This window comes from Occultella aeris (assembly GCF_902703175.1).
Taxonomy (GTDB): domain Bacteria; phylum Actinomycetota; class Actinomycetes; order Actinomycetales; family Beutenbergiaceae; genus Occultella; species Occultella aeris.
The window spans coordinates 1-55,776 of the sequence record NZ_CACRYJ010000014.1 but is presented as its reverse complement, the minus strand read 5'-3'; the positions used below and the strand labels follow the sequence as shown (position 1 = coordinate 55,776).

Annotated in this window: 53 protein-coding genes (1 of these 53 only partly in view); 22 read left to right on the top strand and 31 right to left on the bottom strand. The window is 71.0% G+C overall.

Annotation, left to right across the window (positions count from 1 at the left end; all coding sequences use genetic code 11):
• Positions 1-462 carry the start of a helix-turn-helix transcriptional regulator gene (locus tag HALOF300_RS03995; RefSeq protein ID WP_156739511.1) on the bottom strand. The gene continues 516 nt to the left of window position 1, outside the view, so the window shows 462 of its 978 coding nt (coding positions 1-462); the start codon lies at positions 460-462; the stop codon falls past the left edge of the window.
• Positions 463-567: 105 nt separating this feature from the next.
• Here HALOF300_RS03995 and HALOF300_RS03990 point away from each other — a divergent pair, with 105 nt between their 5' ends.
• The 3 genes from HALOF300_RS03990 to HALOF300_RS03980 all read left to right on the top strand — a co-directional run bounded on the left by HALOF300_RS03990 (position 568) and on the right by HALOF300_RS03980 (position 3,232).
• Positions 568-1,170 carry a TIGR03086 family metal-binding protein gene (locus HALOF300_RS03990; RefSeq protein ID WP_156739509.1) on the top strand — a complete coding sequence of 201 codons (603 nt, stop codon included), beginning with the start codon at positions 568-570 and terminating at the stop codon, positions 1,168-1,170.
• Positions 1,171-1,295: 125 nt separating this feature from the next.
• The gene (locus HALOF300_RS03985; protein WP_156739507.1) at positions 1,296-2,123 is read left to right on the top strand and encodes a CPBP family intramembrane glutamic endopeptidase; all 828 of its coding nucleotides are present in this window, start codon (positions 1,296-1,298) and stop codon (positions 2,121-2,123) included.
• A gap of 68 nt (positions 2,124-2,191) precedes the next feature.
• Positions 2,192-3,232 carry an LLM class flavin-dependent oxidoreductase gene (locus HALOF300_RS03980; RefSeq protein WP_156739505.1) on the top strand — a complete coding sequence of 347 codons (1,041 nt, stop codon included), beginning with the start codon at positions 2,192-2,194 and terminating at the stop codon, positions 3,230-3,232.
• Positions 3,233-3,285: 53 nt separating this feature from the next.
• Here the strand turns inward: HALOF300_RS03980 and HALOF300_RS03975 are convergent, their stop codons facing one another.
• Positions 3,286-4,122 carry a phosphotransferase gene (locus tag HALOF300_RS03975; protein ID WP_156739681.1) on the bottom strand — a complete coding sequence of 279 codons (837 nt, stop codon included), beginning with the start codon at positions 4,120-4,122 and terminating at the stop codon, positions 3,286-3,288.
• 128 nt (positions 4,123-4,250) lie between these two features.
• Between HALOF300_RS03975 and HALOF300_RS26895 the strand changes: the two genes are divergently transcribed.
• On the top strand, positions 4,251-4,952 hold the full coding sequence (locus HALOF300_RS26895; RefSeq protein ID WP_197522289.1) for a hypothetical protein: 702 nt from the start codon (positions 4,251-4,253) through the stop codon (positions 4,950-4,952).
• Complete coding sequence (locus HALOF300_RS26890) at positions 4,949-5,296, top strand: nuclear transport factor 2 family protein (RefSeq protein ID WP_197522288.1); 348 nt, start codon at positions 4,949-4,951, stop codon at positions 5,294-5,296. Before HALOF300_RS26895 ends, HALOF300_RS26890 begins: the two co-directional genes overlap by 4 nt.
• Before the next feature lie 31 nt (positions 5,297-5,327).
• Here HALOF300_RS26890 and HALOF300_RS03965 read toward each other — a convergent pair whose 3' ends face one another.
• Together HALOF300_RS03965 and HALOF300_RS03955 are read right to left on the bottom strand one after the other, a co-directional pair.
• Positions 5,328-5,843, bottom strand: a complete 516-nt coding sequence (locus HALOF300_RS03965; protein ID WP_231955001.1) for a DUF2087 domain-containing protein — start codon at positions 5,841-5,843, stop codon at positions 5,328-5,330.
• Positions 5,844-5,884: 41 nt separating this feature from the next.
• A complete protein-coding gene (locus HALOF300_RS03955) occupies positions 5,885-6,427 on the bottom strand; it encodes a hypothetical protein (RefSeq protein WP_197522287.1) in 543 nt (180 codons plus the stop codon).
• Between the two features lie 492 nt (positions 6,428-6,919).
• Between HALOF300_RS03955 and HALOF300_RS03950 the strand changes: the two genes are divergently transcribed.
• The 3 genes from HALOF300_RS03950 to HALOF300_RS03940 are packed head-to-tail and all read left to right on the top strand — an operon-like array spanning position 6,920 to position 12,328.
• Positions 6,920-8,365, top strand: coding sequence for a hypothetical protein (locus HALOF300_RS03950; RefSeq protein ID WP_156739504.1), 1,446 nt, complete (start codon positions 6,920-6,922; stop codon positions 8,363-8,365).
• Positions 8,362-9,471 (top strand): hypothetical protein, encoded by a 1,110-nt coding sequence (locus HALOF300_RS03945; RefSeq protein ID WP_156739502.1) that lies wholly within the window; start codon positions 8,362-8,364, stop codon positions 9,469-9,471. Before HALOF300_RS03950 ends, HALOF300_RS03945 begins: the two co-directional genes overlap by 4 nt.
• Positions 9,458-12,328, top strand: coding sequence for a CHAT domain-containing protein (locus HALOF300_RS03940; RefSeq protein WP_156739500.1), 2,871 nt, complete (start codon positions 9,458-9,460; stop codon positions 12,326-12,328). The genes HALOF300_RS03945 and HALOF300_RS03940 overlap by 14 nt, the downstream gene beginning before the upstream one ends.
• A gap of 185 nt (positions 12,329-12,513) precedes the next feature.
• Here HALOF300_RS03940 and HALOF300_RS03935 read toward each other — a convergent pair whose 3' ends face one another.
• Positions 12,514-12,984 carry an SRPBCC family protein gene (locus tag HALOF300_RS03935; protein WP_156739498.1) on the bottom strand — a complete coding sequence of 157 codons (471 nt, stop codon included), beginning with the start codon at positions 12,982-12,984 and terminating at the stop codon, positions 12,514-12,516.
• Between the two features lie 40 nt (positions 12,985-13,024).
• Between HALOF300_RS03935 and HALOF300_RS03930 the strand changes: the two genes are divergently transcribed.
• A complete protein-coding gene (locus HALOF300_RS03930) occupies positions 13,025-14,527 on the top strand; it encodes an amidohydrolase (RefSeq protein WP_231955000.1) in 1,503 nt (500 codons plus the stop codon).
• 91 nt (positions 14,528-14,618) lie between these two features.
• Here HALOF300_RS03930 and HALOF300_RS03925 read toward each other — a convergent pair whose 3' ends face one another.
• Positions 14,619-15,596, bottom strand: coding sequence for a DUF4862 family protein (locus HALOF300_RS03925; protein ID WP_156739496.1), 978 nt, complete (start codon positions 15,594-15,596; stop codon positions 14,619-14,621).
• A gap of 222 nt (positions 15,597-15,818) precedes the next feature.
• Between HALOF300_RS03925 and HALOF300_RS03920 the strand changes: the two genes are divergently transcribed.
• Positions 15,819-16,448, top strand: a complete 630-nt coding sequence (locus tag HALOF300_RS03920; RefSeq protein WP_197522286.1) for a nitroreductase family protein — start codon at positions 15,819-15,821, stop codon at positions 16,446-16,448.
• A 201-nt stretch (positions 16,449-16,649) separates the two neighbouring features.
• Here the strand turns inward: HALOF300_RS03920 and HALOF300_RS03915 are convergent, their stop codons facing one another.
• From HALOF300_RS03915 to HALOF300_RS03900, 4 genes are all read right to left on the bottom strand, one after another.
• Positions 16,650-18,605, bottom strand: coding sequence for an HNH endonuclease signature motif containing protein (locus HALOF300_RS03915; RefSeq protein ID WP_197522285.1), 1,956 nt, complete (start codon positions 18,603-18,605; stop codon positions 16,650-16,652).
• A 269-nt stretch (positions 18,606-18,874) separates the two neighbouring features.
• Positions 18,875-19,606, bottom strand: coding sequence for a FadR/GntR family transcriptional regulator (locus HALOF300_RS03910; RefSeq protein ID WP_156739492.1), 732 nt, complete (start codon positions 19,604-19,606; stop codon positions 18,875-18,877).
• Positions 19,603-20,592, bottom strand: a complete 990-nt coding sequence (locus HALOF300_RS03905; RefSeq protein WP_156739490.1) for a dihydrodipicolinate synthase family protein — start codon at positions 20,590-20,592, stop codon at positions 19,603-19,605. Before HALOF300_RS03905 ends, HALOF300_RS03910 begins: the two co-directional genes overlap by 4 nt.
• Positions 20,589-21,701 (bottom strand): sialidase family protein, encoded by a 1,113-nt coding sequence (locus HALOF300_RS03900; RefSeq protein WP_156739487.1) that lies wholly within the window; start codon positions 21,699-21,701, stop codon positions 20,589-20,591. The genes HALOF300_RS03905 and HALOF300_RS03900 overlap by 4 nt, the downstream gene beginning before the upstream one ends.
• 60 nt (positions 21,702-21,761) lie before the next feature.
• Here HALOF300_RS03900 and HALOF300_RS03895 point away from each other — a divergent pair, with 60 nt between their 5' ends.
• From HALOF300_RS03895 to HALOF300_RS03880, 5 genes are read left to right on the top strand one after another with little or no spacing between them, the layout of a single operon-like run.
• A complete protein-coding gene (locus HALOF300_RS03895) occupies positions 21,762-23,414 on the top strand; it encodes an extracellular solute-binding protein (protein WP_156739485.1) in 1,653 nt (550 codons plus the stop codon).
• The gene (locus HALOF300_RS03890; protein WP_156739483.1) at positions 23,395-24,390 is read left to right on the top strand and encodes an ABC transporter permease; all 996 of its coding nucleotides are present in this window, start codon (positions 23,395-23,397) and stop codon (positions 24,388-24,390) included. The genes HALOF300_RS03895 and HALOF300_RS03890 overlap by 20 nt, the downstream gene beginning before the upstream one ends.
• Positions 24,387-25,061 (top strand): carbohydrate ABC transporter permease, encoded by a 675-nt coding sequence (locus tag HALOF300_RS03885; RefSeq protein ID WP_231954999.1) that lies wholly within the window; start codon positions 24,387-24,389, stop codon positions 25,059-25,061. The genes HALOF300_RS03890 and HALOF300_RS03885 overlap by 4 nt, the downstream gene beginning before the upstream one ends.
• Positions 25,058-25,342 (top strand): ABC transporter permease family protein, encoded by a 285-nt coding sequence (locus HALOF300_RS27240; protein WP_231954998.1) that lies wholly within the window; start codon positions 25,058-25,060, stop codon positions 25,340-25,342. The genes HALOF300_RS03885 and HALOF300_RS27240 overlap by 4 nt, the downstream gene beginning before the upstream one ends.
• A 55-nt stretch (positions 25,343-25,397) precedes the next feature.
• Positions 25,398-26,501: a sialidase family protein gene (locus tag HALOF300_RS03880; RefSeq protein WP_156739481.1), complete on the top strand. Its 1,104-nt coding sequence runs from the start codon at positions 25,398-25,400 to the stop codon at positions 26,499-26,501.
• Between the two features lie 43 nt (positions 26,502-26,544).
• Here the strand turns inward: HALOF300_RS03880 and HALOF300_RS03875 are convergent, their stop codons facing one another.
• The 4 genes from HALOF300_RS03875 to HALOF300_RS03860 all read right to left on the bottom strand — a co-directional run bounded on the left by HALOF300_RS03875 (position 26,545) and on the right by HALOF300_RS03860 (position 30,288).
• On the bottom strand, positions 26,545-27,312 hold the full coding sequence (locus tag HALOF300_RS03875) for an alpha/beta fold hydrolase (protein WP_156739479.1): 768 nt from the start codon (positions 27,310-27,312) through the stop codon (positions 26,545-26,547).
• A gap of 95 nt (positions 27,313-27,407) precedes the next feature.
• A complete protein-coding gene (locus HALOF300_RS03870) occupies positions 27,408-27,953 on the bottom strand; it encodes a GrpB family protein (RefSeq protein WP_197522284.1) in 546 nt (181 codons plus the stop codon).
• 511 nt (positions 27,954-28,464) lie between these two features.
• The gene (locus HALOF300_RS03865) at positions 28,465-29,172 is read right to left on the bottom strand and encodes an SDR family oxidoreductase (protein WP_156739475.1); all 708 of its coding nucleotides are present in this window, start codon (positions 29,170-29,172) and stop codon (positions 28,465-28,467) included.
• A 39-nt stretch (positions 29,173-29,211) separates the two neighbouring features.
• Positions 29,212-30,288: an alkene reductase gene (locus HALOF300_RS03860; RefSeq protein ID WP_156739472.1), complete on the bottom strand. Its 1,077-nt coding sequence runs from the start codon at positions 30,286-30,288 to the stop codon at positions 29,212-29,214.
• Between the two features lie 164 nt (positions 30,289-30,452).
• On the opposite strand from HALOF300_RS03860, the gene HALOF300_RS03855 reads away from it, so the two are divergent.
• Complete coding sequence (locus tag HALOF300_RS03855) at positions 30,453-31,055, top strand: TetR/AcrR family transcriptional regulator (protein WP_156739470.1); 603 nt, start codon at positions 30,453-30,455, stop codon at positions 31,053-31,055.
• Positions 31,056-31,086: 31 nt separating this feature from the next.
• On the opposite strand, the gene HALOF300_RS03850 is transcribed toward HALOF300_RS03855, so the two are convergent.
• The 5 genes from HALOF300_RS03850 to HALOF300_RS03830 form a co-directional block, all read right to left on the bottom strand.
• Positions 31,087-31,554, bottom strand: a complete 468-nt coding sequence (locus tag HALOF300_RS03850; RefSeq protein ID WP_197522283.1) for a hypothetical protein — start codon at positions 31,552-31,554, stop codon at positions 31,087-31,089.
• Positions 31,555-31,725: 171 nt separating this feature from the next.
• Positions 31,726-32,583 carry an alpha/beta fold hydrolase gene (locus HALOF300_RS03845; RefSeq protein ID WP_156739469.1) on the bottom strand — a complete coding sequence of 286 codons (858 nt, stop codon included), beginning with the start codon at positions 32,581-32,583 and terminating at the stop codon, positions 31,726-31,728.
• A gap of 47 nt (positions 32,584-32,630) precedes the next feature.
• A complete protein-coding gene (locus HALOF300_RS03840) occupies positions 32,631-33,626 on the bottom strand; it encodes an NADP-dependent oxidoreductase (RefSeq protein ID WP_156739468.1) in 996 nt (331 codons plus the stop codon).
• 50 nt (positions 33,627-33,676) lie between these two features.
• Entirely contained in the window at positions 33,677-34,549 is an 873-nt protein-coding gene (locus tag HALOF300_RS03835; protein ID WP_156739467.1) for an alpha/beta fold hydrolase, read from the bottom strand.
• A gap of 512 nt (positions 34,550-35,061) precedes the next feature.
• Positions 35,062-36,099 carry a protein kinase family protein gene (locus HALOF300_RS03830; protein WP_231954996.1) on the bottom strand — a complete coding sequence of 346 codons (1,038 nt, stop codon included), beginning with the start codon at positions 36,097-36,099 and terminating at the stop codon, positions 35,062-35,064.
• Between the two features lie 307 nt (positions 36,100-36,406).
• On the opposite strand from HALOF300_RS03830, the gene HALOF300_RS03825 reads away from it, so the two are divergent.
• A complete protein-coding gene (locus tag HALOF300_RS03825; RefSeq protein WP_156739464.1) occupies positions 36,407-37,564 on the top strand; it encodes a phosphotransferase enzyme family protein in 1,158 nt (385 codons plus the stop codon).
• On the opposite strand, the gene HALOF300_RS03820 is transcribed toward HALOF300_RS03825, so the two are convergent.
• On the bottom strand, positions 37,550-39,298 hold the full coding sequence (locus HALOF300_RS03820) for an ABC transporter ATP-binding protein (protein ID WP_156739462.1): 1,749 nt from the start codon (positions 39,296-39,298) through the stop codon (positions 37,550-37,552). The two genes, HALOF300_RS03825 and HALOF300_RS03820, sit on opposite strands and share 15 nt — an antisense overlap.
• The gene (locus tag HALOF300_RS03815) at positions 39,295-41,019 is read right to left on the bottom strand and encodes an ABC transporter transmembrane domain-containing protein (protein ID WP_156739460.1); all 1,725 of its coding nucleotides are present in this window, start codon (positions 41,017-41,019) and stop codon (positions 39,295-39,297) included. Before HALOF300_RS03815 ends, HALOF300_RS03820 begins: the two co-directional genes overlap by 4 nt.
• Before the next feature lie 69 nt (positions 41,020-41,088).
• On the opposite strand from HALOF300_RS03815, the gene HALOF300_RS03810 reads away from it, so the two are divergent.
• From HALOF300_RS03810 to HALOF300_RS03795, 4 genes are all read left to right on the top strand, one after another.
• Complete coding sequence (locus HALOF300_RS03810) at positions 41,089-41,490, top strand: RidA family protein (RefSeq protein ID WP_156739458.1); 402 nt, start codon at positions 41,089-41,091, stop codon at positions 41,488-41,490.
• Positions 41,491-41,524: 34 nt separating this feature from the next.
• Positions 41,525-42,067, top strand: a complete 543-nt coding sequence (locus tag HALOF300_RS03805; RefSeq protein WP_156739456.1) for a DUF1697 domain-containing protein — start codon at positions 41,525-41,527, stop codon at positions 42,065-42,067.
• A gap of 119 nt (positions 42,068-42,186) precedes the next feature.
• Positions 42,187-43,002, top strand: a complete 816-nt coding sequence (locus tag HALOF300_RS03800) for a hypothetical protein (RefSeq protein WP_156739454.1) — start codon at positions 42,187-42,189, stop codon at positions 43,000-43,002.
• Positions 42,999-43,841: a hypothetical protein gene (locus tag HALOF300_RS03795; protein WP_156739452.1), complete on the top strand. Its 843-nt coding sequence runs from the start codon at positions 42,999-43,001 to the stop codon at positions 43,839-43,841. Before HALOF300_RS03800 ends, HALOF300_RS03795 begins: the two co-directional genes overlap by 4 nt.
• A gap of 36 nt (positions 43,842-43,877) precedes the next feature.
• On the opposite strand, the gene HALOF300_RS03790 is transcribed toward HALOF300_RS03795, so the two are convergent.
• The 3 genes from HALOF300_RS03790 to HALOF300_RS03780 form a co-directional block, all read right to left on the bottom strand.
• Positions 43,878-44,549: a hypothetical protein gene (locus tag HALOF300_RS03790; RefSeq protein WP_156739451.1), complete on the bottom strand. Its 672-nt coding sequence runs from the start codon at positions 44,547-44,549 to the stop codon at positions 43,878-43,880.
• Between the two features lie 67 nt (positions 44,550-44,616).
• Positions 44,617-46,539 carry a glycoside hydrolase family 127 protein gene (locus HALOF300_RS03785; RefSeq protein WP_156739449.1) on the bottom strand — a complete coding sequence of 641 codons (1,923 nt, stop codon included), beginning with the start codon at positions 46,537-46,539 and terminating at the stop codon, positions 44,617-44,619.
• Positions 46,540-46,796: 257 nt separating this feature from the next.
• The gene (locus HALOF300_RS03780; protein ID WP_156739448.1) at positions 46,797-47,720 is read right to left on the bottom strand and encodes an NADP-dependent oxidoreductase; all 924 of its coding nucleotides are present in this window, start codon (positions 47,718-47,720) and stop codon (positions 46,797-46,799) included.
• A 201-nt stretch (positions 47,721-47,921) separates the two neighbouring features.
• On the opposite strand from HALOF300_RS03780, the gene HALOF300_RS03775 reads away from it, so the two are divergent.
• Positions 47,922-48,566 (top strand): hypothetical protein, encoded by a 645-nt coding sequence (locus tag HALOF300_RS03775; protein WP_156739446.1) that lies wholly within the window; start codon positions 47,922-47,924, stop codon positions 48,564-48,566.
• Positions 48,567-48,590: 24 nt separating this feature from the next.
• Here HALOF300_RS03775 and HALOF300_RS03770 read toward each other — a convergent pair whose 3' ends face one another.
• The 7 genes from HALOF300_RS03770 to HALOF300_RS03740 form a co-directional block, all read right to left on the bottom strand.
• Positions 48,591-49,040, bottom strand: a complete 450-nt coding sequence (locus HALOF300_RS03770) for a cupin domain-containing protein (RefSeq protein ID WP_156739444.1) — start codon at positions 49,038-49,040, stop codon at positions 48,591-48,593.
• 144 nt (positions 49,041-49,184) lie between these two features.
• Entirely contained in the window at positions 49,185-49,796 is a 612-nt protein-coding gene (locus tag HALOF300_RS03765) for a response regulator transcription factor (protein ID WP_156739442.1), read from the bottom strand.
• A complete protein-coding gene (locus HALOF300_RS03760) occupies positions 49,793-50,917 on the bottom strand; it encodes a sensor histidine kinase (RefSeq protein ID WP_156739440.1) in 1,125 nt (374 codons plus the stop codon). The genes HALOF300_RS03765 and HALOF300_RS03760 overlap by 4 nt, the downstream gene beginning before the upstream one ends.
• Before the next feature lie 28 nt (positions 50,918-50,945).
• Positions 50,946-51,746 (bottom strand): ABC transporter permease, encoded by an 801-nt coding sequence (locus HALOF300_RS03755; RefSeq protein WP_156739438.1) that lies wholly within the window; start codon positions 51,744-51,746, stop codon positions 50,946-50,948.
• Positions 51,743-52,675: an ABC transporter ATP-binding protein gene (locus HALOF300_RS03750; protein ID WP_156739436.1), complete on the bottom strand. Its 933-nt coding sequence runs from the start codon at positions 52,673-52,675 to the stop codon at positions 51,743-51,745. Before HALOF300_RS03750 ends, HALOF300_RS03755 begins: the two co-directional genes overlap by 4 nt.
• A gap of 76 nt (positions 52,676-52,751) precedes the next feature.
• Positions 52,752-53,141 (bottom strand): PPOX class F420-dependent oxidoreductase, encoded by a 390-nt coding sequence (locus HALOF300_RS03745; protein ID WP_156739434.1) that lies wholly within the window; start codon positions 53,139-53,141, stop codon positions 52,752-52,754.
• A 42-nt stretch (positions 53,142-53,183) separates the two neighbouring features.
• Positions 53,184-55,742 carry an alpha-L-rhamnosidase gene (locus HALOF300_RS03740; RefSeq protein ID WP_156739433.1) on the bottom strand — a complete coding sequence of 853 codons (2,559 nt, stop codon included), beginning with the start codon at positions 55,740-55,742 and terminating at the stop codon, positions 53,184-53,186.
• Positions 55,743-55,776: the final 34 nt, after the last annotated feature.

Genomic DNA, 55,776 nt, shown 5'->3' with positions numbered 1-55,776 from the left:
CACCCGGCGGCCTCCGATCACCGCCTCGCGCAGCTGCGGCAGCAGTGGCACCGCTTCCGCCGCGGCGAACCAGGTCCGGCGATCGGCGAGCACCACACCTCCCAGGGACTCGGCGCGGGCGACCGCCTGGCTCGGCGCCGTTGCGGCGATCTTGGCCAGCGCCGACGACAGCGCCCCACCGAGCCCGAGCTGATCGGACGCCTCCCGGGCGGTCCAGGCGAACAGGGCCTGTGCCTCCGCCGGCGTCAGCCCTGAGGCGCTGGTGGTGAAGCCGTCCATGAGCACGCAGCCGCCGCCCCTGCCCTGCTCGGTGTACACCGGCACGCCGGCCGCCGACAGTGCGTCCATGTCGCGCAGCACGGTCCGCTCGCTCACCTCGAGTTGTTCGGCCAGCCAGGACGCCTTCGCTCGTCGGTGCCGCTGCAGCAGCATGAGCAGGTGCATCAACCGGTCCGCGCGCATGAGTTCGAGACTCCCACGCAAACCCGACACTACGTGTCAGGTTTCCACGATGAACTGGATTCGACGGACCACACCGGCCCGAACAGTCCACCAAGGAGAACGACCATGACAACCACCGAATCCGCGCTGCGGGCCGACCCCCGACCGCTGCTCGCCCGCGTCCTCGACCAGACCGGTGCTCTGATCGCCGACACCGACGAGTCGCAGTCAAGGCTGCCGACGCCGTGCGCCGAGTTCGATGTCGGAGCCCTGGTTGGTCACCTGCAGGGCGTGGTCCGTCGGGTCGGCGTGGTGCTGGAGGGCCGCCCGTTCTTCGAAGCGCCGAGCCACCTCGACAGCACCGACTGGGCAGCGGACTGGGCCGACGGCCGGGCCGGCACCGACGCGGTGCTCGCCGACGACGAGTCGTTGACCCGCGCCGTGACGGTGCCCTGGGGGCAGGTCTCCGGCGCCGCGGCGATCGGCTCGTACGTCGGCGAGCTCGCGGTGCACTCGTGGGACCTCGCCGCCGCCACCGACCGCACCGACGCACTCGACAGCGAGCTGGCCGTCATCGCGCTGGCCGCCTACCAGCAGATGCTGCCGGAAGAGCCGCGCGGCGGGCAGATCCCCTTCGCCGCACCGGTGCCCGTTCCCGACGATGCCGATGCGTACGCGCGTCTGGTCGCGTGGACCGGCCGCGATCCGCACTGGACGACGGCGGCCTGACGCGGAGCCGGCCGGCAGGTCGCCAGGGCGGGAGGTCCGCGGGCGACCCCGGCGGTCGGGAGATCGGTGTCCCGGCGCCGGCCCACGCGGCGGCCGGGCCGCGGGACTCCTGCCATGCTGGGGGCATGCCGGCCTCCGAGACCGCCCTGCCCGCCACGGACCGACCGGCACGTTCGCTCGCGCTCGTACCCGCCGTCGGCGTCAGTATCTCGGCCTTCCTGCTGTTCGGCCTGCAACTGCCGGGGTGGGGCCATGCGCTCCTGGTGGCCAGCCTGGCCGGGGCGTTCCTGGTCGGACGGGAGCTCGGCAAGGACCTGACCCTGATCGGGGTCGGCGTCGCGATCGTCTCGACGACCTCCGTCGAGGCGGACGTGAGCTGGGATCGGTTCTTCACGATCGGGATCGTGCTGGCGCTCGCCGTGACCGTGCCGTTCCTGATCGACAGGTTCCTCTACAAACGCCGCGCGATCCGGTTCCCGTGGCGCACCGGGCAGCCGTGGACGCGCCTCGAGAAGGCCTACATCATCGCCGTGCCGGTGCTCGGGTGGCTGATCCTGCCGTTCTACTTCATCGACTCCGGCGCATACCTGAACTGGCCGCACATCACCGACGTCAGTGAGCTCGGCCGGTTCTTCGTGGGTGTCAACGCGGTCGGAACCTGGGACGAACTCTTCTTCATCTGCACCTGCTTCGCCCTGCTGCGCCGGCACTTCCCGATGTGGCAGGCGAACCTGCTCCAGGCCACGATCTTCGTCTCCTTCCTGTGGGAGCTCGGCTACCGGGAGTGGGGGCCGCTGCTGACCGCCCCGTTCGCGCTGCTGCAGGGCTACATCTTCTCCAAGACCGGGTCGCTGACCTACGTGCTGATCGTGCACCTGCTGTTCGACCTGATGGTGTTCCTCGCGATCGTGCACGCCCACAACCCGGGCGCCATCCCGATCTTCCTCGTCTGAGCCGGGAATAACGCAGGACCGTCCCGCCTTGACCTCCACAGGTACATGCAAACGCATAGAGTGGAGTGGTGATGGCAGAGATCGAGCTCGGTTTGGACACCTTCGGCGACGTCACGACCGGTGGCGACGGGCAGTTGCTGAGCCACGCCGAGGTGATCCGGAACGTGGTCGCCGAAGGGGTGCTCGCCGATCAGGTGGGCGTCGACTTCATCGGCATCGGTGAACACCACCGCGACGATTTCGCGGTCTCCGCCCCGGATGTGGTGCTCGCTGCGATCGCGTCCCGTACCGAGCGGATCCGGCTCGGGTCCGCCGTCACCGTGCTCAGCTCCGACGACCCGGTGCGCGTGTTCGAGCGGTTCTCCACGTTGGACGCGATCTCAGACGGGCGCGCCGAGGTGATCCTCGGCCGCGGCTCGTTCATCGAGTCCTTCCCACTCTTCGGGTACGACCTGAAGGACTACGACACCCTCTTCGAGGAGAAGTTCGACCTGTTCACGCACCTTCTCGAGGAGGAGCAGGTCACCTGGAGCGGGACGGTGCGGGCCGCGCTCACGGAACAGTCGGTGTATCCGCCGACGGCGTCCGGCCGCCTCCGTACCTGGCTGGGGGTCGGTGGTTCGCCCCAGTCCGTGGTGCGGGCCGCGCAGTACGGGATCCCGCTGATGCTCGCCATCATCGGGGGCGCGCCCGAGCGGTTCGCGCCCTACACCGACCTCTACCACCGCGCACTCGCGGAGTTCGGTCGCGAGACCCTGCCGATCGGCGCCCATTCACCCGGCCACGTGGCACCCACAGACGCCCAGGCCCGGGACGAGTTCTTCCCGCACTACGCGGCCGGGATGGCTCGCATCGGCGCCGAGCGGGGCTGGGCGCCGATGACCCGGGAGCGGTTCGAGGAGGAGGTCGGCGACGACGGTGCCCTGTTCGTGGGCTCCCCGGAGACGGTCGCGGCGAAGATCGTACGGGCCGTGCAAGCACTTGGGCTGTCCCGGTTCGACCTCAAGTACAGCGCCGGCACCCTGCCACACGAGCTCGCGGTGCGGCATATCGAACTCTACGGTCGCGAGGTCATCCCCGCGGTGCGCGCGGCGCTCGCACAGGACTGACATCCGTGCGGCTGGAGAACTGACCGCCCGCCGTCGGGCATTCTCCGGGCCGGTCAGCCCAGGCCGTCACGCGCCAGCGCCGCCCGCAGCTGGTCGAGCCACTCCTCGCCGAGCCGGCGGCCGTCCGGGAACTGGTCCGCGCGGTCCCAGCGCCATGCCGTGATCATCGCCAGCATCAGGATCCGGCACTGACGCAGCAGGACCGGGTCGATGCCCGGGTAGTTCTCGGCGACGTCGTCCGGCGCGTGGGCGAGATCGAACTCGATCGGGCCACGGCAGGCGGTCTCGAGGTCGATGAACAACGGCCCGTGCTCCGTGGCGAGCAGATTGCCGGGGTGTGGTTCACCGTGCAGCGACTGGTCGCCGCCACGGTCGCCGATCGCTCTTCGCAGGCCGCTCAGGGCGTCGCCGAGCAGGTCCCGATCCGGATCGCGGAGCTCCGGTGACCGGGCGCGGTCCGCGACGAGCTGTCGGGCCTCCTCGACCCGGTCCGTGAAGTGAGGCGTCGGAACGTCGACGGTACGCATCCCGGCATGGAGCCGCCGCAGCGCCAGCGCGTAGTCGGCTGGTGCGATCTCCGCGGTCACCGGTTCGTAGTACGTCCAGAAGGTGAACACGAAGCCGTCGAGCCGGTGGACGCGTGGCTCCACCCGGGGCTCGAGAGCCCGCACCGGGCAGTCGGCACCGATGAGCCGCTGCGCCAGATCGATCTCGAACTGTGCGCCCTGCTGCGTCTGGGGTGCCACCCGGACAAGGACGTCGCAGGGCAGCAGCCGAACCGAGAGCTTGTTCGAGTTGTGCAGGACGATCGCGTCGTCGGCCGCCAGACCGCAGGACGTCGCGATCGATCGGGCGGCGGCGATCGCACGCGTCATCTCGGATGGCAGCATCTCCACGCCCCAGTCTGCGTTGCCGTACGGCTGCCTGGTGCAGCCGTGGTCACGATACGGAGGCCGACCGATGCGGGCCGCTTCTTTTTCAGTCGCATCGAAGCCGCGGACACGGCTACGGTGCGCCGATGACCTCGACCGTGGAACTCGCTACCCTGCTGGCCGGCCAGGACCACCGGCAGGCGCACGCGCACCTGGTCCGCAACGGGTGGAACGTCTGCGGGGTGGGGGACTGGGCCGTGACGCTGCGTTCCCCGGACGGTCTCCTGGCCGCGCGGGTCTCGCCGTTCGACCCGGCCTACCCGGTGTTCGTGGACCTGTGCCGAAGACTGCCGGACTCGGCCCACCTGCCCCGGGTGGAGAGCGATGTCGCGCTCGAAGGTGGTGGGCAGCTGACGATCATGGAGTTCCTCCTCCCTGCACCCGACGGTGTGGCGGAGCAGGTCCGGACCTCCTGGGATGCGCGCGAAGATCTGGAACTCGACGCGGTTCGGCAGGCGGCAGAGGATCTGGACGCCACGGCTCGGCGGACCGTTCCCTGGTGGGACGGCCTCGACACGAACCCCGGCAACATCATGCAGGCCCTCGACGGTCGGACGGTCCTCGTCGACGTCTTCTGCATGGATGGCGCGGCACTCTATGCTGCCCTGCTGGCCGACCCCACCGGCTTCGCCGAGCGGATCCCCGCCGAGCGGCGCCAACACCTCAACGAGATCGCGTTCATCGCCCGCAGCAGTACCCCGGCGGAGATCGCCGACCTACGGGCGGCCCACGCGCTGACCCAACGGACTGGCACCGGGCGCGATGCGGCTGGCATCCTCGGGGCGTGAGTTCCGCAGAGGCCCTCGTCAGGCACCACGTCGACTCCTTCAACGCCGGGGACGCCGAGGCGCTGCTCACCGACTTCACGGCCGATGCCAGCTGGGTCACCGGCGACTACTCGGTGCCGGGCGAGGAGCTCCGGGAGTTCTTCCAGACGGCGATGGCGTCGCTCACGCCGCATCTCGACGTCGTCCGAGTCGTTGATGGCGGCAGTGTGGTCGTGGCCGAGATGACCGAGGCGTGGACCCACGACGGCGAGGCCAGGCAGGCCGCGCTCGTCGCGGTGTTCGACCTCGTCGAGGGCAGGATCTCCAGGGCGAAGATCTACCGTGAGGGTTCGGCGGACGCGTGAGCCCGGTGCGCGGGCAGCGCTCGTGCGCCACTCACTCGGACGCGTCGTGTGTTCGGGCGTACTCCGATCCCGAACGGGTGCGCTCCAGGATCTCCTCGTCCACCAGGGCCCGGCGCAGCGCGGCGGCATCCGGACCGAACGCTGCGAGCCGCTCGTTGAGCTCGGGCTCGGACACCACCTCGTCGACGGCGAGCGCTCGGTCCGCGACCAGCCGCAGCAGCGCATGTCGCTCGGTGGCGTCGTAGGGGTAACGGTCGATCTCGCCGCGTTCGTTCAGGAACCGCTCGGGGCCACTGGCGCGCGGCTCGGTGGCCGCAGCCAGAACCCGGCCGAACACCTCCGGCTGCTGGACGAGGCGTCCCTCGACCTCACGGACCAGGCCCGCCCGCACCAGCATGGCGGTCGCCTGGCGCTGTTTCGACGGGCTCAGGCCGATCGAGCCCGTGGACTCGTCCAGCACGATCGCGGCGAAGAGGCGGCGCGCGTTCGGGTTCGCCATTGCGGCCAGGATGGGCCGCCAGTCCGCCTGGTCGAGGTGCTCCGCCACCCGGACATGCTAGCCATCGCGGCCTGGCAGGTCCCGCGTCGTCACTGCCGTGGGCGATCCCAGGGCTGGGGCGCCTGGGGCGCCTGCGTGGGCTGGCCCCACGGGTTCGCCTGGCCCTGCTGCGCACCCGGCTGAGCCTGGCCCTGTTGCGGCGATCCCGCGCCCCCCTGCGGCGCGAGCCCGGCGTACAGGTAGTTGCCCGGCTGGTGCGGGTCGCTCACCAGCAGCACATCGTCCCCGGTGCGCGGGATCTCCAGCTTGGACACCAACGACTGCAGCTGCAGCTGCTGCCCGTTCACCTCCAGGACGAGCAGGATCACCGGGTCGTGGTTGATCAGCTGGCCGGTGTCCTGCAGGCCGAGCACCCGGGCCGGGGTGGTCGGGTAGCCGGCGGCGCGCAGCTGCGCGGCTGTCTGGCCCTGGTTCATCGCCCCGGTGGCCTGCTGCATCGCCTCGGTGAACTCACGGCCCATGAACGCCTGGGTGAGCTTGCCGGTGAGGCCGCGGCCCTCGGCGATGTCGTTCGCCATCTGCAGGCCCTCGGCCTGACGTTCGGCCATGGTCTTGCGCTTGAACAGTCCCATCGTGGTGCTCCTCGCTTCTCTGGGCGGCTCGTGGCGCCCTGGCCGATGCCGCTGCTTCCTTGTGACAGCACCGACGCTAGGAGGCCGTGGCGGCAACCGGTCCCAGGTTCGGCGACTGCTCACCGCGCGTTCCGGCGCCGTTCACGCAGGCGGCCGAGCGTTCACCTGTCGCGCGGCGCGCCGGGCCGGTCGAAGCCGTTGCACGGGCCGAAGAGACTGCACCGGCCGACGCCGCCGAACTGGGATCGGTAGCCGCCAGTGCCCGCCCAGGATCCGATGGTCAGCGCGATCCCATCGCCACCGCACCGCAACCAACCGCAACCAGCCAGGGGGCACACCGTGGGCGCATGCCCCGCATCGATCGAGGATCCGCCCGCGCACACCCGGCCCAAGCGCACGCGACGCAGCGGCTGCCTGCCGGACGGAGGCCGAGAGCGACCCCCTCGGCACCCGCGTCCGCACCTGCGGCTGGTGTCTCCTAGACTCGGGCGGGTGAGCACCGAGGGGGAGCGCATCGCAGCGCCGTTGCCGCGTGCCCTCGTGCTGGACCGAGCGTGGCGCGCCACCGCCACCGATCACACGCCCGGCCTGGACCCGCTGAGCAACTCCACCGGCGGTCCGCTGTCCCGGACGGTCAAGCTGATCCTCGACCCGCTGGTGATCCGGCCCGGCCAGCGACCCGAGCTTGCGGCCACCGCGCTCAGCCCCGCCGCCGCCGCCGAACTGACCGACACCGTCGCCGGCGCGGGCATGGTCCTGTCGCACACGGCGGCCTGGTTCATGGTGCTCAAGCGGGCCCGCCGCGCCGCCGGCATCACCGAGGGCCACCCGCAGGACCTCTACTTCCAGCGCGCGTTCGAACTCGCCACCGTCCACGGCGAACCGACCGAGCCCGACGGCGCCCGGCTCGCCGGCGAGGTCCTCGCCGAGGTGCATCACGCGGGCCCGAGCGTCGCACGCCTGCGCGAGCACCTCGCCGACCCGACCACGCGCGCCGAGCATGCCGACCGACTGCGCCGTAGGTGGTCGGGCCGCTTCAACGACACCACCTCAGCGGAGGCGCCCGGCCAGGACCCAGCGTGCACCGAGTCGGTGGGTGCCCCCCACCCGGCGGGCACCGGCCCGGCCGGCGCCGTCCGGGTGCGGCCCGCGCACCGGCTGGCCGCCGCCCCCGTCCTGGATGAGGCCGCCGCGGCCGCCGCGCACTGGCAGGACCTCGTCGACTCAGACGTGGGTGCCCGCCTCGGCCGGTACTGGTGGTTCGCCGACGGGGCCGCCCGCGACGACGGCACCTCGACGCACGACCTGCCGCCCGCCCCCGAGCTCGGCGAGCACGCCTCCACCTCCGACCTGGCGCTCCCGCTGGACCGCAGCATCTATGAGCGGGTGTTCACCCTGGTCCGCTCGGCCTCGGGCCGAGACGAGCTCGGCGACATCGCCGAAGTCGTGACCGACGAGGTGGACCGCGCCGCCTCTCCATGCGGTTACACCGACCCCACGCTGCGTGCCGGGCTCCTGGTCGGCGTGGAACTGGCCCACCGGCTGCGCCCCATCGAGAGCATCGGCGGCCCCGGCCCCGGCTCCGGCTCCGGCTCCGAGCTGGAGCGGCGCATCAACCGCCGCTGGCAGCGCGAGGCCTACGTGTGGCAGGCGCGCAGGCTCCCGATCGACGGCGACCCCGACGCCGGTGGAGTCCTCGGCGACGTCGCCCGCGAGGTGGCCGCCCCCGCCCCGAGGTACGTGCGCCGGCTCTGGTCGAGACTGCACGGCCGGGACGCCCGGTCCCGGCCGCTGTCCGACCACGAGGAGGCCGTCGACGTGCTCGAGGGCGTCGCGCTGTCCGTGATCCGCGATCACCGTGACCGGGTCCGGGGCGCACTGTCCCGACTCGGTGACGCCGCTGCACCCCAGCCCGAGGCCCAGGCGGTGCCCCAGTGACCGACGTCAGCATCGCCGTCGACTCCCTCGGTGCGATCACCATCGACCCCGCTGGCACCACCCCACCCCCGCCGTGGCGGGCGGGCGTGGTGGACGCCGTCGGCGGTGCGCTCACCTCGCCGGTCGGCAGCCCGCGCACGTCGCCACCCCACGCCGTCCTCGACGACCCCGACGCCGCCCAGCAATGGCTCTGGCAGGTCTACGGGACCGAGGTGGCGCTCGCCGTGGCCGCCCTCGCCGCGGACGTGACACCGATCGAGCCGGGCGTGCCCGTGCTGGCGGCCGCCGAGGCCGGCCCGCTGACCGGTGTCGCGCACCGCCTCGGCCACGTCTGCTGGGCGCAGGCTTGGTGGCCCGCGTCGGTCCTCGACGGCGTGCCTCCCCTCGACGCGGACCTGCTGCTCCTGGAGCGGGTCGGGTTGGAGCACGAGGCCGACGGCCTCGTCGACGACGCGCTCGGCGCGGCTGCCGTGACCGGCGTCGCTCGCGCCCTCGCCACCCTGGACGCCCTCAACGGCAGCCTCGAGCCGCAGTCGCCGGAGTCGGTGACCGTCGTCCAGGCGCGGGCCGCGGCCCTGGACTGGGCCGACGCCCTCGACCTGGAACTGACTGCCGAGGCCACGCCGCGCGTGGAGGCGTTCGCACTCGCCGCCGGCGCGAGCCCCGCGCCCGGGATCGAACTCGCCCGCGGCCGCACCGGAGCCACCTGGGCCGGTCTACCCGCCGGCCTCGTCGACGCAGCCGAGACCGCCGTCGTGTGGAGCCTGCGCCGCACCGCGACCGGCCGCGAACTGATCGTCGAGGTCGCGGGCCTGCCCGGCCGGCCGGCCGGCCTCACGCTCACGGCGACCATCACGGACGAGGCGGGTTCCGCCGTCGTCCTCGACCTGCTTCCGGACGAGAGCGGGTGGCGCGGCCAGGCGCCGGTACCCGCGCAGACCGGGACCACCCTGACGGTCGCGGTGACCCTGCCTGGCTATGCGGTGCCCAGGTCCGGGCCGGACGCGGCCGACCGGGACCGGGTGCGCAGCGCGGCGCGGTCGCTGTTGGCCTCGCCTGCGATCCTCGCGCAGGGTGCGGCGAGGATCGTCGATGAGGATTTCTGACACCATCCGCCGCCAGATCCACACCGGCATCGAGTTCCAGATGGCCGGCCGGTGGAAGGAGGCCGAGCGGACGCTGAGGTCGGTGGAACGGCCGATCCGGGCGCTGCCCGCCGGATCCGAACGCACCCACCTGGAGCTGGCGCTGCTCGAGGCCCGGGCCACGTTGCACATGTACCGGCAGGAGTGGGCGGCGGCCGAGGAACGGCTGCGCGAGATGCTGCGGCAGCTCGCGGCGGAGCCGGACGAGTCCATGAAGCAGTGGCAGGGCAGTGCGCTGACGAACCTGTCCTCGGTGTGCGCGCAGAGTGGTCGCGACCTCGAGGCCGCCGAGCTGTCCCAGCGGGCCGTGGCCGTGTTCGAGTCGATGACCGCGCCGCGTCCGGAGGACGTGGAGATGCTCGCGACCACGCGCAACAACCTCGCGGCCCAGGCGGCCCGGGAGTCCCGGTTCGACGACGCGAAGATGCACGCCAACCACGCCCTGATGGCGGCCACCGGGCAGGGCTCGATGCTGCCGGAGGGGCAGGCGCTGCGGCTGCTCGGCACGATCGCCTCGTTGGAGGACGATCTCCCCGCCGCGGCCGACTACCTCGGCCGTGCCCAGGACGTGCTGACCCGCTTCGGCGCGCACCTGGAGAGCGCCCAGGTGGGCCTGGTGCTGGCCCGGCTGGCCGCCCAGCGTGGTGACGGACGTGAGTTCGCGGCGCACATGGAGGAGGTCCGGGAGGCGTTCCGCAGCCGCGGGGAGCTCCGGGCGATTGCCGAGATCGACTACATGCAGGCCGAGTTCCTGCTCGCCTGGGTGCCCGAGGAACATGACCGGGCGGCGTTGAACCTGGACTGGAGCGGGGTCGATGCGGACACCGACCCGTACACGCTGTCCCAGGACCATCAGAACGACCTGCTGCTCGGCGGCGCCGTCGACTACGCCATCCCGGCCGCGTTGGCACTGGACGCGATGCGCACCCAGTTCCCGTCCGGCTACCAGCGGGAGCGGTTCGTCACGCAGGTGGCCGACCCGGCCCGGGACGCCGCGTTCCGGGCCGCGCTGCAGTCCTCGAACGGGATGGCCACCTTCGCGCTGATCGAGTGGCAGGCCGCCAGCGGTACCCCCACCGTGGTGCTCCCGGCAGGGGCTGCGGCGCGGCCCGTCGAGGGCACCGCGGGTGCCGGCGCGAGCGCCGACGAAGCCGTCGAGCTCATGCTCCCGAGCGGCCCGGCGGTCGCCGTGGAGCCGGTGCCGAGGATGCTCCTCGCCCCGGGCCAGGGGGAGGTCCTCGGCGAGGAGTACGCCACGGCTCGAACGAGGTACGGGCAGGAGCTGCGCTCTCCCGAGCTCGTCCAACGCTGGGCCGAGCCGGGCGACCGGCCAACGGTCGTGCTCACCTACGTGGACACCGGGCACGGCACGTTCTGCAACTGGCGCGTCGACGGTGCGCCCGGGGGCGTCGGCCGGGTGGCGCACGAGGAGATGGAGCGGGCGCTCGGTCGGCTCGCGCAGGGACTGCCCTCGGTCGCGGCCGGTGTGGACAAGGTCGCCACCTACACGGACCTGCTCACGTCCGGGCCGCTCGTGGACTACGCCGCGGAGTGGGAGGTTGCGGTCGGGCTCGCCGAGGCATTCCTGGCCACCCCGCTCGTCGACCAGCTCGCGGCGTATCACGAGGCCGGGGTCCGCCCGCACGTTCGGGTGCAGCCGTCGCCGCGCACTGCGGCCGTCCCGTGGGAGCTGCTCGCGGTGGACACCACGGACGTTCGGCTGGTGGAGATCGCCGACGTGACCGTGGTCGCGCCGGGCCATGTGCCCGGAGCCGGGATCGATGCCGCCGACGGCGGGGCTCGCTCCGTGTGGTCCGGCGGCGGCCGGTTCCGGGGCCGGGATGGCGCCGGGGCGACGGCGTCCGGTGCGTCCGCGGCCGACGCCCGGCCGCCGCGAGGTGGCCTGCTCGGGCGTCTGCGGCGGTCCGGTGCCGGGCCGGTCCCTGGCGGTGCTGGGCAGGTCTCCGACGGTGCGGGTGGTGCCGTGCCCGTCGCGGGCGGTGGGGCGGGTGCCGCCGAGGTGGCCGCCGCCGGCGCTCCGGGGGTTGCGGCGACCTCCTCGACGGCGGACACCGTCATGGCCCTCGACCCGCGGATCCCCGGCTGGCCCGCCGCGTCCGCGCTCGGCTCCGTGCTCGGCCGGGTCACACCCGGCAACGCCCGGTACGCCGGACTCCTCGAGCGGCTCGACTCCTACGCCCGCGCCGGCCGCGTCGACGTGCCCGGCGGCGACCTGACCGGCCTGTTCCGCCGCACCGACGCCGACCGGGACTGGCTCGCCGCCGCGCTGCAGGCCGGACCGAAGCGGTTCGTCTATGTCGGGCACGTCAGCGCCGCCGCGACCGAGCGCGGCCAGGCGGATGACAGCCAACTGCACCTGTCCTGCACCGTCGACGTGCCGGGCCTTGCCGAGCCGATGCGTGAGCACCGTCCGCTCTCGGCGCGGGACCTGCTGGCCGACCCGCAGCGCTGGCCGATGCCGCCCCGGGTCGCTCTGATCGGGTGTGAGTCCGGCGCGGACGCCCGGTTCCGTGATCCCTACGGCCTGGTCGGCGCCGTGGTGCGCGCCGGCGCCACGCTGGTCACCGGAACCCGCTGGCCGTTGCTCACCGAGCACGCGCTGTCCTCGTTGGCGGACGTGGCCGGCAACCCGATCACGGACGCCGTGCTCGCGGTGGACGCCGCGCACGACGCACCGGACGCCGTCGCCGCCTTCAGCGCCTGGCAGCGTGAGCGCCTCGCCGCCTGGCGATCAAGCCGGGCAGTCGCGGACTCCCCGCTGCTGTGGGCCGGGTTGGTGACGTTCACGACCGCTTGATGCCACCCTCCGGTCGATCGACCTCGGCGACCAGGTCCTCGACCCCGGCCGCTCGAACGTGGCGGGGCGCCGGGTCAGCGCTGGAGCGCGACGCCGGCGGCGGGCATTCGCGGTCAGCGGTGTGGTTGCGAGGCGTCAGGGACATCGGAACCACACCGCAACGCAGTGCGTCGTCCCTGCGCAGCTCAGCCTGCTGCGGCCACCACCACCGGATCGGCGCAGCCGGCCGCGAAGCCCGCGATACGCCTGTCGATGTCGCGCTGCAGGACCCACGCGCCGACCCGCTCCGCGAGCGGGGCGAGCCATGCCGGCCGGCACGAGAAGTTGTACCGCCAGATCGCCCGGGTACCTCCGCCGTCGGCCGCCTCGAACCGCCACCCACCGCCGAGGCGAGCGAAGAACCACGGTCCTGTGACCATCTTCATCCCGACGTTGCGCGGTGGGTTGTAGGAGACGTACTCGCTGACCATCCGCAGCCCGCTGCGGTGCCGCGTCATGGTGCGGACGCCCTTCGCGGGCACGGTGGCGCCATCGAGGAAGTGCTGACGGCGGATGAACGGGTCCCAGCGCAGCCGCACCTGCCCTGTGGTCTGGGACACCGCGAACGCCGTCGCGGGATCGAGGTCCACCACGACGCTTGACTCGACGACCGGCATGGCAGCGATGATCCCATGCCCGGGCGGATACGCTGCCGCAGTGTCGAGAGCGAGTGACCCGGTCAGCGTGCTGCTGCGTCGTGTCCGCCGGCCGGGCGGGGGCGAGCCGTTCGACGTGTTGATCCGCGGTGGTCGGGTCGCGTCGATGCACGACGGCGGCAGCGGGCCGGGCGTCGTCGGCACCGATGGCGGGGTCGAGCCGGTCGACGCCGACGGTGCCTATCTGGTGCCTGGCCTGTGGGACGCGCACGTGCACATGCAGCAGTGGGCGCTGCTGCGGGAGCGCCTCGACGTCAGCGCCGCGTCGTCCGCCGCGCAGGTCCTGCGACTGGTCGCCGACCACCTCGCCGCCCGCGATGCCGGCGACCGAGGGCCGCTGAACGTCTTCGGGTTCCGGGACGGGCTCTGGCCCGACGAGCCGAGCCTGGCCGCGCTCGACGCCGTCGCCGGCGAGGTGCCGGTGGTGATCGTCAGCGGCGACGTGCACAGCGCCTGGGTCAACGGCGCCGGCGCGCGGCTGCTCGGCGTGGCGGTCGGGGCTGACGGCATGGTCCGCGAGGGACCCTGGTTCGAGGCGTCCCGTGACTACGAGGAAGCTCCCGAAGCCCTGCGCGAGCAACTCGTGGCGCGAGCCGCCCGGGCCGCCGCGGGGCGGGGCGTGACCGGGATCGTGGACCTGGAGCTGGCGGACAACGTCTTCGCCTGGCAGGACCGGATCGCCGCCGGGGTGGACCAGCTGCGGGTTCGGGCCGGCTGCTACCCGGACCGTCTCGAGCAGGCCATCGCCGCTGGGTTGCCGACCGGTGCCGTGGTGGACGGCACCGGCGGGCTGCTCACGGTCGGACCGCTCAAGATCATCTCCGACGGGGCACTGAACACGCGCACCGCGCACTGCCGGCACGCCTATCCCGACGGCGGGCACGGCGTGCAGGAGTGGAGCCGGGAGCAGATGCTCGACCTGGTCACGCGGGCCCACAGGGCGGGCCTGGCCACGTCCATCCACGCGATCGGGGACCGGGCGAACACGATCGCTCTCGACGTGTTCGCCGCGGCCGGCGTCGGCGGGAGTATCGAGCACGCCCAGCTGATCGATGCAGCCGACGTGCCCAGGTTCGCCGAACTCGGGGTCACGGCGAGCGTGCAGCCCGAGCATCTCCTCGATGACCGCGACGTCGCCGACGTGTACTGGCCGGGCCGGACCATGGACGCCTTCCCGCTCGCGTCCCTGGCCGCGTCGGGCGCGCGGATCCGGTTCGGGTCGGACGCGCCGGTCTCCCCGCTGGATCCCTGGCTGGGCATCTCCGCCGCGGTGGCCCGCACCAAGGACGAGCGCGAGCCGTGGCACCCCGAGCAGCGGATCGGTGCCGCCCTCGCGCTCGCGTGCGCTGCAGACGGCCGCGACGCAGTCCGGGTCGGGGACGTTGCCGACCTCGTGCTCGTCGGCGCGGACCCGCTCGGCACGGACCCGGTCCGTGGGCTGCGGGAGATGCCGGTACTGGCCACGATGGTCGGTGGCCGGTTCACGCACCGCGACGGGATCTGAGACCTTGTGCTAGGAGCAATGCGGACTCCCGCCGCATCCGCTACCGCCCCGCTCCGACCGAAGCCGGAGGGCCTCGCCGCATAGGTCGGGGCTACTGGGCGGCTCCTGCAGCCTGACGTTCCGCGTCGAGCAGCATCGCGATGGCGTCGCGCGCGACCTCGAGGCGTTCCGCCACTGTTCGGCTCGGCGGACCGGCAGTGACCTTCAGGCCCCGGTAGCTCGGTGCCGACGAACCGGCGGCGGCGAACGTGCGACGCATCTCCTCGGGTCCGAGCAGGCTCTCCGACCAGGCGCCGTCGCCACCCGCGCCACGGGGCGCGATGTGCCCGTCCTGCCAGCCCACTCCCGAGGTCCCGGGCGCGGGGGTGGCGCCGGAGAAGATGAGCCCGGCCAGTCGACCCCGCTCGGCTGCCATCCGGACGTGCTCCTCGGGGGTCTCCGCGGAGCGGCCCTCGATGGCGCTCCGGCCCCAGTTCACGGTGACGCCGAGCCGGGGGTCTGCGAGGGCATCGATCACGGTGAGCTCGGCGTGGAGCTCGAGGAAGCCCTTCTCCGGGCGCCGGCCGGGCCGCGGTGCGTCGCAGTGCTCGACGGCGAGAGTCGTGCCGGTCGGGTCCGACTCGAGCAGCTGGGTCAGGGACCGCTCGAACTCACCAACAGACGCGGTCCCGGTCGGAGCGCTGTTGATCTCGATGGCGCGGATGCGCTGCCGACCGGCCAGGTCCGCGGCGCGCTGCGCGAGCGTGAGGGCGCGACGCACGTCCTCGACCGCTGCCGCACGTCCGTCAGCGTCCGTCGACGCGAGTCCGTAGTTCGCATCGGCCGACAGTCGCCCCACAACCGTGGGGATGCAGGTGATCACGAGATCCCAGCCCTCGGGCACGAGCGTCGGCAGTCCGTCAGTGCCCGCCTCCCAGCCGGGCGTCGCACCGACGGCGTTCTCGAGGGGGATCTCGAGCGCATCCACGTCAGAGAGGGCGTCGAGGGCACGGTAGGCGTCGGGTAGTTCGTCCGGCTCGCGGCCGGCGAACAGCGCGTATGCCCCGAGCACCAGCCCGGCGCCGGTCATCGTCCAGCCTCGCGATTCGGGAGGTGGTGGTCAGGGTCGGACGCGGTCGGCGCGTGGTGTCGTTGCACGCCGACACGCTACCGTCGCGGCCGCATCCGGGGGCCCTTCCTGGGCGCGTGCCGCCCCACAATCGCCTGCCGCGGTGGCCAGATCCGTCGTCCGCGATGTGAGCCGTCTCGACCCGGGTCGCGGGAGCGGGCAGTGCGGGTGCAGGATCCACACATGACGCTGCCGTTGTCCCCGGATGAACTGCTCAGCACGACCCGCTCGGTGCGCAAGCGCCTCGACCTCGACCGACCGGTCCCCTTCGAACTGATCCGGGAGTGCATCGAAGTGGCTCTGCAGGCCCCGAGCGGTGGCAACCGGCAGACGTGGCACTGGATCGTGGTGACCGACGAGGCCAAACGCGCCGCCATCGGCGAGTACTACGCCCGCTCCTACGGCGCCTACCGGAGCGAACGGGCGAGCCGCCCGGTCCAGTCCGGCCGGGTTGCGGCCCAGGCCCGAGTCGCATCCTCCTCCGACCACCTCGCCGAGGTCATGGGCAGGGTTCCGGTGCTGACGATCGCCGCTATCGAGGCTCCCGAACTGCCCGAGGGGAACCAGGCGGGGCTGTGGGGCTCGCTGCTCCCGGCGGCGTGGAGCTACGCACTCGCGGCCCGTGCCCGCGGGCTGGGTACGGCGTGGACCACCCTGCATCTGCCGTACGAGCACGAGGTTGCCGACCTGCTCGGGGTGCCGGCCCACGTGCGCCAGGGGGTGCTGCTCCCGACCGCGTACTTCACCGGGGAGACGTTCCGACCGGCGCCGCGTGAAGGCGTGGACTCGGTGCTGCACCACGACTCCTGGTAGACGGAGGAGTCACGGGTCTGGCTGCGCCATCGAGGAGATGGGTCCGGCCGAACGCGGTGGCAGGTACGGTCCTGAGCCAGCGCGCCAGCCGGATCACCCGTCGTCGCGACCACACTGGACAGCCCGGTCGGCCCGCCTTGGGGCGTGCGTGGCGACCAAGCCGGACAGCCCCGTCGGCACGCCGCGGGGGCGTGCGTCTGGTCATGGTCCGGGGTCTTGGATCTGTTCTCCGTCCTTGGTGAAGAACTGCCATTCTCCGCCGTTCCAGATCATGGTGATCTGGTGGGTGTCGACGAAGCGGTGGTGGTAGAAGCACAGCAGGGCACCGTTGTGCAGGTCGGTGTTGCCGCCGTCGGCCCAGTGGATGACGGAGTGGTGTCCTTCGCACAGCGGCGGCGGTGCCTTGCAGCCGGGGTAGGTGCAGTGCCGGTCGCGGGCGACCATAGCGCGGCGTCGGGCGTTGGTGAAGCGGCGGTGCGCCCTGCCGACGTTGATGACTTCGGAGTCGGGACCGAAGATGATCCGGTAGATCTCGCCGCCGCAGGCGATCCGGCGCAGTACCGAGGGTGGGACGGGGCCGGTGCCGTCGGCCCAGGTGGCTGGGGGTTGGGACAAGATCGCGGCCCAGTCGACCTGTTCGAGGGCCTTGAGGTTGGTCAGCCCGCCGGTGCCGGGCTGCAGGAGTGGGAGGTCTCGGCCGAACACGGGCCGCGCGTCGCAGACGTCGATCGGGTCGGTGTCGGGGCTCGTGCGGGCCCAGTCGGGGATGTCCGCTCCGGGGTCCTCGGCCCTGGTCTCGGCGCCGCTGGTCTCGGCGCCGCTGGGGTCGGCTTCGGCGGGCCTGGCCTCGGCGCGGGTGGGGTCGGCCGCGGTGTCGGGGGTGTCGGTGCCCCAGCCGTGGTGGGCGCTGGTGGCGATGATGTGTTCGAGTTCGGGTGCGCTGATCAGCACACCCATGTGGGGTCGCACGGTCTGGCCGGTGCCGGCGAGGCCTTGGTTGAGGATCAGTTGGGCTGCGTCGGCGAGGGCCTGGGCACGGCGCTGGCTCGTGGTGCGGGTATCACCGGCAGCTGGGACCGGGGTCAGGGCGGTGAGGGCTTCCTTGACGAGTTGGCCGTGTTCGTCGGTGATGAATCCGGACAGGTGGAAGCCGCCGGTGGTGGCGGCGAGGTCGAAGAACTCCCGTTCGCAGGCTTCCCGGTAGCCGCGTTCGTCGGACTCGGCGTCGGCGAGGGCGGCGAAGTACTTGCAGACCACGCGCAGGTCTTCGAACGACCCGGCACCGGCGAGTGTGAGGATCACCGACTCCGCGGTCGCGTCATCATCGAACGGACCCACGCTCACCGCCGTGGCCGCCGTGGCCGCCGTGGCCGCCGTGTCCGCCGTGGCCGCCGTGTCCGCCGTGCCATCGGCCGGGCCGGCTGCACCGCCGGCCTCCCTGGCGGCCTCGCCCTTGTGCGTGGCCTCGCCGGTCTCCGGCCCGTCGCCCGTTTCCGGTGCGTCGCTCGTTTCCGGTCCGGCGCCAGCCTGCGGTGCTTGGTCGGCTTGCGCCACGTCGTTGGTCGGTGTGGTCTCGCCGGGTTGGGGCGCCTCGGTCGGGGTGCTGTTGTTCATGCCGCGGGCGGGTAGCCGTAGTGCGGCCCGGCGGGCCGCGCTCGAGGCCGCGACCGTCGCGATCAGGCCGGCCTGCTCCACTCCGAGCTGCCCGGTGCGCAGGGCTTGACGGACTTCGGGCAGGTCGTTGGCGAGCCGGTCGGCCAGGCGGACCTCGCGTGAGGCCCGGGCGAAGGACATCCGGTGCGTGCGGGCGACGTGCTGGGGGTAGGTGCGGACCTTGCCGGACAGGTCCCACATGCCCTCGGCCCGCTCGGCCGCGAGCCAGTCCAGGCGCCGACCGGTCAGGATCTCGATATCACGGTGGGCCCGCACACTCGCCGCACCCAACGCCCGCCCGGTGTGCTCGTGCTGCTCCTCGAACGGATCGGTGGCAGCCAACGCGGCGGTGACGCAGTCGAGGACGAAGAGCCGGTCATCCAGGGACCCGCCCAACAACGCGGCCAGGTCGGCCGCGCGCCGTGGGTCCGAGGCAAGATCGACCGGACCGGTGCCCCGCTCGGGTGTGCCCTCGCCCGGCGTGTGACCCGTGGTCCAGTCCATCATCCTCACCCCCCGCCCCTTCGTACGTGCGTCCTAGTGCGAACCACGCTACGGGAGTCGGCCCACGAGGCAAGGAGGGTGTCAACCCATTGTGGACAACGAGGCACCAGACCACAGAACAGTGGGTCCAAGGCGGTCGAACCAGCCCCGGATGCCCCACCATCCACAGGCCCAGCCACCCACCCAGGAGATGTCACAGGCGACGTGTAACCCATCAGGCCCGTTCGCAGGAGCGGGCGGCAGTGGTACATCGCAGGGGAGTGCCCGCATCAGTCCTTCGTGGCGCCGGACTTCCCGGCTGCGGCGAGCCGAACGCTGATGCCGTCGAAATGCTCGACGAGGGACTGGGCGACGCGCTCGGGCTCGCCGGACGCGAGCGCGTCGCAGATCTCCCGGTGCCAGCTCACAGCATCCTTGGGCGTGTAGCGCGGGCCCGGCAGCTTGTCGTCGACGTGCTGGAAGGTCCGCCAGAAGACGCGGAGCAGGTCGAGGATCAGTCCGTTGTTCAAGGGCTCATACATGGTGGCGTGGAATCGCCAGTCCTCATCTGGGAAGTACCGGCCCTCGGCCGCGGCCGCATCCATCTCCGCCACGACGGCCTCCAGGGGCGCCCGAGAGCCCTGGGACCAGTACGCGGTGACCTCGCGAGCGAGACCGACCTCGAGGGCGCGCCGCAGTTGCAGCAGTTCCCGGACGTCGGCGAGGTCCCCGCTCGCGGACAGTGTGAGCCGGAAGCCGAGCCCTTCCTCCAGGGACTTCAGGCCGGCCGAGCCGACGAACGTCCCGTAGCCGTGCCGCACGTCGATGATGCCGACGGCCTGCATGGCCTTGATCGCCTCGCGGAGCGAGTTGCGGGAGACACCGAGCTCGGCCATCAACTCCGGTTCGGTGGGCAGCGGGTCGCCGGCCTTCAGCCTGCGCTCGACGATCAGGTCGCGGATCCTGGTCCGGGTCACGGCCTGGCTGGCCAAGGCCCGTCCTGCTCCGCTCTGCGCCGTCATTGCCCCGCGGGCTCCTCGCTTCCCGATCCGATCGTTCCAGCCCCTACTATCGCATCGATCCGCGGTCCGAACTCGGCGATGAGTGCGCTGACCCCTGCCCGCTCCGCGTCGTCGAGGGGTATGCCGGGTCGCGCCAGCGTCGCTCCGGCGATCACTCCCAGGTCCACCAGGGCGGCCTTGAACGCGCCGAGAGCGGCCGAGGTGGCCGAGCGCCGGGTCCTGTTGGCGACGGCGGTGATCCCGAAGAGTTCGAAGAGCCGGTCCTGTTCGGAGCGTGCCTGTTCGACCTGGCCCGCGCGGGCCAGATCGAACAGGCGCCGATAGCCGGCCGGGTCCACGTTCCCCAGTCCCGGCACCACACCGTCGCAGCCCAGTCCGATCGCGTAGTCGACGGTGAGCTCGGACCCTGTGAAGATGGACAGGTCGAGGCCGCGTGCGAACCGCCGCGACAACAGTGCGCGCAAGGACACGTCCGAGCCGCTGGAGTCCTTGACGGCGACGATCGCACCTTCGGCGGCGAGCTCGATGACAGTGTCCGGTGACAGTTTTGTGCCCACCTTGGACGGGATGTCGTAGGCCACCACCGGCACGTCCACGCGCGCCGCGACCTCGGCGAAGTGCCGGCGGATCTCCTCGGGATGCGTCGCCGCGTAGAACGGCGCGGTCACCACCACGGCATCCGCACCCGCCGCCGCGGCGCGCCGTGCCTGGTCCACCACCCGGTCCGTACCCGTGTCGATCGCGCCGGCAAGCACGGGCAGCCGCCCGCCCGCCCGTGCCACCGTGGCAACCACCACCTGTTCGCGCTGGGCGTCGGTGAGCGCGCTCACCTCACCGGTGGTTCCGAGTACGAAGAGCCCGTGCACGCCGCCCTCGATGAGGTGGTCGACGAGCCGATCCAGTGAAGCTTCGTCGACCTCCCCGTCGGGCGTGAGTGGGGTGCACAGGGGTGGGATGACGCCGGCGAGGCGGCCGTGGCTCGTCACGAGATTCCTTCCGTCGGGCTGAACTGGATGAAGCGTATGGATTCGTACGCGGATCGCGACCCGCACTCGACGAGGGCTGCGAGCGACCCGTCCGACAGGAGCGTCAGGTCGCTGTAGGCCCCGGGGCCGTCGTGCAGCACTGGTCCGCGGGACCAGGTGGCGCCGGCGTCGGCGCTGCGCCAGAGGGTGACGTCGCGGCGTTCGGTTCGATGCCCCGGGGTGCTCAGCCAGAGTTCGCCGGCTCCGCTGGCCAGCATGCTGCCCTGGACGGCGGGGAGCGCCAGTTCCGGGTGCGTACGGAAGGGTGCCCGAAAGCCCTCCCCGCCGTCCTCGGACCACGCGCCCAGGCGACCGCCTACGCGAGCCTGGTTGCGTGCGTTGACGTACACGACGCCGTCGGGCAGTTCCGCAGCCGTGGCCTCGTTCGGGTTCAGAGCCGCACCCATCGGGCGCGGTGCGGAGTCGACGGCGCCGACCCGCCAGGTGTGACCGTCGTCGTCGCTGAGGAGCAGGTGGCCGCCGTAGGCGTGATCACCGGGCGCGTCGGAGAGGACCGAGTGGGTGCACGCCGCGACCAGACGGCCGTGGTGCGCACCGTTCGCGAGTGTGAGTCCGTGACCGGGACCGGTGGCGAACCAGCCCCAGTCCGGGCGCCGGACCTGGTCGGTGATCTCGATCGGGTTGCCGAACGGTTCACCAGGGATCGGTGCGCGCTGGACCCAGACGCGGCGCCGATCGCCCTCGGTGACCCCCGGGCGCATCAGGTCCGACTCGGAGACCGACGCCCCATTGGTGACCGTCAGCAGGACGACCTCGCCTGCCGCCGTGAGGAACGGCATCGGGTTGCCGGTCGTGTGGTCCGGGCGCCGGGCCACCACGGTCATCGGTGCCCAGGTGGCGCCGGAGTCGGGGGAGTGTCGCACCACCACGTCGATCCGACCGGTGTCGCCGGCGGAGTCGCGGCGTCCCTCGCAGAATGCCAGCAGGTGTGGGCCCGACGCGATCAGGGCCGGGATCCGGAACGAGGCATAACCGAGCGTGCCCGCTGCGAAGAGCTCCTGCTCGCTCGCGGCAACCCGGGGGCCTGAGATCTGGGCTCTTGAGGACATGGGACGTACTATGTCATAGTGACTCGGTCTTGTACCAGTCCAGGTCCGAAGGAGAACCGGATGTCGCGATCATTGAAGTTCCTAGAGACAGACCGACGCACCGTGCTCAAGGGCGGGGTTGCCGCAGCCGTCGCAGCCCTCGGCGGCGGCGTGCTCGCCAGCTGTTCCAGCGAGGGATCCCCGAGCGGCGGCGGAGGCGGGGGTGGCGGTGCGACCGTCGAACTGCCGACCTATCAGCGGTTCGAGGGTGCCACCCCGGACTTCCCGGCCGCCGCGGAAGGCATGAACGAGGGGTTCCGCGCCTACCCCTCGAACCCCGAGCGTGTGATCTCCGAAGCCCTCGGGGACGGTGAGGTCATCAGTTTCATGACCAACATCCCGGGGGCCATCCCACCCACCCGGGACTCCAACTCGTTCTGGCAGGCGGTCGAGGAGCGGATCGGCTCGCCGCTCGAGATCTCGATGTCCTCCAACGACGAGTACTCGAGCAAGTTCGCCACCCGCATCGCCGGCGGGGACATCCCGGACATCCTGAACATCCCGAAGGACGTGGCCCAGCTACCGGACCTGCTCGAAGCCACCTGTCTCGACCTGACCGAGTACCTCTCGGGCGACGCCGTTCTGGACTACCCGTTCCTGGCGAACCTTCCGTCGCAGTCCTGGCCGGACACCCGCTTCAACGGCAAGATCTTCGCGGTCCCGGTGCCCCGTGGCATGTCGCGCACGTCGGCCCCGATCTACCGCCAGGACCTGACCGAGGCGGCGGGCATCAGCGAGGCTAACCCGGGCAGCTTCGACGAGTTCATGGACCTCTGCGCCGAGATGACGGCGCCGGGCGCGAATCGGTGGGCGTGGGCCTCGATGCCGTCCCAGTACATCCAGCAGATGTGGGGCACGCCCTACCTCTGGGCCGAGGACGGTGGCGCTTTCACCCACATGTACGAGACGGAGGAGATGCTCGGCGCGATCGAGGACATGATCGCGGTCTGGGCCGCCGGGGTCGTGAACCCCGACGCGTACACGGCCACCGGTGGTGCCAAGAAGCAGTGGCTCGCCGCAGGGACGGCGACCTTCATCCACGACAGCTTCGTCGCGTGGAACCAGTTCTACACGGACAACCCGACGATCACCGAGATGCAGCTCAACATGCTCGACGTGCCCGGCCGGGACGGCGGTCAAGGGTCTCCCTGGATGGGTGCGGCGAACAACAACATCACCGCATTCAACGCCGAGAGCACGCACGATCCCGAGGTCCTGCTCGCGATCGCGAACTGGATGGCCGCGCCGTTCGGCACCGAGGAGTACCTGTTCCGCAAGTTCGGTGTAGAGGGCGAGCACTACGAGCTGACCGGGACGGACCCGGTGCCCACCGCACTCGGCAGCTCCGAGGTCGGGATCGGTCTGCAGTACATCAGCGACGCTCCCATGGCGCTCTACCTGCCCGGCCGCCCCGACGTCCCCGAGACGCAGGCCGCCGTGCAGGCCGCGATGGTCGATCGCCTCGTGGACGACGCGTCCTACGGCCTGTACTCGGAGACAAAGTCCCGCATGAACGCTCAGCTTGAGGGCGCTGTCAACGACGCGATGAACCAGGTGGTGCAGGGGAACGCGGGCATCGAGACGTTCACCGACGCCGTCGAGACCTGGCGCGTCAACGGCGGCGACGCCATCCGGGGTGAGTTGGAGGAGGCGTATGCCGCCGAGCACGGCTGAGCGGCTCGCGCCACCGGTCGAGGCGGCGCCGAGCGAGCCTGTCGGCGCCGCGCACCGGCGGCCGCGGTTGCCGTGGTGGCGCAGGCTGAGCCGGGACCGCATGCTGGTGCTGTTCGCGCTGCCCGGCATGTTGGCCGTGCTGTTGTTCCAGTACGTGCCGCTGCTCGGCAACGTCATCGCGTTCAAGGCCTACCAGCCATTCCTCGGGATCGGCGAGAGCCCATGGGTGGGGCTGGAGAACTTCCGGATCATCTTCAACGGCGACCCTGCGTTCCTGGCCGCGCTGCGCAACACCCTGATCCTCACCGGGCTTCAGGCGCTGCTGGTGTTCCCCGCACCCATCGTGCTCGCGCTCCTGCTGAACAGCCTGTTCTCGGACCGGATCAAGAGGCTCGTGCAGAACGTGCTGTACCTGCCGCACTTCCTGTCCTGGGTGATCGTGGTCGCGGTCTTCCAGCAGATGCTCGGAGGCAGCGGACTGCTGAACAACTTCCTGCGCACCCATGACATGGCGGCCCTGGAGATCATCGGCAACCCGGACGTGTTCCACCTGCTGCTGACCGCCCAGATCATCTGGAAGGACACCGGCTGGGCGACCATCATCTTCCTCGCGGCGCTCTCCACGGTCGATCCCCAGCTCTACGAGGCCGCCGCCGTCGACGGCGCGGGCCGGCTACGGCAGATGTGGCACATCACGCTGCCCGCGCTAAAGGGCGTGATCATCCTGCTGTTCATCCTGCGCCTCGGCGACTCGCTCTCGGTCGGCTTCGAGCAGATCATCCTGCAGCAGGCCGCCGTCGGACGCGGCGTCAGCGAGGTCCTCGACACATACGTCTACAACAACGGCATCGTCGGTGGGCAGTGGGGGGTCTCGGCCGCCGTGGGCCTGGTCAAGGGCGTGGTCGGGGTGATCCTCGTGCTCGGTGCTAACAAGGTCGCCCACATCTTCGGAGAACAGGGGGTCTACAAGTCATGAGCGCGACCCGGACCGTTGAACGTCCGTCGAACCGGACCGTGACACCGCCCACCCGGCAGCGACGGGGCAGGCGGCTCGTCCTCGGCACCCCGCTGCCGCCGTGGTACGTGCAGGCGGCCAAGGCACTGGTCCTCGGAGTCTTCTGCGCCCTTGTGATCGCGCCGTTCGTGGCGATCATCTCCACGTCCATCGCTCCCCGCGACCAGATCTCGAGGGCCGGCGGGCTGGTGCTCTGGCCGGATGCGGTGAACCTCGACGCCTATCGTTCGATCCTCTCCGGCGGCGTCGTCACCCAGGCGGCGCTGATCAGCGTCGGCGTCACGGTGGTGGGCACGGCGCTGAGCCTGTTCACCTCATGCCTGCTCGCGTACGGGCTGTCCCGGCCCGGCTCCTTCGCCAGCCGGCCCATGCTGCTGATCATCCTGTTCTCGATGCTGTTCTCCGCAGGCATCATTCCCACTTACCTGCTGGTGCGGGGCGTCGGCCTGATCGACACCCTGTGGGCGCTGATCCTGCCGACCATGATCAGCGGCTTCAATGTGGTGGTACTGCGCTCGTTCTTCATGAACATCCCCGGCGAGCTGCTCGAGAGCGCCCGGATCGACGGCGCCGGCGAGTGGCGGATCTTCTCGGGCATCGTGATCCCCTCTCGAAGGCGGTGCTGGCGGTGATCGGCCTGTTCTACGCGGTGAGCTACTGGAACGCGTACTTCAATGCCCTCATCTACCTCAACGACTCCGGGCTGTGGCCGCTGCAGCTCGTGCTGCGTACCTACGTGATCAACGAGACGGCGCTGTCCAACACCGATCTCAGCGTCGCGGAGAACCTACCCGCCCAACCGTCGCTGCAGATGGCGATCCTCGTCGTCTCGCTGGTCCCGATCCTGATCGTCTACCCGTTCCTGCAGCGGCACTTCGCCAAGGGAATGATGATCGGTGCCGTCAAGGGCTGACTCCTGAGCGACCCGCCATCACCACAAACCACCACCCAGTCACAGGAGTTCGCATATGCCTGCCCCGATCACGGTCTTCGAACGCGATACCCACGGCTACCAGTGCTTCCGCATCCCGGCCCTGGTCCGAACGCCTGCGGGCACCCTGCTCGCGTTCGCCGAGGGCCGGATGCCGGCGGTCCACACCGATGCCTGGTGTCACGACGCCGCACCGATCGACCTGGTGCTGCGCCGCTCCACCGACGACGGTGCCACCTGGGGGCCGCTGCAGGTTCTCCTGCGCGGAGCCGGGCAGGACGACTCCGGGCTCACCGGTCCTGACGGCCAGGCCACCCGGGGCAACCCGGCGCCGGTGGTCGTCACCCGGGGACCGCACGCCGGCCGGGTGGCTCTGCTCAGTTGCCACAATCCAGCGGGGGTGCGCGAGCGCACCCCGTTCGCCCAGGTGAGCGACGACGACGGCCGCACCTTCTCGCCGGCCCGGAACCTCTCGCACCTCATGCCCGACGGCGTCGGCTGGTTCGCGACGGGCCCGCAGCATGGCCTGGAGCTCGGTGAGGGCCCGCGTGCCGGCCGATTGGTGGTGGGCATCAACTACGACGTCGACGGCGCCCGCTACGGCGGGCTCCTCTGCAGCGACGATGCCGGCCAGTCCTGGTTCCGCGGCGGCACCGTGACGGGCGCAGACCCCGCCGACATCCCGCAGGAACTCGGCCTCGTGGAGACGGCGGGCGGGCGCCTGCACGCGTTCGCCCGGCAGAACTCCTACGCGTCGCTCACCCGGCAGCACGCCGTCTCCACCGATGGCGGCGACAGCTTCGAGGCGCCGTTCGTCGGTGTCCCCGACCTGATCACCACGCCGAGGATCCAGGGCTCGGTGGTGCGGGTGGCCCCCGCGGGTGCACCGGCGCCACCCGGGACCACGGTGCTGTTCAGTTCGCCGTCGGATCCGGACACGCGGCGCACCATGACGGTCTGGCGCAGTGACGACGATGCCGCGACCTGGTCCGAGGTGGGACCGCTCAGCGATGACCGGGCCGGCTACTCGGATCTGGCCGTGCTGGCGCCGGGCGTCGTCGGGATCCTGTACGAGACCGGCGCCTATCCGGACGGCGACTCCCGTGACACGATCCGGTTCGCCACGCTCGAGACGCCGTAGGGACCATCGAGGCGGTCACCTGAGTCGCTGGGACCGTCCAGCGCTATGCGCCCCGCGCCGTTCGATCGGTGTGATGCCGCTGGAGGAACTCGAGCACAGGCGGCCAGACACGGTCCGGGTCGCTGATGGGAGCGGCGTGCCCAAGTCCGGGCAGCTCCATGAAGTCGGCATCGGGGATCGCTTCGGCTACTTCGCGGGCGCGCCTGGCGAAGGTGTCGGCGTCGAGTGCGAAGGCCATGACAAGGGTCGGAACACGGACCCGGGTGAGTGCCTCCAGGCGGTCCTGATAGGTCGCGATGAACTGCGCAGACCGCCGGCGCCGAGCCGGGTCCGGGCGACCCGCTGATTCGGACCCGGTCTGGCGCATCCGCGCAACGAAGGTGTCGTCGGCAAGGCGGGCCGGCGGGAAGGCGGTCAGCAGCGACATCGCGAGCCGCAGGGGTGCGAGTTCATCGCCTCCCTGCGCGAGGAGGTCCCAGCACTCCTGGAAGGTCTTGTCGACCTCGTTCTGACGCCCGTAGGTGGCCAGCAGCGCCGCGCAGGTGACGTGCTCCGGTAGGGCCAGGGCGACCTCCTGGGCCACCGCGCCGCCCTGCGACCAGCCGACGACAGCAACCGGATCCGGCTGGGATCGCACGAACTCGGTGGCGCAGGCGACGGCGCTACGCCAGTCGAGGCCGACGCAGCGGTGCTCGAACGTGGTGACCCGATACCCGAGCGCCTGCAGGCGAGGACGGACCGGTTCCGACCACCTGACCGGATCGGCGAGCGGATTGCTGAGGAACACGACCTCGGGGCCGTCCCCCCCCATGACCGGGTCGCCCCGTACCGTTGCATCGATCCGGCGTCACTCATGATCGGAGTGTGTCAGCGGCCGCGGACAGAGCCGCGATCTGCGTGGCGCGCTCACGTCATGCGGGTGGGATCTGCGGCCAAGACCGACTTGATGAACTCGCTCTTGCCCTTGGTGTAGGCCTCGCGATCCTGGCCAAGTGTCTCCGCGAGATGCTGTTTGAGGTCAGCGTAGGAGCGCGCCGTCTCCGGCGAGGCCCGAAGGGCATCGCGAAAACGAAGTTGGTCCGACTCCCAAACCGACCCGACTTCGCAAACGTGCACGTGCACGGTTCGAGGTTCGCCGGCTGGCGGACGGAAGAAGCGGTGGCCGGGTTCGCGCGCGCGAAGGATCAGGCCCAAGGACTCCAAAGCCGGCCGGTATCTCGCTTCGTCCGCGAGGTCGGGAACGCAGACCTGGACGTCGAGGACAGGTTTCGCTGGCACGCCGGGAACGGCGGTCGAACCGATGTGTTCCAGACGAACACTCGGATCGCCGATAGCGGCTCGTATTCGATTCAACCAGCGGGTTGCCTCGGCGGCCCACTGCGTCGATGGAGCAACGATCACGGCCGGTTCGCCGCCGGGTCGATCGAACCACTCGATGGCTTCTCGCTCCACCGCTCCATTGTCGTCATGGCGGAGGGCTTGTCGAGGGCCACAGCCGCTCGGAATCGATCGTTTCCGGGGCGAGACCGGCGTAACTCCGGCGATGGTCGGGCCAACCCGAACTGAGCGCCGGTGGCCGCTGGGCCCTTTCAGCCGCCCGGGTGTGGCTTTGGCCTTTCATTCGCAGGGTTCCCCATGGCGCTTCGTGGCGTGGTCCAAGTCGCTCACGCCTGTTGTGGCACCTTCCGCTAGCGGCCAAGTTCGCGCCCCTCGAGGATCGCCGCTCAGTGGACCTTGGGCCGCCATGGGCCGTCTCGGCGCAGCGAAGGCAGCCGGCGTGGCGGCGCGGAAGTTGAGGTTTGCAATCGAATCGGAGAACGAGGACTCGCCGGAGCTAATCTCTTGACGCGACTAGCGTCGGGAGGTGCCTGAGCATCAACCGACGCCCGGGCGACTTCACGAGAGGGGAAGTCGGTGTCGGCTGGCGAATGCCGACCCGACCTCCTTGCCGTGCGGCCCTGCGTCAGAGGGCGAGCTGCGGGTACACGACCTCGAGCGGTGCCGAGAGCCCGGCCTTGGCCTGCATCGACGTCTCGTCGGCGAGGACTTCGTGCTTCCCTGCCTCGGTCGCGTCGAACACCGCGGTGACGAGTACGGCGGGGTCGAGCTTGTCGTCGGTGGCGTGCGCGGCCATGGCGGTGTCCACCCAGCCCACGTGTACGCCGACCACCTGGACGCCGGCGGGCTGCAGTTCGAGGCGCAGCGAGTTCGTCGAGGACCAAAGGGCGGCCTTGGTGGCCGAGTAGATCCCCGCGACGGCGTACCAGGAGAGCGCCGAGTGCAGGTTGATGATCGCGGTGTTCCCCTGCTTCGCGGCGAGCAGCGGGGCGAAGGCGCGGGTGAGGAACAGCGGGCCGAGGAAGTTGGTCTCGACGCTGCCGCGGATCTCCTCCTCGGTGTGGGTGAGCAGGCCCGCGCTGGCCACGGAGATGCCGGCGTTGTTGATCAGCACGGTCACGTCGGGTGCGGCCTCTGCCACGGCCCGGATGGACGAGGCGTCGGTGACGTCGAGAGTGAGGGGCACGATTCGCTCGTCGTCCCACGTGCGTGGGGTTCTGGCGGTGGCGTACACCTTCGCCGCGCCGCGGGCGAGGGCCTCGCGGACGAAGTGGGTGCCGATGCCGCCGTTCGCACCGGTGACGAGGACGATGGATCCGTTCAGTGAGGTCATGAGGGGTTCTCTCTATCGATCTGCAGTGGTTGGGGGGGGTCAGGCGCGGGCGAGGGCCGGATAGTCGATGTACCCGCTAACTCCGCCGACGTAGAGGGTCGCGGGGTCGACGTCATTTAACGGTGCATCGGAGCGCAGTCGTTCGACGACGTCGGGGTTGGCCAGGGCGAACCGACCCAGCGGCGCCATATCGGCGAGGCCGGCCTCGATGTCCGCGCCGATGGCGTCGCGGCCACGTCCGTAGCGGACGACGAGCAGCGCGGTGCTCCACACCTCGCGGAAGGAGCGCAGCAGTTCGTCATCTCCGAGGTGGTGGACGTGCAGGTAGGCGAGGTTCAGCGGGGCGAGCTCGCCAACCAGGTAGCGGTACTGGGCGCGCACGGTCTCGGTTCCGCCCTCGTCGAGCCCGCCGAGCGGGAAGGCCGGAGAGATGCGGATGCCGGTGCGGTCCGCGCCGATCTCGTCGGCGACGGCCTGGGCGACCTCGAGGACGAACCGCGCCCGGTTCTCGAGAGATCCGCCGTACTGGTCGGCGCGCTGGTTCGCGTTCGGCGCGAGGAACTGGTGCAGGAGGTAGCCGTTGGCGGCGTGGATCTCGACGCCGTCCGCCCCGGCGGTGATCGCGGAGGCAGCGGCGTGCCGGAACTCGCCGATTACGCCCGCGATCTCCTCGGTGCCGAGCTCACGGGGGACGGGGGTCTTCTCGAGCCCGTGGGCGGTGTGCATGTCCTGCTCGGCCGAGATGGCCGACGGGGCGACAGGGCGACGGTGGTGCGGGGTGTTGTCCGGGTGGGAGATCCGGCCGGCGTGCATCAGCTGGATGAACAGGTGCCCGCCCTCCTCATGGACAGCATCGGCGACCTCCCGCCATCCCTCGACCTGCTCGGGCGTGTAGAGCCCGGGAGTGGAGAAGTACCCCTGACCGTCCTCCGACGGCTGCGTCCCCTCGCTGATCAGCAGACCGAGCGAGGCGCGCTGACGGTAGTAGGTCGCGGCGTGCTCGCCGGGGGTGCCATCGGGGTTGGCCCGGTTGCGGGTCATGGGCGACAGCGCGAGGCGGTGCGGGAGCTCGAGACGGCCGACGGTGAGCGGCTGCCAGAGAGAAGCGGTGGTTATGACTGAGGGGACTCCTTGACATCGAACGGGTCGTCACCGGCGGCCGGTGCGCGGGCGGCGGCCGGGCCCGGAGGTGGGAGGATGAGCCTGCGTCTCTTCCGAGTCCACGCAATAGTGACTACACTCAGAACTGAGATCAGTCGGAATCTATTCCAGGAGAGATGATGTCAGGGGTGACCCCGCCGCTCGGGCGGCGCGAGCGCAGCAAGCAGGCCAAGCTCGAGCGCATCACCGCCGCCGCGAGCGTGCTGTTCGCCGAGCACGGTGTCGACGAGGTCACCACCCAGCAGATCGCCGACGCGGCGGACATCGGCACCGGCACCCTGTTCCTCTACGCGCGGACCAAGGGTGAGCTGCTGCTCCTGGTGCAGAACGCCCACTACGCGTCGGCGCTGGAACGTGGGCGTGCCGCGGCCGTGGCTGAGTCGACGGCGCTGGACGGCGTGATGGCCCTGCTTACCCCTGTCGTGCTCTGCAACCGGGTTCAGGTCGACAACGGCCGCACATACCTGCGGGAGATGGCTTTCGGCGACCCCACCGAACCGCACCACGCGGAGGCGCTGTCCATCGTCGCGCAGACGGAGGCAGCGACCGCCGACGTCTTGGTCGACCAGGCGGAGCTCCCTGTCGACGAGGCGGCGATGCTCGCCCACGTGGTCTCGGCCATTCTGCTTCTGGAGCTCGGCGCCACCCTCAACGCCGGATCCAGCATCGAGGAGCTCCTCGAGAGCATCCGGGCGCAGGTCGCCGCGATCCTTCCCCAATGAGCCGGTGAGTACCCGCCGCCGGTCCGACAGGTCAGGCCTCGGGATGCGGCAGGATCTCGCCGTCCTTCACGTACGTCAGGGCCCCCTCCACGTCATAGGCGTGGATCGCGGAGACGTGAGCGGTGAGGGGCGTCGTGAGTTGGCCGGCGTGCTCGGTGTGGAAGGCGTCGCGCGCAGCTTCGTCGGCGAAGCCGAGGATGACGGAGGCGTGCAGGTGCTGCTCCTCGGGGTTGTCGTGCGCGACGTTCGGGGTGTCCCAGGTCTTCTCGTTCCAGGGCAGGAACACCTGCGTGCGCAGTTCCTTGAGCAGTCCGGTGCCGATCAGCGTCGGGGTGAGCTGCTTCTTGAGGAAGCTGTGGAAGGCGATCGACCCGGTGTCCGTGCTCCGGCGCAGGTAGATGATCGCCCGCGACCCAGGCTTCTCCCCGGGTGCGACGTCGTACCAGCGCGAGGTTCCCGGAGGGCCCGCGTGCAACAGAGTGCGGCGGAAGATGTTCACCTCGTCCTCGAAGGCGAAGGCGGTCTGCTTGCGCCCGGCGAACGGGGACAGGGCGCTCTTGAAGGGTGACCTCGGCGATGCCGTCGATCCTGCGGTCCTGGGGGGCCGTCGTCTCCACTCCGCCGACGGCGGGCCGCGCCTGCTTTCGACTCGGCTGGGGCCCGCGTGGGATCACGGGGCGAGGAACTCGGCGGCGACGGGGGCGAACCTCTGCCAGTACTGGAAGATGCCGCCGTGCCCGGAGTTGGTGTAGATGATCAGCTCAGAGCCCTTGATGCGCTGGTGCAGATCCGCGGAGAGGATCGAGGGGACCATGCGGTCGTTGTCGCCGTTCGCGATCAAAGTCGGCTGCGTGAACACCGACAGGTCCGACGGCTGGGAGCGGCCAAACTTCTGGATGGCCTTCAGCTGGGTGCTGAACGCCGCGTTGCTGATCGGCTCGTCGCGATCGGTGGTGCGCTCCTGCAGTCGCTCGATGAACGCCTTCCCGGCGCGCTTGCCGACCCTGTCGCGGTTGAAGAACAAGAACTCCTTGGGATCCGAGCGGGCGACTGTGGCGCGGAGGATGTCCCAGTAGGTCATCCCCACGACCTTGTCGATGTTCCGGCCGCCCCGGGGACCGGTGCCGGTCAGGACGAGTCGGCGGACCAGCTCGGGGTGCTTGAGGACCAGGTCCTGGGCGATGAAGCCGCCCATGGAGAAGGAGAAGATGTCGATCTTCTCGTAGCCGAGCGCGGTGATGAAGGTGTACGCGTCGTCGGCCGCCGCGTCGAGGGTGTCCGGGACGGCGCCGGAAGAGGCCCCGACGCCGCGCTGGTCGAAGGTGATCACGTGGCGGTTCGCCGCGATGGCGTCCACGATGCGCGGATCCCAGTTGTCCAAGGTCGCGGCGAGGTGCACGAAGAACACCACCGGGATGTCGCCCCGCGGTCCGAGCTCGCGGTAGGCGAAGGTCACACCCTCGGCGGTGATGGTCTTGGTGGGCGCCTGCGCGTACGACGTGATGATGGGTTCCTCGGGGCCGGTCATGAGCGTCTCTCCTTCGGGGGCGTGCTGGGGTGGTGTTCGACGAGCGGTCAGGGGACGGTGACGACCGTCTTCCCGCGCGATCCGCCCTTCGTGAGGGAATCGACGGCCTGCGGGGTCTCGTCGAAGGGGAACGTCCTGCCCACGACGGGCCGCAGGGTCCCGTTGTCGACGAGGGCGGCGATCTTCCGGAGCTGCTCGCCGCTGGCCTCCATGAAGAGGAACTCGTAGCTGATACCGAGCTTCTTCGCCTGCCTGCGGATCTTCCCGCTCAGGCCTGCGACGGCGAGGCGCACGACGGGGTTCAGGCCGGCCTTCTTCGCGAAGGCGGGGTCGGGCGGCCCGGAGATGCCGACGACTTTCCCTCCCGAACGCAGCACCTGCAGGGACTTCTCGAGGTTCTCCCCGCCGAGGCTGTCAAGCACCAGGTCGTACCCGGAGAGCTCAGCCGCGAAGTCCTGGGTGCGGTAGTCGATCACGACGTCGGCCCCGAGGTCGCGCACGAAATCCGCATTCTTCCCCGAGGCGGTCGTAGCGACGTGGGCACCGAGGTGCTTGGCGAGCTGGATCGCGATCGACCCAACGCCGCCGGCCCCGGCGTGAATGAGGACCTTCTGGCCTGGCTGGACGTTCCCGCGGACCACGAGCACCTGCCAGGCGGTCAGCGCGACCAGCGGCAGGGAGGCCGCCTCGGCGAGGGTGATTGAGGTGGGCGCCGGGGCGACGTCGGCCTGGTCGACGGCGATCCGCTCCGCGAAGGTGCCGATCCGGTGATCGCGGGGGCGAGAGAACACCAGATCACCAGCGGCGAAGCCCTGCACCTGCGAGCCGGTGCGGACCACGGTGCCGGCGACGTCATGCCCAAGGACCAACGGCGCCTTGTACGGGAGGATGGCCTTGAACTCGCCCTCTCGGATCTTGTCGTCGAGTTGGTTCACCGCGGTGGCGGCGATCTCGATCAGCACGTCCTGCGTGCCGACGACGGGCTCGGGCACGTCGACCTCATGTAGGGGCTGCTTGTAAGCGTCGAATGCGAAGGCTCGCATGGTCCTCTTCTCCTCGGGGAGTCGGTGGTGTTGTGAGGTGCCGTCGCTGCTCAGCGGCGGAGGAATCTGTCGATGATGTCGGTGATGGCCTGTCGGTTCTGGGAGACGACGCCATGGCCGGAGTCGGGGAAGATCTGCGTCTGCGCGTCCGGGAAGGCCTTCCGCAGGGCGTCGACGTTGCCGGGTGGAACCATGCGGTCGCTGTCGCCGTGCAGGATCAGCACCGGCCCGATGTGCTCCATCAGCGGAGCGGGTAGCTCGTGCCCCCAACGGTTCACGGCGCGCAGCTGGGCCGGGAGCACAGCGGGCGACACGGCCCGATCGCGATCGGCACGTCGGCGTCGTAGGCGGGCCTGGTAGTCGCTCGCGGCCTGCGTGCCCTGGGGGGTGCGGGTGAAGAACAGCAGTGAAGTCGGGTTCGTGAACGTCACCGCACCCCGTGCGACCCCGCGGAGGAAGACGCCGGTCATCCGAGTGAGGCCCGGGCCGCCCTGCGGGCCAGTGCCAGCGAGGATCACGCGATCCACCACCTCCGGGGCGAGGCGGAGGATCTCCTGAACGACCATGCCGCCCATTGACAACCCGAACACATCCACCCGGGACAGGCCCAGGCCGCGGATCGCGGCGATCGCGTCCATCGCCATATCCGCGAACCGGTCCCGCACGCCGCCGCTGGAGGCGCCGACCCCGCGGTAGCCGAGGAGGATCACCCGGCGCCCGGCAGCGAGCGGATCGACCAGCTCCGGGTCCCAGCTGTCCAGGTTCGCGCCGAGATGCGTCAGCGCGACTAAGGGCAGTTGCGCGTCATGACCCACCCCGAGGTTGCGCACGACGAGCTGCGAGCCGTCGATCGTCAGCGGCCGCGTCGGCGCATCGACGAACTTCCTCGGGGCGGGGCCCGCCCCCTCGGATGACTTGGTCATGGCACTTCTGGCTCCCCTCCCTGGCACCAGGAGAGACCGTCTCACCAACACTTGCCCGAGTGTACTCAATAATGAGTGCGCTCACCCTTGTTGTCAAGGGCTTCCGTGGGCGGCCAGCTGGCGTGGAGTGTCTCGTGAAGTCGTCGCACCGCGTTCCGTCTCAGATCTACCGGGTAGGCGGTCTTTGACGCATCATCACGTGATGAGGCTTCTGGGTACACGCGGGTGTGAACGGCGGGCAGGATCCGACGCTGCAGCTCGATGCTCTCCTTGATCTGCCAACTCGACACCATCACGGACGACGTCATCGAAGCAGCCGCCAGCACTCTCGTCATCGGCTAACGGCAGATACGCCCATCAAGAGCACGCCACTTACCGCTCAACTCCACAGCCCGGGTCCCTACAAGCGGTCAGTTCGGGTCCCTACAAGCGGTCAATACGGTGAATCTCGACGAACGGCTCCCGCCGCGCACCCCGGAGACGACCGTTACTGGCTCGCTGCCCCTGTCGCGCTAACGTGGCCGCAGCCCGGCTTCGGGCCGGGAATACTCCGCGTGGATGTCGCCGTCGACCAGGCGCCAGCAGAAGTCGTTCATCTCGGCCGCGGCGGGAGCGTGCCGGGCGAGGATGCCGGAAACTGCGGCCGGCAGGTCCGGCGGGATGTCGCCGCTCGCGCACCGGCGCACGTAGGCGTTGCGTGCGGCGGGACCAGCGCTGACGTCGGCCGGCACCGGCACCCCACCCACCGTGGTGACCAGCCAGTTCACCAGTCGCATCGCGGCATAGTCGGCATCATGGTCGACGTTGCGCGCGACGAAGTGGCGCTCGGCGTCGGACAGCTCGAACCGGGGCGACGTGGCGAGCCCCAGATCGACGAGGTAGATCTGATCGTCGTCGGCCCGCATGTTGCCGAAGTGTCCATCCATGTGCAGCACCTCACGGCTGCGCAGGAACGCGACAGCCTCGAAGAGTTGCCGCTCGACCGTCTCGGCACTGGCCACCGGGTCGCTCAGCATGTCGACCAGCCGATCGGGGAGGTACTCGAGGAAGAGCACGAGGCTGGAGCCCGCGCCGGCCAGTTCCTCGAAGCGGGAGCGCACCGCCGGATCGCCCCCGAACTGAGCGACGACCGCCTCGATGTCCCGGTGCTCGGACGCGACCGGTGGCCGGCCCGGGAGAACCCGCCAGTGGTGCAGCAGGGCGAAGGCCTCGGACTCACCACCGAGGACTCCCTCGGTGACGGTGAGGTTCGCGGCCAGTTCGCGCCACGCGCCGAAGCCCGGGCCGGCGAGGCGGTGCATGCCGTACTGACACGAGGTGGGCAGGTCGAACAGGTTCGCTGTGCTGTGCGGATGCGCCAGTTCCCGGTCGGTGATCGGAATCCGCTTGGCGAACACCGCGATCCCGTCGACGTCGAGCACCGAGGAGCCACCGCCCACCCCTACGACGCCGGTGGGTGCAGCGTCGAGGAGCGCCGCCAGCTCGTCGTCGTCGCGGGCGGCCAGCGACGCTGACACGAGGTCGTGACGAACACGTCGGGCACTGAGCATCACGCCATTCTGCCCGCCAGAGCGGATCCGGGTCATGCGGCGCCGGTCGAGCCGCCGCGACGCCGCCTGCTGATGCCGGGAAACGGTCGTTGGTGCAACGAGGCGGGGCTCGGACCCCGGTTGACAGGCGTGAGGATCGCGAGCAGCATCATGGGCAGGCGTCGACCAGCGCCCAGCCCGTGAGGACTCGTCCCAGCCGATCCTCATCTGGGCGAAGGGGATCTCCGCCCTCAGGTCAGTCAAGTCGAGTCGAGCCTGTATCGAGTGCCGTGCAGCTGGGGCGAAGGCACGTCGAGGAGGGCTTGTCATGACGAAGAGCGGCAGTTTCAAGCGGGCGGTGCGCGATCACGCACGCAGGACCGGGCAGCGCTACACCCAGGCGCGGGCAGACCTGGAGGACATCAGTCGGCCGTTCGCCGACACGCGGCCCTTCGACCCGGACGCGGTGAGGGTCCACCTGGAGTCGAGGTACGGGATCCGCATCACCTCGATGCTGCCGATCGACGATGACCCAAGGACGCGGCCGCGGGGCTCCTGGCCCGGCCACTACCCCTCGACACTGCTCGTCGAGCGCGAGCAGGGAGCGCCCTGGATCGCCCGGGTGTTCTCGTCGCCGGCGGACCGGGTCAGCCGCGTACAGGAGGATGCCGAGATCCTCCGCTTCCTCGCGGATCACGGCTTCCCCGCTGAGCGGCCCGCGGTCGACGACGCCGTCTCTGTCGTCGACGACAGCGGAGTGCTGCTGACCGAGTTCATCGCCGGCGGGCGGCCGACCGACGCCCACGGTCGAGTGACCTCGCCAGAGGTGCTGCACGAGCTTGCGAGCCTGCTGGGCCGCCTGCATACCCTGCCCTCGATGAGCGGCGCAGCGGCCCGCGACGGCGGTTCGGAGGAACACGACGGCGGCTTCCACATCGGACGGCCTCGGCAGGACCTCGTGGCTGCCATGCGGTTCCTCGTGAGCGTCGAGGACAGGGTCGCACCGGCGGGGAGGGCGACGTTCGAGCGGCTGCGCGATGACGTCGAGTCCGCGGACGACGCGGAGGGACTGCCCGAAGCACTCACGCACGGCAACTTCCACGCGTGGGCCGCCGTCGGTGCACCGGGCGAACTCGCCATCGTCGGGTGGGCGGGATCCGGTCGTGGTCCGAGACTGCCGGCGTTGGCGTGGCTACTGCGCACGGCATCGGAAGGCCGGCCCGAGTTCGTCGATGCCGTGATGCGCGGCTACCGCGAGCACGTCTCATTGACCGGCGAGGAGATTGCCCGGCTGCCCGCGGTGCTCAACCTCCGACCGCTGTGGTTGGCGTGCCTGGAGTACCGGGAGGCGGTGCGTGCCGGGCAGACACCCCTGTTGGACGACGACGGAGGCTACGGGTTCCACCATCCGGAGCGATCCGAGCACCTGGCGCAGCAAGCGGTCGCTGCATTGAGCGGCTCGCCACACCGGTCAACCGAGCTCTGACGGACGGCCCGTCCACGCGCGCCAGAGCGTCGCGTACGCGCCGTCGGTCGCCGAGAGCTCATCATGTGTGCCGAGCTCGGTGATGCGGCCGGCGTCCATCACGGCGATGCGGTCGGCATCGCGAGCCGTGTGCAGCCGGTGTGCCACGGCGATCACCGTCCGCCCCTGTGCGGTGGCAGCGAGCGCGCGCTCGGTGTGCCGGGCCGCGCGGGGATCGAGGAGGGCGGTGGCCTCGTCCAGAACGATGGTGTGGGGATCCGCGAGAAGCACGCGGGCCAGCGCGACGTGCTGGGCCTGAGCACCGCTGAGCTCGTGGCTGCCCAGGTCGGCGTCGAGCGCTTCCGGGAGCTCGTCCACCCAGTCGGCGCCGACTGCGTGGAGCGCGGCGATCAGCTCGCCGTCGCTGGCATGGGGAGCCGCGATCGTGAGGTTGTCGCGCAGGGAATCTGCGAAGACATGGTGCTCCTGCGTGATGAGCACGACATGGTTGCGGAGTTCCTCGGGTGGGAGGTCCACTGTCTCGACGCCGCCGACGGTGACCGACCCCTGGCGTGGTCGGTCGATCCCGGCGATGAGGCGCCCAAGGGTGGTCTTGCCGGCCCCGGACGTGCCCACGATCGCGAGATGCTCACCCGCCTGCACGTCCAGGCTCACGCCCTCGAGCACGTCGCCGGTCTCGCCGTAGGCGTAGTAGACGTCGGTGATCACGATGCGCTCGTCGACCGGTGACGGCGCGCGCGGCGCGGTGGTCCGCTCAGTTTCGGCGCCGAGACCTTCCACGCGGGCGAACGAGGCGAGGCTGCTCTGCAGCGTCTCGATCCAGATCATGAGCGTGTCGACCGGTCCGCTCAACTGGCGCAGGTAGAGGGTGGCGGCGACGACGGCGCCGAGGCTGATGACCTGATCGAGGTAGAGCAGACCGCCGACGCAGAACACGGCACCGACGGCGAGCGCCGTCGAGATGTCGATGGTCGGGAAGAACACCGTGCGCAGTCGCAGCGTCCGGAGCTGGGCGGTGGTGGCCGTGGCCACACTGTCCGCGGACGCCGCCCGACGACGCTCCTGCAGCCCGAGAAGTTCGACGGTGCGAGCGCCGGCAGCCGTGGTGGCCAAGGCATCGGCTACCTCAGCATGCGATGCGCTCTGGGCCAGGTACGCCGGCCGTGCTCGCCGCAGGTACCAACGCACCACGAGCGGGATCGCAAGCAGCGCGACCAGTGCCACCCCGCCCAGCACCGGCGACAGCAGGAACAGCGCGGTCAGCACGATCAACGCTTGGATCAGTGCGAACAGCACCTCCGGCGCGGCATCACGCAGAACCGTGGCGACCAGTCCGGCGTCGGTGGTGGCCCGCGAGGTCAGGTCCCCGGCTCCGGCCCGCTCCACCGTGCGCGCAGGCAGCCGCATCAGCCTGTCGGTCAGCTGTTCGCGCAGGCGCGAGGCCGTTCGTTCACCGAAGCGGTACCCCAGATAGCGGGCGAGGTAACCGAGAGCGAACTGCCCGACGGCGGCCAGCACCACGAGCAGGCCGAGCCGGTCGATCTCGGCGAGCCCATGCCCGGCCTGCACGCCGTTGACGATCTGCCCGACCAGCCACGGGGCGAGGAGCCCCGCCGCGGCCGCGGCACAGTTCGTACCGATGACGGCGGCGAACGTGGCTCGATCCGCGCGGACCAGCCTGGCCGCTGCGCGGCGGACCTCGGTGGGCTTCGCGATCGGGAGCGGGGCACTCATGAGGCTTCGCCTTCGTCGGGACTGCCTGGGTCGGTGGTCTCGCCACGTAGGACGAGAGCCGCATAGGCGGGCTCGTCACGGATCAAGCCGGCGTGAGTGCCGCTGGCGACCAGCCGGTCGCCGACCACGAAGTGGACGTGATCGGCTTCGGCCAGCATCAGGATCGAGGTCGACGTGACCACCGTGGTGCGGCCCTGACGCGCTCGGACCAGGCGCTCGACGACGTTCGCCTCGGTGGCGGCGTCGACGGCGGAGGTCGGATCGACCGCCAGCAGCACCTTGGGCGTGGACACGACCGCCCGGGCAAGCCGCAGTCGTTGCCGTTGGCCACCGGACAGGTTGCTTCCGTGGGAGTCGATCCTCGACGCCAGACCATCCGGGAGTGCGCGCACGAGATCGTCGGCTGCGGCGACGTGCAGCGCATGCGACACCACGTCCTCATCGACGTCGTCACGGCCGGCCACCACCTCGCCGACCGTCCCCGCGAACAGCGCTGCGTCGTTGTCGGCGACCAGGAGCTGGCGACGGAGCTCGCCGGGGTCCATCTCGGCCACCGGCTCACCGTTCCAGGTCGCACCTGGACGCAGGCCGCCGAGCCGGTCGACCAGCGCCACCGCGTCGGCCTGCCGGGAGGTGGCGATCACGGTGAAGGCACCCGCTGCGACCTCGAGCCCCGTGACCGAGTCGATGAGATCGCCGTCCGCCGGCACGGCCCTGGCCCGAACGCCGTCGCCACGCTGCAACGAGAGGAAGTCCGTCACCCGGCGGCCCGCGACCAGGGCGCGACTGAGATCGACGGCGCCCTCGATGAAGGACGACACCGGGACGACCAGGACGGCGGCATACCCGAAGACCGCGACCAGCTCGCCGATGGAGATCTCGCCCTCGACGGTCAGCCGCGCCGCCAACCACACGACCACGGCCACGAACAGGGTCGGCACGCCCAGGGCGGTCGCTTGGATCAGGCTGGTGACCCGCCCGACCTGGTAGCCCTGACGCTGCAGCTCTTGGGACGCCTGCCGGAACCGGTCGGCATAGACCTCCTTGCCGCCAAGACCGTTGAGCACGGTCAGACCGCCGATGATGTCGACGATCCGGCCGGTCAGGGCGCCCTGCTGAGCGCGGTACTGCGCACCGACCGCCTGCAACGGGCCGAGCGCGGGCCCCAGGATCAGTGCCAGGACCGGCACACCGCAGAGAACCACGACGGCCAGGAGCGTCGAGATCTGGAACAGCAGCACCGCGATCACCACGTAGGCGACGGCGGCTCCCACGCCGGGCCCGGTCACGGTGAGGCTGCGGCCGAGCGTCCATGCGTCGACGGTCCCGATGGCCACCACCTCGCCGGCTCGGCCTCGCCGCTGCTGAGCGGCACCGAGTCGGATCGACTGTGCTGCGAGCGTCGACACCGTCCGGAACGCGGCGTCCATGCGTACCTTCGTCATCGTCCGGTGACGCCAGATGCCCAACCATGCGAGCACCGCACCCGAGCCGACCAGGATCGCCGACCACGCGACCACCGCGCCTCGGTCGGCGTCGGCGAGATCGTCGACGGCTCGGGAGAGCAGGTACGGCGGGAACACCAGACCCACCATCCAGACGGTGCCGAGGAACGCCCCTAGCGCGACCCGCCGCCGCTGCTGGAGCACCAGCCATCCGAGGTAGGACCACGGGCCCCGAAACGTCGGAACCCGGTGCTCGGCGTCGGCGGGGCTCGTCATGCCACTACCCAATCACAAGCGACACCCCGTGATTCTCCCCAGTGTCGGTGGCGTGTGCCACGCTCGAGGATGGCCACCATCCAACGAATCCGCCCCGCCGGGCTCGTCTCCAGCCCCGCGTTCAGCCACGTCGCCGTCGTCCCGCCCGGCGCAACCACGATCTATGTCGGCGGTCAGAACGCCGTCGACGCCGATGGCGCACTCGTCGCAGCCGACGACGTCGCGGCGCAGTCCGTCCGCGCGCTCCAGAACGCCAGGACGGCCCTCGCCGCCGTCGGTGCCACCACGGACGACGTGGTGCAGTGGACTGTGCTGTTCGTCGAGGGCGTCGACCTCACGGCCGCCTACGGTGCGATCGCCGGCGAACTCGCCTCCGACGAACCTCCGCTCGTGACGGGCGCGCGGGTATCCGGGCTCGGGGTGCCCGGGGCGCTCGTGGAGATCGGCGCGATCGCTGCCGTGCTGCGATGAGCCGGTCGTACCCGCCGACCTGCCGGCGGGCCGGATGACATCGTTCGTGGCGCTGTTGCGCGGGATCAACGTGGGTGGCAGGAACCTGGTCGCGATGGGTGACCTCGTGGAGTCCTTCCGAGCGGCCGGCCACCGGAACGTACGGACGCACGGTCAGAGCGGCAATGTGCTGTTCGAGGCGGATCACGTCGGCGGGACCGCACTCGAGACCGCGGTGGAACGGATGCTGGCGGATCGCCTCGGCGTGCCGATCCTGGTCGTGATCCGGACCCGTGACGAACTGGCCGCCACAATAGCGGCAGCGCCCGCGGACCACGGGTCGGAGCCGCTGCGCAGTGAGGTGTTCTTCCTGAAGGAGCCGGCCACGGCCGCAGCCGTGTTCGCCGAGCTGCCGGAACTGCGCGAGGGGGTCGACTCGATGGCGCTCGGCCCCGGAGCCCTCTACTTCTCCCGGATCGCGGCGGTCGCGACCAAGACCCGGATCCAACGGCTCATGGCGATGCCCGTCTTCCAGCAGATGACGGTGCGGAGCTGGCGCACGACCACCCGCCTGCTCGAACTGACCGACGGCGACTGAGCCCTCGGCTGCCCGCCCACCGCCATAACGATCGGATCAAAGTTCGGCGTCAGGGATCGCATCCGCCCGAACCCTGACCTAGGTTGCCGGATATGGGGAGTGTTCGAGGGGTCTGGCCGGTGGGGGCCGCGATTGCGACGATCGCGCTGGCCGCGACGGCACTGACCGGCTGCAGCTGGTTCGGCCTGGAGCCGCCCGAACCCGTGACGTGTGCGCAGTCCGGCACTCCGGCGACGGCGGCCGGCGAGACGGCGCCGGTGCTCACCATCGCGCAGGGCTCGACCAGCGACCTCGTGCTGGTCGTCTACGCGGACGGCAACGTAGCCATGCACGCCGATGCCGACGCCGCCGCCGTTCCTGCAACGGCTGCCGTCGCGCTGCCGCGCTACGCCGGCGGACCCTATCAGGGCGGCGCCGTCGGCTCGTGGGAGGGCGGGTACCTGAACGCGTGTGCCCTCGACAGGCTCCACGAGCTGGCCCAGGACGGCCTCTGGGGCGACCCCGAGCCCGGCGTCGTGCAGGTTACCGATCAGCCGGAGACCCACTTCCACTACACCGACGGCGGGTCGGTCGCGGACGTCTCGGTCTATGCGCACGACTCCGGATACACCTCTGGCCTGTCCTGGGCCGAGCGCAGGGCCCGCGACAAGATCGTCGCGCTGACCGACTTCCTCGACGTCAACGTCGTGGCAGCCGGCGGGACCCTCCCGGTCACCGAACTCCAGATCGACGGCGACGGCGCCGTGGCCGGGGACTTCACGTGGCCGTTGGCCGCCGCCCCCGCGGACCTGCTCGGTGATGCGGGCTGCGCGGTGGTCGTCGAGGCGGACGCGGTCACCCTGTACACCTACGCACTCGAGAACGACCTCGGCGTGCTCGAGCACAACCTCGCGATCCGAGCGCTTCCGCCCGGTGTCGCCGGGTGTCAGCGGTGACCGGGGCGAGCCGTCGCAGCACTGCTGCGCTCGCGGCGCTCGTGCTGCTCGCGGTGGTCTGCGGGTGCGCCGGCGCGCAGTCGCCGGACCCGGTGCAGGCATGCGCAGAGGGCGAAGTGCCGGACCCGTCGGGTGAACCCGGTGACGCCGAGATCCTGCTGGAGGTGGCGAGCGGGTTCGGACCCCAGGATGTGCACACCGTCGTCTACGACGACGGGCACGTGGCCACGCTGACCGACGAGGACGAACGTGCGCTCGCGATGCTGACCCTGCCCCGGCACATCGCCACCCCCTATGACGCCGGTCCGGGAGCTTGGCAGGCCGGCTACCTCCCGGACTGTGCGCTGACCCAGATCCGGGACCGGGCCGAGGAGATCGTCGTCGGTGACCACGAGTTCGGCGAGCCCACCATCAGCGACTCGGCCCGCACCTTCGTCACCTACATCGACGCAGCCGGCACCGGGCACCAGGTCAACGCGTACGCGCTGGGCAGCGAGGACGGCGTCGGCGGCATCTCCGACGCCGAGCGCCTGGCCCGGCAGCGCCTCCTGGCGCTGATCTCCGTCGTCACCGAGAACGCCACGGCCACCGAGATCCTCCCGATCGACGAGCTCCAGCTCGACGGCGTCGTGGAGGCGCTCGAGGAGGACCCCGCTGGCCCCGCGTGGCCACTCGCGGAGAGCCTGGCGCAGACCCTCGACGAGCGCGACTGCGTCGTGTTCACGGGGCAGGACGCCCGGGACGTCTACCGGTTCCACCTCGACGGCGGTTTCGCGGAGGTCGAGGGATCCCTCGCCGTGAGGACGCTGCCGCCGGGATTCGAGGGTTGCGTCGAGTAGCCCGCCCAGCCGTGGCTCGTCCCAGCGGCGGCTTGCTCAGCGTCGCCGTAGGGCCGCGCGGCGCCGCTGCGAGAAGGCGACGAACGCCCCGGCGCTGACCAGCAGGTATCCGACGATCACGGCGACGGAGCCGAGCCCGGGCAGCCCCACCCCGGTGGCGAGATCGACGCCCTCCGTCCCCCCGCCGTCGCGCCAGAGCGTGATGACCACGTGCGCCGTCCAGATGGCGCCGACGAGCGCGAGCAGTCCGACCAGTCCCGCGACCGGCCACACCTTGTCCGCGAAGATGGCCAGCGCCGTCACCAGCATGCCGGCGGCCAGCACCAACAGTCCGGTCTGGGTCCAGGCAGGCCCGAGCGCCAGATGCTGATCGAGACCCGACCAGGCACCGGTCGCCGACGCCACCGCGACCGCCGCCGCGGCGATGTACGCGATCCCCGTCACGACCCGGACCAGCCGGGACCGCGCCGGCAGACCCACCGCGAAGAGGGTGGTCAGCACGAGCGGGAACACGAAGCCGAACTGCAGGTAGGCCAGCGGGTCGGGGAACGTGGACCCGAGCACGTCGGGAAGCCGCGAGAGCAGATCGCCGATGTCGGCCAGCGTGCTCACGTCATCGACCGACTCCCGTCCCCAGGGCAGCACGACCACCCCGAGCCACAGCAGCGCCAGGCCGGGCCAGATCAACAGCAACGCCAACAGTGGCATGGTCCTCCTTCGGGTCGAAGTCGGCATGCAACCACACGGCCCTGGGAGCGACCGTCCGGCGCGCCGGTCAGGCCTCCCGCAGCCAGACCGCCATCGTGGAGCGGCCCCGGTTGTTCCACGAGTAGTACGGCACCGCCGTCAGCGGCAGCTCGGCACGGGCGGCCCGCTCGGGGAAGTACAGCGAGTCCTGGTCGGCCTGGCCGCGGCTCTCGCCCCAGGCCGGTCCGGTCAGGTCGGGCACCACGCCCGACGGCGTCGCTCCCGGCTGCGGGTTCGCCTCACCCAGGAGCACGGCGTGGGCAGGCACGTCGACGTCGACGCCCTCGACGCAGTACACGAACGGGCCACGGGCCAGGGCCACCCGCCCGGCGTCCGCGGCGACGAGCGTGCTCGCGTGCACCCGCCGCACGTCGACGTCGAAGGCCACCTCGACCGTGTCCCCGTCCGCCCACTCGCGCCGCAGCACGACGTAACCGTTCTCGTCGACCGCACCACCGCCGTCGGGCACTTCGCCGTTCACGCGAACGGCGACCGAACGCGACCACGACGGCGCCCGGACGAGCAGCGACCACGTGGCCGGTGCGGCAGCGGCGACGGTCAGGTCGACCCGGTCGCCACTCGGTCCGGAGGTGTCCTGACGCAGCACGACCCGGCTGCCGGCGACGTCGGTGGTGACGGTGGAGCCGATGAACAGGTCGACGGCGATCGCGTCGGCCGCGGTCGCGTAGATGTAGGACCCGAGGGACGCCTCGAGCCGGGCCAGGTTCGGCGGGCAGCACGCGCAGTCGAACCAGTCGGCCCGCTCGACGGTGCCGTCGCTCGCGAGCGGGTTCTCGTAGAAGAACCGTTGCCCGTCCGCGCTGACCCCCGCGATGACGCCGTTGTGCAGGGCGCGCTCGAGGACCTCGATGTAGGCGGCGTGCCCGGTCAGGCTCGCCATCCGCCGGGCCCAGAAGACGAGTCCGATCGCGGCGCAGGTCTCCGCGTAGGCGGTCTCGTTCGGCAGCGCGTGGTCGCGGGTGAAGCCCTCGTTGTGGCGGGAGTCCCCGATGCCGCCGGTGACGTACATGCGCCTGGTGGTCAGGTGGGTCCAGAGCCGCTCGCAGGCGGCCCGCAGGCCCTCGTCGCCGGTCTCCGCCGCGAGGTCGGCCATCGCGCAGTACAGGTACATCGCGCGCACCGCGTGGCCGACCGCCTCGGTCTGCTCCCGTACCGGCGCGTGCGACTGGTTGTACTCGAAGAACTCCCGACGGCGGTGCTCACGTTGCGGAAACATCTCGCCGAAGAAGCCTGGGGTGCCGCGCCGGCCCTGCTCGAGGTCGAAGTAGTGCGGCTCGGTGCCGCGAGCGTCGACGAACGTCAGGGAGAGGTCGAGGTAGCGGCGCTCGCCGGTGGCCCGGTAAAGGCGCACCAGCGCGAGCTCGACCTCCTCATGCCCGCAGTACCCGCCGTGGTGTGCGCCGCCCGGTCCGAACTCGTCGCAGAGCAGGTCCGCGAGGCGGGTGACCACGTCGAGCAGCGTGGTCCTGCCGGTCGAGGAGTAGTGGGCCACCCCGGCCTCGATGAGGTGCCCGGCCGAGTACAGCTCGTGGGCGTCGCGCAGGTCGGTGAACCGCTGCCCCGGCGCGACCACCGTGAAGTACACGTTCAGGTAGCCGTCCTCTCGCTGCGCGCCGGCGAGCGCGGCGATGACGCCGTCCACCTTCGCCTCGAGCGCAGGGTCCGGGTGGGTGCCGAGGACGTAACTGGCAGCCTCCAGCCACTTGGCGATGTCGGACTCCCAGAACGGGTGCGGCTTCGGCTCGTCGGACTCCGGCGTCCAGGTCAGCGCGAGCGCGCCGAGCCGGCCGGTCGCGACGAGCTGCTCGTACTGCGCGTCCAGCGTCCGCGCGCGCAGCTGTTCCTGCCGCGGGGCCCAGAACGGGTCGTGGACGACGACGTCACGGACGTTGACGGGCATCCGACGGGCCGGTGTGGATCGGGGTTCCATCGCCCCAGTCCATCACGAACCTGCGTCGCGATTGCAGACGCCGGGCGTGGCGGCCCGTCACCGTCACGCCCGGCAGTCTGCTTCACCGGCGCCGAAGCGCCGAACCCGCTCCCGTAGGGAACGGACATCCAGGAGGAGGCCGGGACGGGGGTCGTGATACATCCCCCGATGAACCCGAACCGGCCTCCTGAAAACTAGCCGTCGGCTGTGTCCGGTGGCGATGGGGCGTTCTCCCCATGCCTCCCGGACCGGGGCAGTCAGACGCGGATCACGAGCTTGCCGCGGGTATGTCCCCGTTGGTTCTCCACGAGCGCGGCCGCGGCCTCCTCGAGCGGGTAGACCCGGGCGACCTCCACCCGGAGCGCGCCGGAATCGGCGAGCTCGGCGAGCTCGCGCAGGTCGGTGGTGTCCGGCCGGGCCCAGACGTACTGGCCGCCGTAGGTGTCCCGGGCGGCGGCGTCGGTGATCGATCCGATCGTGCCGCCGGTGCGCAGCAGCGCCGGTGTGTCGTCAAGGGTGCCGCCGACAAGGTCGAGGATCACGTCCACGCCCTCGGGCGCCAGGGCGCGCACGCGCTCGACCAGGCCGTCGCCGTAGGCCACCGGCTCGGCCCCCAAGGAACGCAGGAAGTCATGGTTCGCGGGTGAGGCCGTGCCGATCACGCGGGCCCCGCGCGCGAGCGCGATCTGAACGGCGAACGCCCCGACGCCGCCTGCGGCGGCGTGCACCAGGACGCTTCGGCCCGGCCCGACGGCGGTGCGTCGGATCAGCTGCAGGGCGGTGAGCCCGGCGAGGGGTACTCCAGCCGCCTCCTCCCAGGTCAGGGCGGTCGGCTTGGGGGCGAGGGTCCGCACCGGTGCGGCCACGTACTCGGCGAACGTGCCGCCGGAGATGACGTCCGTGCGCACGTAGCCGTACACCTCGTCGCCGACCGCGTAGTCGGGAGTGTCCAGCCCGAGCCGCTCCACCACGCCGGCCACATCCCAACCGGGGACGACCGGGAAGTGAGCGGCGACGAACGAGTCGAGGTAGCCCTCGCGGGCCTTCCAGTCGACCGGGTTCACGGCCGCCGCCCGGACCCGGATCAGTACGGAATCCGGCCCCACCAGCGGCATCGGGTGGTCCTCGGTGAGCTCGAGGACGTCGGGTCCGCCGTAGCGGGAGTAGGTGATCGCTCGCATACTTCGTCAAGGTAGTACCCCCGCAGAACTCCGGCACCGCAACAGCCGGAGCGCGGCTCCCGAGTGACCGGAGCGCGGGCGCCCGTGACGGCCCGGACCGAGGGAACCCTCCGCCGTCGGGTAGCGTGAACTCGACCGGAGTGACCATGGCGAGGGACCCACGCGGCCCGCACGGACGCCACAACGGGGGAGGGGCGCGGAGTGCGAGAGCCCGCCGGCCGGAAGCGGGCCAGGAAGAACAGACCCGGCGATGACAGCCCGCTCAAGCCGCAACGGCCGTGGCAGGTCCTGAGCCGGTCGGTCTTCCGGATCGAGACCGGACCTCCGGGCGAGGCTCATGAGTACGCCGTGGACGTGGACCACTTCGATCTCGACGAGGAGGTGGCGCTCTACCGCGACGGCCACCAGTATCTCGTCGCAGGCACGCCTGCCACGTTCGTCGTCCCGGGCGGCGCGATCGAGGTCGCGCGGTCGACCTTCGGGGTCAGCCGGATGCACCTGGTCGCCGACTCCGGCGAGGAGCGCGTGCTGGCACCGGACCGGCACAGCGCGGAGTACTGGCGACTGGTCCTCGACCGCCGCCACCCCCGGTTGAGCAGATGGATCGGACGAGTGGCCATCGGCATCCTCGTCGTCGGACTCGTGCTGTTCGTGCCGCAGCTGCTCGAACTCCTCAGCGGCCTCGACGTCGTCGCCGAGAACGTCGGGACCTTCACCTCGCCCATCTCGCTGCCGGCCTGGCTGAACGTCACCCTCCTCGTCGCCGGGATCCTCGCGTCGATCGAGCGGGCGCTCACCCTGCGCAACCATTGGCTGCTCGACCTCGATACGTGGTGGCTCGGCTGAGTCGACGACCCATGGGGCGTGACGTCAGTCCTCAGCCGGATCCTTCTCGGCGTCCTCATGAGTGGGGTGCTCGGTGCCCGGCTCGTGATCGGGGGGCCCGTAGAGGGCATAGAGCTTCAGGGGCTCGTCGCCGGTGTTGATGACATTGTGCCAGGTGCCGGCCGGCACCAGGATCACGTCGTCATCCTTGACGTCCCGCACGAACGGGAGATCGTCCTCGGCGGGCCCCATCTCGGTGCGCCCGGTGCCCCTTTCGACCCTCAGGAACTGGTCGTTCTCCTCGTGCACCTCGAGGCCCACGTCATCGCCCACGTCGATGCTCATCACGGTGAGCTGGAGGTGCTTGCCGGTCCACAGGGTGCGGCGGAACTCGGTGTTCCCGACGGTCTGGGTCTCGATGTCGACGACGTAGGGCTCGCCGCCATGGTCCGTGGCGGTGGTGTAGGGCTCGTCCTTCTCCCGGTTCTCGTTCATGCCGGCCTCCTCGGTGCCCGTGAGCCGAGAGGGTCCCGGCATCATCAGCGTAGGCAAGCAATGCGAAGGTCGCCTGCGGGAGCCGGATGTGGACGATCCTCCCGACGGACGGAACGACCGGACGACTGGTACTCGCCGAAGCGCTCAGAGCCAGCCGCGGTCCTCGGCGATCCGGACCGCCTCGGCGCGGTTGGCGGCACCGGTCTTGCCGATCGCGGCCGAGAGATGGTTGCGGACCGTGCCCTGGGAGAGGAACAGGCGGCCCGCGATCACGGCCACCGAGGCGCCGTCCCTGGCGGCTCGGAGCACGTCGGTCTCCCGCGCCGTCAGGGGCGAGCGGCCCTCGATCAGGCTGTCCGTGGCCAGCGTCGGGTCCACCACACGCAGACCCGCGGCCACACGCCGGACCGCGTCGGCGAGCTGGGCGGCGGGGGTGTCCTTGACCACGAAGCCGTGCGCCCCGGCGGCCAGTGCCCGGCTCAGGAAGCCCGGCCTGCCGAACGTGGTGACGATCAGCACGCGCACCTGCGGCAGCTCACGGCGCAGCTGCTCGGTGACCGTGATGCCATCCAGGACGGGCATCTCCACGTCCAGGAGCGCCACATCGGGGTGGTGCAGGCGCGCGGCCGGCAGCACCTCGTCCCCGGAGCCGACCTCGGCGACGACCTCCAGGTCCGACTCCAGCCCGAGGAGAGCGGCGAGGGCGCCGCGCACGAGCGACTGGTCGTCGGCGAGCAGCAGCCTGATCGGCGTCACCGGCCCACCACCCGGAGCCGGAACCCGGACGCCGTCGACTCGGTGATCACCCGGGCGCCCACGGCAGCGGCCCGCTCCCGCAGCCCGCTGAGCCCGTGGCCGCCGGAACCGGCGCCTTCCGGTGCGCCGCGACCGTCGTCGCCGATCTCGACGGTGTCCGCGGTCAAGGTCACCGTGCAGGTGCCAGCCCGGCTGTGCCGGATCACGTTCGTGATCCCCTCGCGGACCGTCCAGGCGAACAGGTCCCGGAGCCTGGCCGGGACCTCCTCGACCGACGACGGCAGGTCGGCGTGGATGCCGGCGGCCCGCAGCGCGGTCCGGGCCTGGGCGATCTCGCCGGCCAGGGTCAGGTCCCGGTAGCCGGTCACGGTGCGGCGTACGTCCGCGAGGGCGTCCCGGGAGAGGCGCTCGACGTCCGCCATCTCCGCGCCGGCCCGCGCCTGGTCGATCGGCAGCAGACGCTGTGCCAGTTCTGCCTTCACGGTGATGACGGTGAGCGAGTGGCCGAGGATGTCGTGCAGGTCCCGGGCGAAGGCGTTGCGCTGCTCCTCCAGGGCAAGCCGGGCGTTCTCCTCGCGGATCCGCAGGAGCTCGATGTTGCGGTTGATCGCCATCGTCAGCCCCCACACCGCGAGCGCGGCGACCCCGGTGCCGAACAGCAGGCCGCGGTCCACCTCCCAGCCCGGCACCAGGATCGTGGCGAGGTATGTCGCGACGAGGATCGCGCCCACGCCGGCCCAGGCCCACCAGCCGGGCAGGCACATGACGGCGATCACCGCCAGGTACACCGCGGTGGTCGTGCCGACCTGGCCAAGGCTGAGGCAGATGACGATCGCCAGGGCGACCTCCACGGCGAGGGCCGCGACCGCCGTCGACCGGCGTGCGAAGGGCCGGAACGGCCCACCGGGCCGGCGCCGGAACCGCAGCGCGAGGAACACGCCCATGTAGACGGCCGCGAATGCCACGGTGGCCACGAGAGCGACCCACCCGGCCACGGTGTCCCGCCGGCTCCAGGCCACCTCCAGCGGGTTGAGGAGGTAGAACAACCACACCGCGGCGAACACGACGCCCCACCGGCGTGGGCCGGTCGGGGCGTCGTTGCTCGGTCGGTCGGCGGTCACGACCGTCACCGTAGTCCTACCGTCGGGGTCAGACCCGCGCCGTGTCGCGGCTCATCCGCCACGCGGCGCCGGCCACGAAGATCGCGAGCCAGACCATGGCGTTCAGGACGGCGTACCAGGGCAGGTCGTCGGTCAGGACCGACCGGGAGATCTCCGCCACGCCGAACATCGGGGTGAAGGACGCGATGTGCCACATCAGGGTGCCCTGTGTGATCGGGATGAACACGTTGCCCAGGAACGCGAACAGCGCCAGCCCGGGCCCGAGGATCTGCATCGCGTTCTCGCTCGGCACCAGGTAGCCGACGAAGACCCCGAGCGCCGCGAACACGAGGGTGCAGACCAGGGTCAGGAGTGCGCTCGCCACCCAGACACCGGCGTCCATCGACGCCCTACCCTGGATCACGCCGGCGAGGTTGACGACCACGATCGCCAGGGCGCCGAGGGTGAGCGCGAGCAGAGCCTTGGTGGCGATGTACGCCGTCGGGCTCAACGGCGTGAGCCGCAGTTGCCGCGACCAGCCCTGGGCGCGCTCCACCGCGACCATGGCGCCGGCGGCCGCAGCCGTGAGCGCGGCCCCGTAGAAGGCCATCGAGACCATCACGTACGCAGCCACGTTCCCGCGGCCCACCGAGGTGTCCCAGCCGTCCTGGCTGCCGAACGCGAGGAACAGGGCGATCGGGAACACGAGCGTGAAGATGATGGTGCGCCGGTTCCGCAGCATCCGGCGCAGCTCGATGCCGAGCATGGTCGCGTTGAAGCCACCCATCGGCGGCACCCGACGGGTGTCGGGGTCGAAGTGGTCGGCCGGTCGTTCGGTCGTGGTGGTCATCGCAGGTTCCCATCGGTCTTGTCGTTGCTGCCGGTCAGGCGCAGGAACGCCTCTTCGATGCCCTTCGTGACGATCTCCAGGTCCGCCGCGTCGGTCTGGTTGAGCAGGTAGCGGGCGACGGCGTCACTGTCGCCGGCGTGGACGGTCAGCTGGTCGCCGGCCAGGTTGACGGAGTCGACGCCGGCGATCGACGCGATCGCCGCCGTGTCGACGTCGTGCACGCAGGCGCGGATGGTGCGCCCAGAGGCGAGCGCCTTGATCTGCGCGCCGCTGCCGTCCGCCACGATGCGCCCCTGGCTGATGAGCACGATCCGATCGGCGTAGGCGTCCGCCTCCTCGAGGTAGTGGGTGGCGAACAGCACGGTGCGTCCGGTGGCGGCGTCGCGGCGGATCGAGCTCCAGAACGCGCGGCGGCCCTCGACGTCCATGCCGGTGGTCGGCTCGTCGAGCAGGAGAAGGGCCGGGTTGGACAGCAGCGCCATCGCGAACCGAAGCCGTTGCTGCTCCCCGCCCGAGCACTTGGCGACCTTGCGGTTCGCGATGGCCGTGATGCCGGCGGTGTCGAGGACCTCGGCGACGGGCCGGGTGTCCGCGAACAGGCTTGCGGTGTAGGCGATGGTCTCGGCGACCGTCAGGTCCTTGAGAAGGCCGCCGGTCTGCATGACCGCGGAGACCAGACCACGCGCGATGGCGTGCCGCGGCGTCAGGCCGAGCACCCGGACCTCGCCCGAGGTGGGCTGGCTCAGCCCGAGGATCATGTCGATGGTGGTGGTCTTGCCGGCCCCGTTCGGGCCGAGGAAGGCGACCACCTCGCCGGGGTGGATCTCCAGGTCGATGCCGCGTACGGCGGGGACGGAGCCGAAGTTCTTGGTCACCCCGGCGAGGCTGACGGCGGCCCGCCGGGTCGGAAGGAGTGTTGTCGAGGTCATGCCTCAAGCGTGCGGCGACGCCCTCCCGCGTGCCTGCGCCGGTCGTCACGATCGAGGCATGACATTTGTCAGGCGTCTACTTGCGGATGACCTTCTCGATCGACATCACGAGGATCACCCGGTCCGCGGAGTCCGGCGGGGCCGGGGTGTCCGCGTCCCCGTAGCGCGCGCCGAGGACCTGGTAGAACGCACCGGTCGGGTCCGGGACGACCTCGGTGAGCCGGCCGCGCACGGAGATGAACCGGTACGGATTCGCCGGGTCGGGGACCGAGAGGGCCATGCCCGGGTTCGCCTGCAGGTTGCGGTACTTCGCGCGCTTGGTCGTGTGCGTGAACTTCAGGACGCCGTCCTCATGAAGGAACCACATCGGCTCCACCTGCGGGAAGCCGTCCGGGCGCACGGTGGCCAGGTGGCCGACGTTCGGGTTCTCGATGAGGTCGGTCAGGTCTTCGGGGATCGGTGCCATGGCCGCCAGCCTAACGACCGGCGACCGATGGCATGCCCGTGCTCAGACGGGGCTTCGCCACGCGACCTCGAACGTGTGCCGACCCGGACCGACCTGTGCCGGAACGTCGTCGTCGGTGGGCAGCGCGATCGTCGCGGTGCTGCCGGTCGGCACCGTGACGCCCACGGCTAGGCGCTCCTCGCGCAGCACCCACGACACGGCCGCCTCGCCGTACGGTGTCAGCAGCCGAGCCGACGCTCGGGTGAGGTCGCCCGTCACCAGCGGTGCGATGGAGATCGTCCGGTACCCGGGCGCCGTCGGTGCCAGTCCGGCGACCGAACGGTAGAGCCAGTCGGCCACCGCCCCGTAGGCGTAGTGGTTGAACGACGTCATCCCGCTGGGGTTGATCGTGCCGTCCTCCAGCAGCGAGTCCCACCGCTCCCAGATCGTGGTGGCACCCATCGAGACCGAGTACAGCCACGATGGGTTGCCGCGCTGCAGCAGCATCCGGTGCGCGAGGTCGGGGCGACCGGCGTGGCAGAGGGCGTCGAGGATCACGGGCGTGCCGAGGAATCCGGTCGAGACGTGCGCATCGGCCTCCTCGACCAGCTCGGCGAGTCGGCGCCCGGCTCCCGAGCGCTCCTCGTCGCTGCCGAGCAGGTCGTAGGCGAGCGCGAGGGAGTAGACGGTCTGGCAGTCGCTGAGAATGTGACCGTCGGCGCGCACGTACGCCACCCGGAAGGCCGCGCGGACGGCGTCGGCGCGCTCCGCGTGCGAGGCGGCGTCGTCGTCCTTGCCGAGCACCCGTGCGGTCCGCGCTACGAGGTCAAGGGTCCGCACGAGGTAGGCGGTCGCGACCACGCCCTTGTCGGCCTTGGCCGCGGCGGCGTCGTCCGGCGGCGCGGTCGGGTCGAGCCAGTCGCCGTACTGGAAGCCGGTGTCCCACAGCCGGGACTCACCCGCCGCTGTGTACTCGGCGTCGGCCCAGGCCGTCATCGAGGGGTACTGCCTCTCGAGCACCGCAAGATCGCCGTAGCGCTCGTACAGGACCCAGGGCACCACCACGGCCGCGTCGCTCCACCCGGCGGCGAACTGGCTGTCGACATCCGGCACGAGCACGTCGGGGATGACGACCGGCACGGTTCCGTCGGCACGCTGGTCGGCGGCGAGGTCCCGTAGCCAGGAGGTGAGGAAGCCACGGACGTCGCAGAGCGTGGCCGCCGTCGGTGCGAACACCTGCAGGTCCCCGGTCCAGCCCAGCCGCTCGTCACGCTGCGGGCAGTCGGTAGGGACGTCCACGAAGTTACCCCGCATGCCCCACACGACGTTCTCGTGGAGGCGGTTGATCTCGGGATCGCTGCACTCGAACCAGCCGATGCGGCTGAGGTCAGAACTGATGACCACCGCCTCCAACTCGATGTCCTCGAGCGCGATGCCCTCGATCTCGGCGTACCGGAAGCCGTGGAAGGTGAGCGTCGGCTCGAGGACGAGCGGCTCCTCGGGTCCGACGGCAGGTAGGGTCCACACGTCCTCGGCGCGAGCCTTGCGCAACGGCCGGGTGCCGAGCTCGCCGTGCTCGATCACCTCCGCGTGCCGCACCTTCAGCAGCTGACCGTCGGCGGCCCGCAGCACCCGGATCCGCAGCCAGCCCACGAGGTTCTGTCCGAAGTCGACCAGTTGCGCGCCGCTGGGTGAGCGCCAGTTGCCGAGCGGGGAGAGCGTGCCGATCTCGCGCACGTCCGGACCGAGCGCCGGCTCGAGCGTGGGTACGTCATCGAGGACATCGACCGCGCCGCCGGCCTGCGCTGCCGTTTCGAGCGCACCGGGCCGTCGCAGATCGGTGGTCTGGCCGCCGTACAGGTCGTCGGCGAGCACCCCGGTCGCAGCGGCACGCCAGTCCGGGCCGGTGCCGTACACGATCCGTTCGCCGCCTGCGGTCTCGATCTCCAACTGCGCCTGCACCCCGATCCGGTCGCCGTAGCAGAGCCGCAGGTCCCAGGTGAGCTCGCCGCGGTACCAGCCGTTGCCCACGACGGCGGCGACCTGGGTCCGTGGTCCGGCGGCCAGCAGGTGGTCGGTGACGTCGTGGACGCGGTGCTCGAGGCGGTGCCGGTAGGCGTTCCACCCGGGTGCGAGGTAGTCCTCGCCGACGCGCCGATCTCCGATCCAGACGGTCGCGGTGCCCAGCGCGGTCAGGTAGAGCCGCGCGCTGACGACGTCATCGGGGAGGTCGATCTCGGTGGCGAGGACCGGCGCCGGGTCGCCCGCGGCGTGACCCTCGCGCGGGGAGATCATGCGTGCCTGCCAGTCCGACGCGTGCAGCAGTGAGGCCTCGGCGATGACCGGCTCGGACCAGTCGCCCCAGCCGTCGGTCGCGCGCGTCCGCACCCGGACCTCGACCTGCTCGCGCGAGGCGAGTGGCTCGAACGGCCACGCGACGAGGACCGACTCGTCGCCGTCGTGCTCGCTACGACGCACGGTCCCGTCGACGGCCGTGACCTCGACGGCGTAGCCGGTCTGGGCCGGCGAGCCCGGCGGGGTCGTCCAGGACAGCCGGGGGCTGCCGGTCGGCAGCGCGGGTGCGGTCAGGTCGTGCTCGAGCGTGAGGGAAGGGTAGGACATGCTTCTCCGGTCGGGGTGGGGTCGTCTGCTGGGC

What these genes read in the sequence shown, in the direction of transcription:
- HALOF300_RS03990 (WP_156739509.1), top strand. Translation starts at nt 568, where the DNA reads ATGACAACCACCGAATCCGCGCTGCGGGCCGACCCCCGACCGCTGCTC.
- HALOF300_RS03985 (WP_156739507.1), top strand. Translation starts at nt 1,296, where the DNA reads ATGCCGGCCTCCGAGACCGCCCTGCCCGCCACGGACCGACCGGCACGT.
- HALOF300_RS03975 (WP_156739681.1), bottom strand. Translation starts at nt 4,122, where the DNA reads ATGCTGCCATCCGAGATGACGCGTGCGATCGCCGCCGCCCGATCGATC.
- HALOF300_RS26895 (WP_197522289.1), top strand. Translation starts at nt 4,251, where the DNA reads ATGACCTCGACCGTGGAACTCGCTACCCTGCTGGCCGGCCAGGACCAC.
- HALOF300_RS03955 (WP_197522287.1), bottom strand. Translation starts at nt 6,427, where the DNA reads ATGGGACTGTTCAAGCGCAAGACCATGGCCGAACGTCAGGCCGAGGGC.
- HALOF300_RS03940 (WP_156739500.1), top strand. Translation starts at nt 9,458, where the DNA reads ATGAGGATTTCTGACACCATCCGCCGCCAGATCCACACCGGCATCGAG.
- HALOF300_RS03935 (WP_156739498.1), bottom strand. Translation starts at nt 12,984, where the DNA reads ATGCCGGTCGTCGAGTCAAGCGTCGTGGTGGACCTCGATCCCGCGACG.
- HALOF300_RS03925 (WP_156739496.1), bottom strand. Translation starts at nt 15,596, where the DNA reads ATGACCGGCGCCGGGCTGGTGCTCGGGGCATACGCGCTGTTCGCCGGC.
- HALOF300_RS03920 (WP_197522286.1), top strand. Translation starts at nt 15,819, where the DNA reads ATGACGCTGCCGTTGTCCCCGGATGAACTGCTCAGCACGACCCGCTCG.
- HALOF300_RS03915 (WP_197522285.1), bottom strand. Translation starts at nt 18,605, where the DNA reads ATGGACTGGACCACGGGTCACACGCCGGGCGAGGGCACACCCGAGCGG.
- HALOF300_RS03910 (WP_156739492.1), bottom strand. Translation starts at nt 19,606, where the DNA reads ATGACGGCGCAGAGCGGAGCAGGACGGGCCTTGGCCAGCCAGGCCGTG.
- HALOF300_RS03900 (WP_156739487.1), bottom strand. Translation starts at nt 21,701, where the DNA reads ATGTCCTCAAGAGCCCAGATCTCAGGCCCCCGGGTTGCCGCGAGCGAG.
- HALOF300_RS03895 (WP_156739485.1), top strand. Translation starts at nt 21,762, where the DNA reads ATGTCGCGATCATTGAAGTTCCTAGAGACAGACCGACGCACCGTGCTC.
- HALOF300_RS03890 (WP_156739483.1), top strand. Translation starts at nt 23,395, where the DNA reads ATGCCGCCGAGCACGGCTGAGCGGCTCGCGCCACCGGTCGAGGCGGCG.
- HALOF300_RS03885 (WP_231954999.1), top strand. Translation starts at nt 24,387, where the DNA reads ATGAGCGCGACCCGGACCGTTGAACGTCCGTCGAACCGGACCGTGACA.
- HALOF300_RS03880 (WP_156739481.1), top strand. Translation starts at nt 25,398, where the DNA reads ATGCCTGCCCCGATCACGGTCTTCGAACGCGATACCCACGGCTACCAG.
- HALOF300_RS03875 (WP_156739479.1), bottom strand. Translation starts at nt 27,312, where the DNA reads ATGGGGGGGGACGGCCCCGAGGTCGTGTTCCTCAGCAATCCGCTCGCC.
- HALOF300_RS03865 (WP_156739475.1), bottom strand. Translation starts at nt 29,172, where the DNA reads ATGACCTCACTGAACGGATCCATCGTCCTCGTCACCGGTGCGAACGGC.
- HALOF300_RS03855 (WP_156739470.1), top strand. Translation starts at nt 30,453, where the DNA reads ATGTCAGGGGTGACCCCGCCGCTCGGGCGGCGCGAGCGCAGCAAGCAG.
- HALOF300_RS03845 (WP_156739469.1), bottom strand. Translation starts at nt 32,583, where the DNA reads ATGACCGGCCCCGAGGAACCCATCATCACGTCGTACGCGCAGGCGCCC.
- HALOF300_RS03840 (WP_156739468.1), bottom strand. Translation starts at nt 33,626, where the DNA reads ATGCGAGCCTTCGCATTCGACGCTTACAAGCAGCCCCTACATGAGGTC.
- HALOF300_RS03835 (WP_156739467.1), bottom strand. Translation starts at nt 34,549, where the DNA reads ATGACCAAGTCATCCGAGGGGGCGGGCCCCGCCCCGAGGAAGTTCGTC.
- HALOF300_RS03830 (WP_231954996.1), bottom strand. Translation starts at nt 36,099, where the DNA reads ATGCTCAGTGCCCGACGTGTTCGTCACGACCTCGTGTCAGCGTCGCTG.
- HALOF300_RS03825 (WP_156739464.1), top strand. Translation starts at nt 36,407, where the DNA reads ATGACGAAGAGCGGCAGTTTCAAGCGGGCGGTGCGCGATCACGCACGC.
- HALOF300_RS03820 (WP_156739462.1), bottom strand. Translation starts at nt 39,298, where the DNA reads ATGAGTGCCCCGCTCCCGATCGCGAAGCCCACCGAGGTCCGCCGCGCA.
- HALOF300_RS03815 (WP_156739460.1), bottom strand. Translation starts at nt 41,019, where the DNA reads ATGACGAGCCCCGCCGACGCCGAGCACCGGGTTCCGACGTTTCGGGGC.
- HALOF300_RS03810 (WP_156739458.1), top strand. Translation starts at nt 41,089, where the DNA reads ATGGCCACCATCCAACGAATCCGCCCCGCCGGGCTCGTCTCCAGCCCC.
- HALOF300_RS03805 (WP_156739456.1), top strand. Translation starts at nt 41,525, where the DNA reads ATGACATCGTTCGTGGCGCTGTTGCGCGGGATCAACGTGGGTGGCAGG.
- HALOF300_RS03790 (WP_156739451.1), bottom strand. Translation starts at nt 44,549, where the DNA reads ATGCCACTGTTGGCGTTGCTGTTGATCTGGCCCGGCCTGGCGCTGCTG.
- HALOF300_RS03785 (WP_156739449.1), bottom strand. Translation starts at nt 46,539, where the DNA reads ATGGAACCCCGATCCACACCGGCCCGTCGGATGCCCGTCAACGTCCGT.
- HALOF300_RS03780 (WP_156739448.1), bottom strand. Translation starts at nt 47,720, where the DNA reads ATGCGAGCGATCACCTACTCCCGCTACGGCGGACCCGACGTCCTCGAG.
- HALOF300_RS03770 (WP_156739444.1), bottom strand. Translation starts at nt 49,040, where the DNA reads ATGAACGAGAACCGGGAGAAGGACGAGCCCTACACCACCGCCACGGAC.
- HALOF300_RS03755 (WP_156739438.1), bottom strand. Translation starts at nt 51,746, where the DNA reads ATGACCACCACGACCGAACGACCGGCCGACCACTTCGACCCCGACACC.
- HALOF300_RS03750 (WP_156739436.1), bottom strand. Translation starts at nt 52,675, where the DNA reads ATGACCTCGACAACACTCCTTCCGACCCGGCGGGCCGCCGTCAGCCTC.
- HALOF300_RS03745 (WP_156739434.1), bottom strand. Translation starts at nt 53,141, where the DNA reads ATGGCACCGATCCCCGAAGACCTGACCGACCTCATCGAGAACCCGAAC.
- HALOF300_RS03740 (WP_156739433.1), bottom strand. Translation starts at nt 55,742, where the DNA reads ATGTCCTACCCTTCCCTCACGCTCGAGCACGACCTGACCGCACCCGCG.